This window comes from Marinobacter sp. ST-43 (assembly GCF_030541085.1).
Classification (GTDB): Bacteria; Pseudomonadota; Gammaproteobacteria; order Pseudomonadales; family Oleiphilaceae; genus Marinobacter; species Marinobacter nauticus.
In genome coordinates this window covers 1-57671 of record NZ_JASSVO010000001.1, presented here as the reverse complement: position 1 = coordinate 57671, position 57671 = coordinate 1, and the positions used below count along the sequence as shown (strand labels likewise).

The following is a 57671-nucleotide window of genomic DNA, read 5'->3' as shown; positions in this document are numbered from 1 at the left end:
CAGCACTTTGTTATTTTTGGACATTCACAGGAATCTCTTCATGGATTTGTGCGGTATTTAAGACCGTATGCCGGCCCGAGTCAATTTTATGACGCTATCTTTGACGATTCGAGGAGACGTTCTGATAGGTTTTGGCGGCGTTACGGTTCTGGCTGACCCCCTTCAATGAGGCTTTCGCCTCGTCGCGGGCCTTCACAGCGGCGGCATCGGCCTCGGCCACAAAACGATTCAGCGCTTCCAGTCGCTCTCGCACCAGTGTGGCATCAAGTCGGCCCTGCTCGAGCTCAGCCATCAACGGTTCCACCGTCGGTCGAACCCGAGCATTAAGCTGGCCCAATCGTTCCCAATCCTGGTTGTCCAGGGCCAGGGTTAATTCGTCTTGAAGCTGATCCAGATCGGAAAGGAGGTTTTCAGGGTTGGCCATCAGCAATCTCCGTGGTCTGCGGGACAGACTGGCCAACGAAAGGGCGCCACCGGAAACAATGGCGCCCCGCAAGCGGACGGTTAACGCCGTGCAGCGCGACGGGCCGCAGAGGCGGTAAACTCGTTACCACGATACCCCGGCGCGAAATCATAGGCGGGGTAACCATTGTCCAGACCATCAATGTAATAACGATTTGCCTTCAGATCATACGTCATTTCCATGGTGGTCCAGAAGACCGGCTCGCTGTAGTAGCTGATATTGTGAGCCTCGGAAACGCGCCATAGCTCGCCCTTCTCGTTGTACTCCTCAGAAACCAGAATCTGCCAGCTATCTTCGTCAATGTAGAATACACGGCGCTCATAAATGTGGCCGATACCGGTACGACGCTTGGCCTCTACCACCCACACCCGATGCAGCTCATAGCGAGCAAGACTCTGGTTGATGTGGTTGGGGCGGATGACGTCCTCAGGGCGAACACTGGAATCGTGAAGCTTGTATCCGTTGTAGGGAACCAGCAGCTCCCGTTTACCTTTGAGTTCCCAGTCATACTGGTTTGGAGCGCCGTTATACATATCTTTCTGGTCTACCGAACGCAGAGAGGACGAATTCGGCAGGTCTGTCTCGTAGGCCAGGTTCGGAGAACGGCGCAGGCGTCGGGAGCCGGCGTCATAACGCCATGCAAGGCGAGGTGAACGAACCTGATCCAGAGTCTCGTGCACCAGGGTGATGGTGCCCGCCAGCGTGGTTGGGGCGATCGTCTCGGTTTTCAGGTAGAAGATCTTGTTGTCGATATCGGCAAGATCCGCGCCTACCTGACTGTACGCGAGGAAATAATCATAGTGATTGACCACCGGGTTGAAGGAACCGTCTTCCTGAGGGGTGGCTGAAGCACTACGGAAGGACACTTCCTCACCACGATACCGGAGAATGTGGTTCCAGATCGCTTCCAGACCATTCTGTGGAATGGGGAACGGACTGGTCATGATGGTGTCTCTTACCCCGTTTCCATTATCCAGCAGCTCGGCGGTCAGAGCATTCTGGCGAAACTTCTCGTATACATGTTCGGGAAACGCCGCTGTCCGACGGGTTTCATACACCGGCATGAAAAATGCCGGACCATATTGCTCCAGCATCCGGATGTGGCCGTCCGACAACTTATCCCGGTAAAGATCAAGGTTATCCCCCGTCACCACATACAGGGCGTCATCGCCAGGGAACGGATTGATTTCTACAGACCCCTCGCGCCAATTCGCCGGTGGCGTGGCAAGCCCGCCATCCCAGGCTGGAATGGTGCCCGCCGCGTTGCCCGCGCGCTCGGCACCAACCGGTGTCAGCTCATTGTTCAGGCGCGCGGCTTCAGCCTGTGTTACCTTTGCCAACAGCGGACTGGACGCCCCCATAACAGCAACTGCGATGGCAGCAATAAATCGGTTTCGCATCCTCAACCTCCAGCGTGAGTCACATGAGTGGTCAATACTCACCCAATTTGACGCTCTTTGTGCCAGTTTCAAACGCCCGTTTCAAGTGGTTGTTTGTAGTTTCTTGTGACAAGAGCATTTCCACAAAGCGGATAGAGCGAGAAATAAACAGCCAAAAATGATAAACTCCCAAAGTTTTACCGGCCCTGTTTCTCTGGTTTTTCGTTCGCAGGTTTCCTCATGGCATCACAATGGCACACCCTGGTTTCGCAAAAGCTGTTTCTGGCCAAAACGTTACTAGTCCGGGTTGAGCAAGACGAAGCGGCGACTGCGCCAGAACGAGAAGCCCAACTGCAAGGTGCCATTGAGTTGTTGCTGCGGGCTCGCGGACTCCTGCTGGTAATGATTGCCCGATGTCACCAGAACAAGGTCGACAGACCGGCCTCCATTGACGAGCTGGAAGCGCTGTTTCCCTATGCGATTGCGGAAGGCGGGATGTTGAAGGAACTGGCTGAAACACCAGGCAGCTGGTGGCAACAGCTGAATCAGTTGGAGGCTGCCGCTGGAGAACCGCCCAAGACACGGAAAACCGTGACGGAAGAAAACATCATTGCGGTTTCGGCGGATCAGGGGCCAGATCGGTCCATTCAGGCTCTGAACAAGATACTGGCTGCCATGACCGTATTGACCAGAGAGATAGACGAGCAACACAGCGAGTGGTAATCCGCCTGCCGGAGCCAATCCATTAACATACGCTGACAGCAGATATAGGTTGAATGAATGTCACCTTCGTTTTTTGAAATTGTACAACTCGCCGACGGCGACTACGCGCTTCGCCGGATTGATGACGACGCAGCTCCACTTGTGCGCATCTCATTCTCTGACGAGGCCAGAGAAATGCTGGAAGACCGGGACATGAACGTCGCCAAGGCGATGATTGCCGCTGGCATCGAGGCCGCTGGCAACATCAGCCACGACATTGACTGGGAAGAGGACGAAGGCGAGTTCGCCGACAATCAGCCCCACTACACCTTGCATTGAGCACCCGTTATCTCTGGCGCAACACCACACCGTGGCTATTACCCTTGGCAGATGCCTTTTGCAACGTTTCCAGCGCCGCACGGCCCAGCTTGTGAGTCCAGAGCACAACGGCATGGCAGGTGCCTGCGCCCAGCGCTCGCTCAGCCAACTCTTGTGCCGGGAATTCTGCCGTTGACCGCAACACCAGAATCTCACTGGCCACAATGCCGTGCATTTTCTGCCACTTGGCCACCAGGGACTGGGGAGGATCAATCCACGCCAGCCAACGTTTCTCCTGGTTGAGTTGTGTGAGCATTGGCAGTAGCAACTGGAAATTCTCCACCTGCTCCTCTGGAAGAATAATCTCGGTAACATTGCCACCGAAGCCAGACTCTGAACGTCGCTCCGAACCGGACGCTGTCGCCCTGGCCGCCGGCACCTTTGGGCCAGAGGAAGAAACCGCGCCAGCCGCAACAACAGCTGCCGGCTGAAATGCCATGTTCTGAGTGAAGCTCAACTGTTCCATTACTCACCTACCTGCGCCATGCGCTGCCGAATACGGTACTCAGTGAAGATCGGAGCGGCGGATAACGCCTACGCCGAGACCTTCAATAAACAATTCCTGCTCTTCAAGATCGACCTCAATCGGAGCAAACTCCTCATTCTCTGCAATCAGCCAGACCTTGTTGCCTTCCCTGCGGAAACGCTTGACGGTGACCTCCTCTCCGACACGAGCGACAACAATCTGACCGTTATGCACATCCTGGGTACTGTGCACCGCCAGTAAGTCACCATCCAGAATCCCAATGTCTTTCATGCTCATCCCCCGTACCCGCAAAAGGTAATCTGCTGAAGGAGAGAAGAAGCCCGGCTGCAGCGTGCAGTGATCTTCAATATGTTCCTGCGCCAGAATCGGGCTGCCGGCGGCAACCTGCCCGATGACAGGGAGGCCCAGATCCTCTTCGGCCTCCGGCAAGCGAATGCCTCGGCTGGCCCCCGGGACCATCTCTATGGCGCCCTTCCTTGCCAGAGCCCTCAGATGTTCTTCCGCCGCGTTGGCGGAACGGAATCCCAGCTCTGCGGCAATTTCAGCCCTGGTGGGCGGGTAGCCGGTTTCATCCACGTAACGTCGGATAATGTCCAGCACCTGGGATTGTCTTGCAGTCAGTTTCATCAGTCGGGCTCCGGAATTTCGATCCTGTTTTTTTATACAGTGAACTGACTATATACAGTGTTTTATCCAGTGTAAAGCCCTCTACGTTTCGTTTCCTTCCTGTAACGGGCGACCAACAGCCTGTATGTTATGGTGACGCAAACCAGACACAGGGAAGCCACACACAACCATGACCGCACACGACCGCTGCAAGATGCCGGAACAAACGACAAACCGGGACGGCCAGGAACGAAAAGTCGGGGTTGAGATTGAACTGTCCGGCCTGACCTACGAGGCCCTGGTCCAGCATGCCGCCCGATTGCTTGGGGGCGAGCCGGAGCTGACATCCCGTTATGTCACCCGACTGGATACGGACGCCGGAGCATTCACCATTGAGCTGGACTCTGATCCTATCAAAGACCTGGATCTTGCCGACGAGCGGCTCCCGGAATCCATTCGGGAACTCGGCAACCACGCCATGGACGTCATTGATTTTGCCGCCGAGAAGATTGTGCCGTTAGAGATTGTGGGGCCACCGCTCGCAATGTCGGCTCTGGGCATGATCGAAAATCTGGTAGACGAACTGCGAGACCTGGGTGCTGAAGGCAGCCGGGAGGCCATCTATTTTGCGTTCGGGCTTCAACTTAACCCGGAACTGCCCGATCTTGAACCAGAGACCCTGGTACGTTACCTGCAGGCGTTCGCACTGCTGTATGACTGGCTCAAGTCCCGGCATCAGCTGGATATCAGCCGGAAGTTCACCACCTACATCGAGCCCTGGAGCAGCCGCTACACAGACAAGCTGATGGCGGACGATTACCGTCCTGACCTGGACACACTGATGAGGGACTATCTGCACTACAACCCTACCCGGAACAAGGCATTGGATCTTCTGCCACTGTTCGCTCATCTGAACGAATCGCTGTTGTCCGAATACGTTCAGGACCCCAGGATCAAAAGTCGTCCTACTCTGCACTACCGGCTGCCGGATTGTGATATCGACAATCCCAATTGGCACTTCTCCACAGTCTGGAACGATTGGGTAGTGCTGGAGCAGCTTGCCAACAACCGTCAGGATCTTGATGCCCTGCGGGGCGAATTCCACGACTCCCGGAAGTTCAGCTTCCGCAATCTCACCCGCTCCTGGCGTGAGACCACCGATGAATGGCTGCATCAGCACGGTTATGTCTGACTGGGAAAGCGAAACGGACATCCCCGGCCTCACCATCGGCATCAGTGGCCCGGCCCGGCGAAGTATGGCCCATCGGCTGATCAGCCTGGGCCTGCGCCTGCATGGCGCCAGAACACACTACATCCGCCCGGGCGACCGTACCAACGTCGAACTACTGGACGGGCTGGTACTCTCGGGCGGCACCCACGTGCATCCGGGCCGCTATGGTCAACAACCCCAGGTGACGGCCAGGTATGACCTGAAACGGGATGCTACCGACACCGAGCTTCTCCGCCAGGCGGAGGCGATTAACATTCCGGTGCTGGGTATCTGCCGCGGTGCACAGTTTATCAACGTCTTTCACGGCGGGTCCCTGTGCCAGAACGTTACCCCGTTGCGGGTACATACCCGACATCGACCTTTGTTATTACCCCTCCAAACGGTTCGCCTGGTCCGGGACAGCCGTCTGGGAGGCCTGATGTACAGCCACGTGATTGGCGCCAACCGCATTCACAGCCAGGCCATCAAGCGCCTTGGACAGAATCTCAGAGTGACGGCCGTGGACAACGACCTGTTTGTGCAGGCCATCGAAAACACCGGCCGACAATGGTTGATGGGAGTGCAATGGCACCCCGAATACCTGCTTTACCACACCGGGCACCGTCGCATCTTCAGCCACTTTGTGCACGCTGCCCGGGCCCGGAAACTGGAACGACTGGATAACCGGGAAGGCCAGGAGTTCCACTCATAAGGAGAATGACCATGATCAAACGTCGACTGCCACTTGCGCTCGCCGCCGCCGTCACCGTAATACCCGCGGCAGCCAGTGCCGGAGAAGTGAGCCTGAGTGGCGAAGGTATTGTTCGTTACGAACCAGACAGCGCCAGACTACAGTTCTCGGTCACGGCCGAGCACCCGGATGCCGCAAAGGCCTCTGAACAGGTGTCCGACACCATGGACGAGTGGCGCCAGGCCATTGCGGCCTATCGTAATGAGCTGGACGACTATTCTGATGCCGATCTCAGCGTTTACACTCGCATGCTTCCTGTACGGGAACAAGGCCAGGATCCGAAGCGAGTATCGGTGGCAAGCCAGACCGTCAGCTTCTCGATCAACGATCTGGATCTGCTGAATCCGTTGATTGGTGAAGCCAACAAGCTGGGGCTGCAATATCATCTTGGCAGCCACCAGTTTTTCCACTCAGACGAGCAGGGGCTGGAACGCGAGGCTCTGGCAAGGGCCATCGCCGATGCCAGAAGCCGCTGCGAGTTTGTCGCCAAGCAACTCGAGCAACGTTGTGGCGAAGTGGTCAGTCTGAATGTGAATGGCGGCCATCGTCCGGTACCGATGATGCAAGCGGAATCGAAAATGGTCGGTGACGCCGTTTCAAGCGTGGGCCCCAGGGAAATCCAGGCCACCGTCAGCGCCACCTTCGAGCTGGACTGACCTGGCCACTCAGAAGTTCCGTGTATAGAAAATATCCAGTGAGGCCGCCAGACCACTGGCGGCCTCCAGATAGAAGTAGCGGCCCAAATCGTAGCGCAGGGCTACCGTGGTAATGGGTTCAAATATGCCAACACCATAACGGAGGCTTAGTTCGTCTGTGATATAGCCGCTCGCCACCACGGAGGCCTGCTCCCCTGAACCCTCCGCCTCCAATGTCAGGTTACGGATACCCAGCTCGTTTCCAATACCTTGTGTGATCTTGCTGGCCTGGGTAAGACCCAGTGACAACGCAGCCCGGCTCATCTGCCCCTCATCCCCCTGGCCCCGGGGCGGACGGCCAAGAATAACGTACGACAAGGCATCACTCTGCGGCATCGACGGTTCCGAGAACACTTCCGTTTCCGGCTCATCCACCGGGCCGGATAACCGGATCCCGGCAACCACCGTATCAACTTCACGGACTGCCTCAATGTCCAAATAGGGTCGGGTCAGCGCACCTACAAAGAGAATCCGTGCCCGGCGCAGGTCCAGTTCCTGGCCAAAGGCTTCATAGCGACCATTCACTAACTGCAGCGCACCCCGCGTATCCATGTTGTTGCCAATGCGCAACGTGCCTTCGAGGTTGCCGGTGACACCAAACGCGGCAAACGACACCTCATCCTCACCGACCACCACCGTCACATCCATCAGCATCGACCGAATGGCAGGTTCTTCCCGTTCGACACCCACGATGACTTCATCCTCGGAAACCGATACCGCCGATGGGGGAACGCTCTGGATTTCGATTTCGCCTCTGGGCACCTCAACGCGGCCGGAGACCGACAGCTCTCCAGATTTGAAGGCAATATCCAGATCCGGCGCCACCTCCAACCGGGCATAAGGTTCCAGCGTCACCGGCAGCCGTTCGCCTTTCAGGTTGATCGCGACTTGCGGCGACTGTGCCCACTCCAAGCTCCCGGAGACCTGGCCCTTACTGCGATCATTGCTTTTCCAGCGCCCGCTGATATCGGCCGACTGCCCCCTAAACTCAAGCACTACAAGCAATTCCTCCAGTGGCAGGGGAAGGCCAGGATCAAACACTCGCCCTTCACTAAGCACCAGCTCGCCGGTGACGTCAGGCTTCATCAAGGGACCGTTCAAACGACCACTGCCATTAACCCGCCCCTGAATGTCTTCAATACCGGTAAAAGCCGAGAGGAAAGCAAGATTAAGGGCCTGGAGCCGGAATTCACCATCAACCGTGCGGTCATTGGCCAGAGGATCCACAGCAAGATCCAGATCAAACTGGCCAAGTTCCGGGCCGCTGAAATCCAGGCTGACATTGGCCTCATGCGGTTTAAGATTGGCCTCAACCACTAGCTGCTCGTGAGTGATGGGCTGCCAGTCGTCCAGAACCAGAACACCAAATTCTCCGGCGCCGGCATCAATCCGGATAGTGCCATCGGGACCCGCATCCGTGAGTGTCAGGGCAATGTCTGCATCTATGGTCGACTGCCACCGGAAGGTCTCTGGAAACAGCGGCGCCAGTGCGCTGGCAGGAAAACCCCGCACTTCATAGGCAATACGGGAGTCCGGCCACAGTCTCTGGTCACCAGCACAGACCGAGCTTTGCTGCCAGCGCCAGCAGTGGTTGCCAAGCTCAAGGGCCCCGGCCACATAGGAAAGATCCGCCCCTGTATCCAGCTGCCAGACCTGCCCCGGCTCTGGTACTGAAATCTGGCCACGGGCCAGCTGTCCGCGCCAATCCGGCAGTTGCTCTCCCAGCCCGCCGTCGAATTCCAGCTCAATCGAGGCTTCGGGATGATCGGCTTGCACAGCCAAAGTGTGGCGCTCCCGAGTGCCGCTGAGCGAGGCCACGACTTTGTCCAGTTCCTGGCCAGCCAGACGCAGCTCAGTGCCGGACAACTCAAGGTCAATCCTCCCGTCACCGCCCAGATCGGCTTCAAGCTGCGCCTCGGTGACCAGGAACTGATCCTGCCAGGCAAGATTGCCCGCCGTCAGAGAAAGCTCACCTTCCGGAGCTTCCGGCGAGCCAGAGAGCCGTAGCCGTCCGGCAGCCTCCCCGGCAAGATCGGCCAACAACTGTTGCGGTGCGGCAAGATCAAAACGCAGGTCGCCCGCCAGGGATTCGCCATACCGCCCGCTGCCCTCAAGCCGGTTATCCCCAACAGCAAGGGCCAGGGTCTGCACAACCCAGTCCTGGCCCTGAGTGGAGAGCTTTCCTTTTGCCTGCGCTGGCTGCTGCCGCCATTGGCCGCTGAGGTCGATATCGGCGAATAACTCGGGCAGTGCCCCGTCCCGCAACTGACCTCTGGTGGCCACGGTTCCGTTCAAACGTGCTTCCAGCAGCGGCACCCAATAACCCGGATTGAATCGATCGAGCTCAAACTGCGCCTCCCAGCCCAGAGGCCCGGAAAACACCAATTCTGCCTGGCCGGAAAGCGCGCCAGCACCGGTGGTCATATCCAGTTGGCTTAGGGTCACCGACTGCAGGTCGCCCACCAGCCGGGACGTGAGTTCGGCCTCCCCCAGGGGCCCGGCCACGGAAGCGTCCAGCTCCGCCTGATAACGGCCCTCACGGTACTGAACCTGGCCATCCAGACGGTTCAGTGCAACCGGTGGAGATTCCAGACCCGGAATCAGGCCATACCAGGGAAACCCGTCCAGGGTTATGTCGGCATTGGCATCAATACCATCACGCCATGAAACATTGCCGTTCGCGCCGAAGCGCCCTTCGGAATTGCCCTTCCGATCCCGGGCGATCATCGAAAGTTCAACGCCGGAAGCGCCTTGGAGGGTCACCAGACCCTGAACTGACGCCTCCACCGGCCCGGTGGACGCCGGCAGCATCGCCCGGGTTCGGGTATCGAAGCCCCGAGCCAGGCTACCATCGAGTTCCAGCCGCCATTGGTCCAGCGTCAGGGTTTCAGGCACGGCGCTGTGCGGCCGAAATTCCGGCGACTGAAGCTTCAGGGTAGCCGGCAAATCGGCATCAAGCGGATCCATCTCCCCCTCAAGGCGGGCATCGAGGTAGCCGCTGCTGGCGCCTGCCACACGAAGATCCCGGGCGCTGCCGGACAGATCCAGGGCAATCTGCCAGTCGTCTCCGCTCGGCGGTGGCAAGGTAACGTTGACTGAAAGATTCAATGGCCAGTCCCGACGCATCTCGGCTCGGCCATCGGCGGTCACCAGAATATCACCGCGTTCATACAGAAGGTGGTCAATGTTCAGGGTGGCACCCGACGCCCGGGAATCCAGCTCGACCCGATTCCAGACCAGGTTGTCATTTACCGTTAGTGCCCCGAGCCGGACTTCACGGATATTCACACCCAGGGGCAGATTGACGGAAGGCAACCGGATATCACCTCGTGGCTGATCAGCCTGGTCGGGGGTTTCTTGCACAGTAACCGCGATACTGGCCGCCTTGAGCGTGTCCAGACATACCGTCAGCTCAAGAAGGCACGACGGTGACCAGTCAATTTCCGGTTCGCTCACCTGCACGCCAACACCATAGCCCTGCCAGACCAGGCCATCGGCCCGCCACTGCCCCAGCATCGAGCCCTCGGCAGCTTCCGTCCGCAGGCCTGGTACCTGTTCAATGACCCAGGCGGTTCCCGTCTCACTGCGCAGGGCCAGCAGAACTGCAACCACCAGCAACAGGGGCACCAGCAGCAGTACCAGGACAATAACCAGCGGCCAGAACCACCAATGCCGGGATTTTCGGGTTTCCGGTTCGGCATCCAGGGCCTGTGTATTTCTGGATTGCGCCTCGGTCACAGTTCCGGCCCCATGGAAAAGTGAATCCGCCAGCCACCGCCAAGCTCCTCATTCAAACCCCTGGCAACATCCAGGCGAAGCGGCCCCACGGGACTGACCCAACGAATCCCCACCCCAACACCGGTCGCCAGCGGATCAAAGACATCGTTCACGGCATTACCCTCATCCACAAAGGCGGCCACACGCCAGTTCCTGGCAAACTCATACTGGTACTCAGCACTCCCCACAATGAGATATCGACCGCCAACGGCCACACCATCGCTGTCCTCCGGTGAAAGCGTCTCATAACCATACCCTCGTACGCTCTGATCACCGCCGGCAAAGAACCGGAGAGAGGGCGGCACATCGGAAAAATTGTTGGTGGCAACACCGCCAAAGTTGAACCGGGCAAGAAAACGATGGTTGTCAGCCAGGGTATACAGACCCTTGGCAAGCAGATTGACATGCAGAATATCCGCATCTGAAAGCACAGCCCGGTGGGCCCCGGTGACATCCAGCTGTAAACGAAATCCCCGGGACGGATCCAGTGGCGAATCCGCCTGCAGCTTCGAATAGCTCACACCCGGCAGAAGCAGGCTGGAGGTCCCTCGCTCACCGTCACCGATGCGAAAGCGCTCCCCCTCCCAGCGCATCGACAACACCTGCATCCAACCGTTGTCCAGCTGATGGTTCCATTGCTGACCGAAGGTCAGGCGCTCGGACTCAACGTCTTCCACATGCTCCCGCTGATACCCGGTGCCCAGGCGGATGGAATCGGTCATGGGCGGGTCAAGAGGCAATTCGTACCAGCCACTGACACTCTGACGCAACTCAGACAGCTCGGTGTCCGCCCCTCTCTTGTGTCCCATGGGGTTGATATAGTGCTCGCGCCAGTTACCCCGGAAACGCGGCCCCACATCGGTCGAGAACCCGACACCCGCAGAGACCGACCTGGGAGGTCTTGGGGTCAGACCGATATTCACTGGAATAACACGATCCTCGGCCTGGGAAGGTGAGGCATCAATGTCGACGCCAGAAAAATACCCACTGTTGGACAGATCCCGGTTAAGCCGCGCCACCTTGTCAGCATGAAACGGCTCGCCCGGCTCTGTGGTCACAAATTGCCTCAGCAACTGCTCCTCAAAACCATGGCCTTCCAGAAAGGTGACTTCACCCAGTTGGTAGCGTTCACCGGTGCGATAGGTGAGCAGAATATCGGCGGTATTGGCGTCCGGATCAACTTCCAGCTTCCGGGTCTCGTACTCGCCGTCAAAGTAGCCCAGGCGCCCAGCCCGGTTCTGTATCGCCTGCCGTAAACCGTCGTATTCACCATGATTCAGAATGTCACCCTCCCGAGGGCGCTCCGGAAGGTCTTGCACCAGGTCGGGATCGTCTGCCCCCGGACCCTGAATATCCACACGCCGGGACCGCACGCGCACTGGCTCGCCCGGAATAATGGTCAGCACCAGCTCCGCCGACGCTTCATCCTGTTCATTGACCTGCCAGCGAATGGTCGGGTTGTAATAACCCAGAGCCCGGACTGCTTCTTCCACCTGAGAGACGGCGCTGGAGGCATAGCGGCGAAGTCCGTCAGCGGTTCTGTCCTGCACCTCACCCAGCAGGATTTCCGCGTTCTCCTGTAATTGGTCGTAATCCCCCTCGACCTCCACCCGAACCTGGTTGGCTAATACAGAACTCGCCTGCCATAACAGCAGCCATATCACCGACCTGATTGCTGCTTGAATGTGAGTCCCGAATAACCGCATCAAAGGATGGCTGCCCTGACCAGATAAAGTGAGTGTTCCCTGTCACAGGGGCGAGAGTTTACCCGCAAGACCGGGGCGCTATCCATGCCCGCCGTATTAAGATTAGCAGCATAACGCCGCTTCCGTTGCCACCGCCAGTCTCGTACCCGTTCCAGAAATAGGCTAACCTGTCAGACACTTATAGAGCCATAGACAGGTCCTACGGATGCTTCATGTAAACCGCGAAAACCTGAAATCCAGTCATCAGCTGATCTGGTTCGTGATCGACTTTCTGATGCTCGGCCTGTTGATCGTCAACCTTTCGTTCATCATCTGGGATTCCATCTACAACTTCGTGGCTGTGCAGAATCTCCTCAAAGACTACGCGCCGGCACTGCAATCTGCCTACCACCCCATTCATGAACGCTTCATCTTCTACGACCTGATATTCGTGGCCATATTCCTCAGCGAATTTGTGCTGCGCTGGGGTTATTCCATCAAGGCAAAAGTCTATGACCGCTGGTACTTCTATCCGTTCATCCACTGGTACGATCTGGTGGGCTGTATTCCGGTTGGCAGCCTCCGGTTTCTGAGAATCCTGCGGGTGATTTCTATTATCTACCGTCTACATCAGTACAAGATCATCGATTTCACCAACACCCGGCTGTTCCGGTTCGTAAATTTCTACTACGAAGCTTTCATGGAGGAGTTGTCTGACCGGATTGTCCTGAAAGTACTCAGCGGTGTTCAGGAAGAAGTTCGGCGGGGCTCGCCTCTGTTTGAGCGTATCCAGCAGGATATTCTTTATCCGCGGCGGGAAATGTTGTCAGACTGGATTTCAGAGCGGGTGGCAGTGGCAGCCAAGGAGGGTTACGTACCAAATCGCGGCGCATTGAGGGCCTACCTGGAAAACCGGGTAGACCAGGCCTTGAAGCAGAATCTGGAGCTATCCCGATTGAAATACCTGCCAGTGGTGGGGCCAACCATCCAGGATACGCTGGAGAATGCGGTGGGTGATATTGTCGCCAATGTGATTCACCAGATTCTCGAAGACCTGGCCTCCACTTCTAACCATGCGTTTATTGAAGATATCGTCAACGTATTCCTGCCCGAACCTGGCCAACAACAGGACGAGGCCGAAAACGAAGCGCTAATCAACCTGATACTGGAGGTGGTCGACGCCATCAAGGACCAGGTCCGGGTCAAACACTGGCGCGAGAATCTGCCCTGAGAGGAATTAGTCATTACTATGGCAGTCCGTCGATGACCGCCTGACAGACCTGTTCCTGATTCAGCCCCTGGCCCTTGATGGTCAGGTCCGCGTAGCGGGTATAAAGGGCGAAACGCTCTTCAAATAACGCTTCCAGAGACTGGTCGGGGCGACGGGAGATACCGCGGAGGCTGTAATTGCCGATACGTCTGCGCACCTCATCCAGAGAAATGTCGAGAAACACTACGGTGCCCTTCTGCCTCAGGTGTGTCATCGCGGCCTCACTGTACACCGCGCTACCACCGGTGCTGATGACCTGACCTTCAACCTCAAGAGCCAGCAGTACCTGCTCTTCAATCCGGCGCAGGGCCAGATAGCCGTCCTGGTCAACGATCTCCTGCAGCGTTCGCCCGGCCTGCTCCTGTATCAGCAGATCGGTATCGATAAACCCCAGGCCCAGGCGTTTCGCCACCAGCACCCCGACGGTGCTTTTGCCGCTGCCAGGCATGCCGATAAACACCAGATTTCTGCGCCCGGTGGTCATGCTGATTCACGAGCCTCTGCCGAACGACAGGCCGCCGCGGTGAACAGAACATCGGTTGATGAGTTCAATGCGGTTTCGGTGGAATCCTGAACCACGCTGATGACAAAACCAATGGCAACCACCTGCATGGCCACTTCCGTGGAGATACCAAACAGACTGGTCGCCAGCGGGATCAGCAGCAGTGAACCTCCAGCCACGCCGGAAACCCCGCAGGCCGCAATAGACGACACCACACAAAGCAGCAGTGCGGTCGGGAAATCCACCGGAATACCCAGGGTATTCGCAGCCGCCAGGGTAATCACGGAGATGGTGATGGCGGCACCGGCCATATTGATAGTGGCACCAAGCGGGATGGAAATAGCGTAAGTATCCGGGTCCAGCCCCAGCCGGTCACACAGGTTAAGGTTAACCGGGATATTGGCAGCGGAACTGCGGGTAAAAAAGGCGGTGATGGCACTGCCCCTTAAACAGGCGAATACCAGGGGGTAAGGATTCTGGCGGGTGTGGAGGAAGACAATCAACGGATTGGTCACCAGAGCCACAAACAGCATACAGCCAACAATGACGGCCAGAAGGCTGCCGTATTCCAGCAGCGCGCCGATGCCGGCATCGGCCAGGGTATTGGCAACCAGCCCGAAGATTCCCAGGGGCGCAAACCGGATAACGGCCCGGACAATGCCGGAAATTGCATCGGACAGGTCGTTCACCACTTGCCGGGTGGCGTCACGGCCCTGGCGCAGCATTAATCCCAGACCAACGGCCCAGGCCAGAATAGCAATGAAGTTCCCCTCCATCAGGGCGCTGACCGGATTCGTCACCGCGCTCAGCAGAAGATTGCGCAGGATCTCGACTACCCCGCCAGGCGGGTTGCCGCTGACCTCCGGAAGCTCCAGCGTGAGTTCCGTGGGGAAGACAAAGCTGGCGATCACCGCTACCACAGCCGCCACCAGCGTACCGATCACATAGAGCAGCAACACCCCACGAATGTGGGTTGGCTGTCCCTGCTGGTGATTGGCAATGGCTGCCGTCACCAGCGCAAACACCAAGATAGGCGCAACCGCTTTCAGGGCGGATATAAACAGTTGGCCAAGCAGAGAAACCGATTGGGCAGTATCAGGCCAAATCACGGCCAGCAAAACGCCGGCAATGATTCCGATGGTAATCTGGGGTATCAACCCCATCTGCAGCAGGGGGCGTACAACGCCAAGTCGCCGGGAAGACATCTTTGGGCTCCTTTTGCTTGGTCAGAAAGGGGCATCACCCGGCAATAATGGCCATGGGAATAATCTGCCGCCCAGAAAGCAAAAAAGGCAGATCAGTGAAGGTAACTGACCTGCCTTTTTCTTTTTTGGTAGCGGGAGCTGGATTCGAACCAACGACCTTCGGGTTATGAGCCCGACGAGCTACCAGACTGCTCCATCCCGCATCAAACTTTTCATCAATCAGGTAGAGGCCCGATCAACGTGGCGCGAATACTATAGCTCTGGCCGCCAGCTGTCAAAGAGGATTTCGGTTATTACCTATCCCGCCCGGATCAGCGCTCCAGAATTGCCGTCACGCCCTGGCCGCCAGCGGCGCAGATTGAGATCAGGCCACGACCACTACCTTTCTGCTCCAGCAGCTTGGCCAGCGTGGCGACAATACGGCCTCCGGTCGCGGCAAACGGATGCCCCGTGGCCAGACTCGAACCCTTCACGTTCAGCTTGTCGCGATCAATGGTGCCCAATGGTTTTTCCAGCCCCAGGCGCTCCCTGCAGAATCCCGGATCTTCCCAGGCTTTCAGGGTAGATAAAACCTGTGCCGCAAATGCCTCGTGAATCTCATAGAAGTCGAAATCCTGAAGGGTCAGGCCGGCCCTTTCCAGCATCCGGGGTACGGCATAGGCTGGCGCCATCAGCAGGCCCTCTTTCTTGTCGACGAAATCCACAGCAGCCACTTCGGAGAAGGTCAGCCAGGCTTTGACATCCATGTTATGGGCCTTTGCCCACTCTTCGCTGGCCAACAGCACTGCCGACGCGCCATCGGTCAGCGCCGTGCTGTTGGCTGCAGTCATGGTGCCGTTTTCCCGATCAAAACAGGGCTTGAGGGTGGCCAGTTTTTCCAGCGTGGTGTCCGGACGCAGGATATTATCTTTATCGAGACCGGCCATGGGAGTCATCAGATCGTCGAAAAAGCCCTCCTCGTAGGCCTTTGCCAGCTTCTGATGACTCTCCCAGGCCAGGCGATCCTGATCTTCACGGGCGATGCTCCATTCTTTGGCAGTCACCTGGCAATGGTCCCCCATGGACATGCCTGTACGGGGCTCGCCGTTCTCCGGAATCTCCGGCACCAGATGGCTCGGCCGGAAACGGCCAAGAATTTTCAGGCGCTCCTTGGTGGTCTTGGCACGGTTGAGGTCCAGCAGGATTTCCCGGAGCCCTTCGCCCACCCCGATCGGCGCATCAGACGTGGTATCGGTGCCGCCGGCAATGCCGCACTCGATCTGCCCCAACGCGATTTTGTTCGCCACCAGAATCGCGGCTTCCAGACCGGTTCCGCAGGCTTGCTGGATATCGTAGGCCGGTGTTTCAGGTGCCAGACCACAGCTGAGAACCGATTCACGAGTCAGGTTGAAGTCCCTGGAATGCTTGATCACGGCGCCCGCGACCACTTCGCCCATTTTCATGCCGTCCAGATTAAAGCGATCCACCAGCCCACGAAGCGCCGAAGTCAACAATTCCTGGTTACTGATCTTGCTGTAGGCAGTATTGGAGCGGGCAAACGGAATACGGTTACCGCCAATAACGGCAACCCGTCGAATGCCCTGGCTTGCCCCTTTCACGGGTGCTGAGGTTTTCTTTGCCTGTGCCATCGCTGTGTTTCCTTGTGAGTCAGATGATTCTGTTTCGGTTCACCGATACTGTTGATGAGTCTAGCGCCTGACGGCAGTCTCTCATTGGCAACTCTGACAACGCACAACCTGCGTTCAGTCAATACAATAGCTGGAAGATTCCTTACCCTTTAGGCTAATTTGCAATCAACCAGATGCACAAGGAAGAAAACATGTCTGACCTCTACCTCAAACTCGTGAATACCCCGGTGGGAAAAACCGCTGCCCAGTCTCTTGGCTTGCCGTCACCGGCTCCGCTGAAACGTCTCAAGCGAGTGGATCAGCCTTTTATTGAGGGCGACGTCCTCATTGGAGCCGGCAATGGTGCCCGCGCCATCGCCACCCTTGGCAGCATTGTTGGCGCCAGCCCGGCCACCCTGCACCACGCCACCGGGCCGGAAACCCTGGCCGAATCGGCCAAGACAAGCAACAAGGCTCAGGCACTGGATATCACCGGCGAGGTCTCCGGCAAGTTCTCGGCACTGATTTTCGATGCGTCCGGCCTGCAGAAACCGGATGAATTGCGCGCCCTGTATGACTTTTTCCACCCCACTATCCGGAAACTGGCGACGAATGGCCGGGTTCTGGTGATTGGCCAGGACCCGCACACCTGCCGCAAGGCGCCCCAGGCCGCTGCACAACAGGCACTGGAAGGCTTCGTACGAGCCGTTGGCAAAGAGATCGGCAAAAAGGGCGCTACCGCGAACCTGGTCTGGATAGCACCCAATGCTGAAAACCAGCTGGATTCCTCGGTTCGGTTCTTCCTGTCGCCACGCTCAGCCTACGTCTCCGGGCAGGTGGTTCGCATCGGCAAAGCCGACGAAGCCAAAGCCACCAATCCGGTCGCACCATTGGCAGGCAAAGTGGCCCTGGTGACCGGCGCGTCCCGAGGCATTGGCGCCGCTATCGCTGAAACCCTGGCCAGAGATGGGGCAACCGTCATCGGGCTCGACATTCCGCCGGCACTCGAGGAATTGCAGAAAGTAACCGGCGCTCTGAAAGGCAAGGCGCTCGCCTGCGACATCACCGATGAAAAGGCGCCAAAGCTGATCGCAGACTTTATCGAAAAGGAAACCGGCGGTGTCGACTTCGTCATCCACAACGCCGGCATCACCAGGGACAAGACTCTCGGCAACATGCCCGAGCACTTCTGGGATATGACCATTGCCGTCAACCTGACCGCAGAAGAGCTGATTGACGAGGAACTGGCTGAGCGCAAACTGATGCGGGAAAACGGCCGCATCGTCTGCATTTCTTCGATCAGCGGCATTGCAGGCAATTTCGGCCAGACCAACTACTCCTGCGCCAAAAGCGGCGTGATCGGCTATGTCGAAGCCATGGCCCGTCATCTGAAGAACGGCATCACCATAAATGCCATTGCCCCGGGCTTTATTGAGACCCAGATGACCGCCGCCATGCCGTTTACCATCCGTGAGGCCGGTCGACGCATGAACAGCCTGTCTCAGGGCGGGCAACCGGTTGATGTGGCCGAGGCTATCGCCTGGTACTGCAACCCAGCGTCTGCGGGCGTGAACGGGAACGTGGTTCGGGTATGTGGCCAGTCCCTGATCGGCAAGTAATTCAGAAAAGGCACTACAGGAAGAGGCCGGTCAGGGTAACCCTGCCCGGCCTTTTTGCGGCTCACCAAAGGAGCTTGGCGTTTTCTGAGGGCATAAAAAAAGCAGACCAGATTGGTCTGCTTTTTAGAATCTGGTGGGTGGTGCAGGGATCGAACCTGCGACCCTCGCCTTGTAAGGGCGATGCTCTCCCAGCTGAGCTAACCACCCAGGGTAAGGTGGCGGAGCGGACGGGACTCGAACCCGCGACCCCCGGCGTGACAGGCCGGTATTCTAACCAACTGAACTACCGCTCCGCATCGATTCGGCTTTGCCGAATCTGAACTCTGTTTTGAAAGTGGTGGGTGGTGCAGGGATCGAACCTGCGACCCTCGCCTTGTAAGGGCGATGCTCTCCCAGCTGAGCTAACCACCCACTTTCGCTGCCTTACTTTACTTCAGGCTCAAAACAGTCACTTGCTGCGCTTGGCGCCTGCTGAGTCAGCGTTGCTGTCTCAACCAAGTGAGACGCGCATTTTAAGCATTTCGCTCACTGTGTCAAATGTTTTTCCGAAAAATACTGAACTTTTTTCCGAGACGCTCTCAGGCGAACATTTATTGATCAAAATCAGAACGTTGTACTGCTTTACCCTGCTCAGGGAAGGGCCGTATTTCCGCAGACTTCTGGCCTGCCTGCTGCCCCTTTCGCTTCAGAGCCAGCTCACTCACTCGCGCCCGGCGCTCGCCAGGCACCGCCTGACTGGCAAGCGCCTGGTTAAGGTCATCAAGGCGTTGCCGAGCCTCCCGCCAGGACTCCTCAAGCAACGGACCAACCTGTCCGGCCAGCCTGTCAATACGCAGCCGGAACGTATCTTTGAAGGACATTGTTTTTATCTCTCTTCACTACACCATCCCCAGTGTAGACATTGCCTAGAAGATCCACCAGCCTCCCGATTCCGCCTCTTCCCTGCGCTCGCGCTCAAGTTCCAGTTGGGCATACTCCTGCTCCAGCGCCTTCAGCTTGCGATCGGCTTCCAGCGGCACCGTTGGCCCACCCCCGAATGGCCAGAACCAGGAGGTCTCCTCATATTTACCTTCCTGCTGAAGGCGCTCAATCTCCAGTTCTCGCTCCTGCTCCAGGGCCAGCTTCCGCTTCTCATAGTCGGTGTCTTCGTTAACCTCGACAATCGACGTTGCCGCATGGTTCGGCGCCAGCAAGTCGCTGTTCAGGAACAGCGTGGTCACAATTTCATCGGACTGCATGGCATATTCTCGGGTAACCAGCTGCAAATCCCCCGAGGCCAGCGGGTGCTCCGGATCCAGATCCGGATGCGGTCGTGCAGGCTCCGTCAGTTCGTTGTATCTCAGGTAGTAAATCTTGCCGGGCTCCACCTTCAGGGTGGCATCCGCAATCAGGCTCAGACTGAAGGAATTCAGGCCTTCAAGCCCAAGCAACGGCCGACGCATGGCAATGTGCCGTTCGCCGGGACTCACTTCCAGCCAGGTAAAGCTGTTATCGCGGATGTTGAAATAGTGCTTGTCGTCAATATAGACGCTGGGAGACTCGATCTCATCCGCCGCCCATTGGGAGTGGGTACGGTAGAAATACAACAAGGCATTGCTCTGGTCCCACTGATCGGTGTCGATATGCACGAAATCATGGCCCGACACCGGATGCAGAAAGCCACCCACACTCTTGCCGATAGACTGATAAACGGTGCAGCCAGACAACACCAGAAAGCATGCCACAACGGCGGCACTTTTAACGAAAGGCACTCGGATTTTCATTGTTATGCACTCTTCATCCCTTATCGAGTAGGGACGATCATAACAACTGGCCACCACAAGAAATGAGAGCTACCGCAAGGGATGAATACAAACCGTTACATTCACCCCCGGCAACCGTTACTGCCCTGAGTTCGACGCCCTGAGCTGATTGACCTCCTCCGACAGGCGCACGAGGCGCGAGGTAAGTTGGGCACGGGAAGCATCGATGGATTCCACGGTCCGGGCCAGTTCTGCCAGTCGATTCCGCAGCGCCTGAACATCACCGGCTCCTGCGAGGCCGTCCGTTCGAGCCTCGACGGAGGACAGCCGGCTTTCAATACCATCGATACCCAGTTTCTGCTCCTGCTCAAACCGGCGGATACGGCTCTCTACCACCTGATCGATATCACCGATCTGCTGACTCAGCCTGGTCAGTTGCGACGTCGCCTCACTATTTGCCTGCTCCAGCGCAGCCACAGACGTCTCCAGCTTCTGGCTCAGTTGGGCGATATCTCCAGCAAACGTGGTACGAACCTGCTCGAGCGTGGTTTCCAGATCTGACACCGATTTGCCGGTCTCGGCCAGATTCTGATCCAGCACCGAGAGCCGCTGACCATGCTCCTCAAGCTGTTTCCGGTTGCGCTCATTGGCAACCACCCAGAGCTTGCGGATTTCACTGTTGGCGGTCTCAACCTTTTCCGCATTGGCCGCTATCTTTTCCTCCAGCGAGGCACCCCGCTCCTGCAAGGATTCCCCGGTTTCTGAAAGCTCACCCTCGAAACGGGCCAGCGCCAGCTTGCTCTGCCGGGCCCAGTAATCCGCCTCTTCGAGTTGACTCTCCAGCGCGGCGATGCGCTGACTCTGGCTATACCACCCTGCGCCAGCAGCCACCGCAACCCCGAAAATCGCTCCCCAGACAAGAATTCGTCCACCACGACCACCGCCTCCGCCAGAGCCCGCAGCTGCACCAGGCGGCTTGGCTTTGGGAGCCCCACGCCCAGGCTCACGCTCTTTACTGGCACGGGGCTTTCGCGCTTCCGCCGCGCCAATCGGGGGTTCTGCTCTCAGCTCATCTTCGTCCGGGCGGATGGGTTCCATTACAGCTCCTGGGAATGGATGTTTTAATCGTATAACCGACGATAATACCTGCAGTTACGGACGGGTTAAAATGAACGCTTATAAAGAAAACGTTCGGGCAGTCGAACGCCCGGGTTGCCGTGTTGCACGGCAACTGGCCAGAACATACAATGGCCGGCTTTCCAATTATCACAGGACTGTTGCTTATGCAGCCGCTTGTTGGACTCATCATGGGCTCCAAATCTGACTGGCCCACCATGGAACACGCTGCCGACATGCTCGACAAACTCGGCGTGCCCTACGAAACCCGGGTGGTATCAGCCCATCGCACACCGGACCTACTCTTTGATTACGCCAAGACCGCCGCGGATCGCGGCCTGAAAGTCATCATCGGTGGTGCCGGCGGCGCAGCGCACCTGCCGGGCATGGTCGCCTCACAAACGTCTTTGCCGGTACTGGGCGTCCCCGTACAATCAAAAGCACTGAACGGGCTTGACTCCCTGCTCTCCATCGTGCAGATGCCCGGCGGCATCGCTGTCGGCACCCTGGCGATTGGCAAGGCCGGCGCCACCAACGCGGGCCTGCTGGCAGCACAGATCGTTGGCACGTTCGACGACAAGGTTCGCCAGGCGGTGGAAGACTTCAGGAAAAACCAGACCCAGACGATTCTGGATAACCCTGATCCCAGGGATCAATAACCTATTACCGAGACCAGGCGAGCGGGCCGGGGAGGGCTTTCCAAAACACGCTACAAGCACCTCCCTGTGCGCTTGTTTCGGGCCGTCCATGGCCCTCAACAGTTTTGGAAAGCCCTCCCCGGCCCGCTCTGGCGTCGACCCAGATAAAGAGCAGGAGAACCAGATGAGAATCGGTGTACTAGGAGCCGGCCAACTCGGGCGCATGCTGGCCCTTGCCGGATACCCCCTCGCAAAGGAATTTGTGTTCTACGACATGTCCGGCAGCCCCAGCGCTGGTCTGGGGGAAGTCATTGTGGATCGCGACGGCAGCTACCTGGACGACTTCCTCTCCCGCGTCGACCGCGTAACCTACGAATTCGAGCACCTGCCTGTTGAAGTGGCGGAGAAGCTGGCCCAACACAAGCCGGTTCACCCCTGCCCCCGGGCGCTTCAGGTTTGCCAGAACCGGGAGGCAGAGAAAACCCTGTTCGGCCAGCTTGGCATTCCAACGCCGGAATGGAAAATCGCTGATAGCGCTGCTTCCCTGAAAGCCGCTGCCGAGGCACTTGGCTGCCCGGTGGTGGCCAAGTCCATTACCGAGGGTTACGACGGCAAAGGTCAGGCGGTTCTGAAAGAACCGGAACAGGCAGAAGAAGCCTGGACCGCCATCGGCCATCCCAGGGTAATCGTGGAGAAGTTCGTTAACTTCAAGCGCGAAGTGTCCATCATCGCGGTTCGCGGCGAGGACGGCGATGTGGCGTTCTACCCCATTGCCGAGAATACCCACCACGAGGGTATCCTGCGTTATTCCATTGCCCCGGCACCCGGCCTGCAACCCCACATCCAGCAAGATGCCGAAAAGTACATCAAGGCACTACTGAACGAATTGAACTATGTGGGCGTATTGACTCTGGAGCTGTTCGAGACCGAAGACGGCCTGGTCGCCAACGAAATGGCCCCCCGGGTTCATAATTCCGGACACTGGACCATTGAGGGTGCCATGACCAGCCAGTTCGAGAATCACATTCGCGCGGTCAGCGGACATGCTCTGGGCAATGTTCAGGCACGCGGCCTGAGCTGCATGATTAATATCATCGGCGAGCACGGCGACATTGAACGGATACTGGAACTGCCCTACGCTCACCTTCACCTCTACAATAAAGGGGAGCGCCCAGGGCGCAAGCTCGGGCACGTGAACATTCTGGCAGACAGTTATGAAGAGCTGGTCTGGCGGGTCCGGAACTGCGCACAGTTTCTGCCCGGCAGCCCCGAGTTTAAAAGCTCTCTCACAACAAGGGGTTGATTTAACTCAAACCGCCCTTATATTGCGAGAGTGTCAACTCACATAAACAGAGAGAACCAGGGAGAACGACCTCATGGCATTTGAACTTCCCGCACTGCCTTACGAAAAAAACGCACTGGAACCGCACATCTCTCAGGAAACCCTTGAGTACCACTACGGCAAACATCACAACACCTACGTAACCAAGCTGAACGGTCTGGTTGAAGGTACTGAGAATGCCAACAAGTCTCTGGAAGACATCATCAAGAGCGCCAGCGGCCCGCTGTTCAACAACGCAGCCCAGGTATGGAACCACACCTTCTACTGGCACTGCCTGAGCCCGAACGGTGGTGGTGAACCCACCGGCGCCGCCAAAGAAGCCATCGAGAAGGCCTTTGGTTCCTTCGAAGACTTCAAGAAAGAATTCAACGACAAGGCCGCCAACAACTTTGGTTCTGGCTGGACCTGGCTGGTAAAAAAAGCTGACGGCAGTGTTGCCATCACCAACACCAGCAACGCCGAAACTCCGCTGACCGGCGCCGACAAGCCGGTACTGACCGTTGATGTCTGGGAGCACGCCTACTACATCGACTACCGGAACAGCCGTCCGAATTACCTGGAAGCGTTCTGGAACCTGGTCAACTGGGATTTCGTGAACGAAAACCTGGCCTGATCCAGCCGGAACAACGGTAGGTAGCAACCGCCTGACCGTTGACCAAACGCCCGCACGGGAACCCCTGCGGGCGTTTCTGTATCTGAATGCGACGAAACCGAAACAAATCGACACACGCATCCACAAGAAACTCTGAAAAAATCGTCCATACTCCATGAAGTTGAAAGGAATCTGAACCATACTGTCATGTGCCGCGTGATAGATCCTGTCGCAGGGTCCGACAGAACCAATCAGACAGATGAGCCAAGAACAGCGGATGCAAAAAACCTTTGAAGTAGAGAACCACCTCGGATATCGCATTCTCCGATGGGTACTGCTCGTCGCGTTGCTGAGCGGTATTCTGATGAGCGCGGTACAGGTGGTGCTGGATGCAAAGAGGGTATCCGCTGAACTGGAGCGTGATGCGGCCCAGACCCTTGCCATGGTGGAAGACTCTGCCACCCAGGCCGTTTTCAGCATTGATGACACGCTCGCCCAACAGGTGGTGGATGGACTGTTCGCCCTGGAACCCATTCACATGGCCAAAATCACCCATCCCGACGGTGATGAACTGGGTGATCGGCTACGGCCTCTGCAGGACTCCCCGTTTCGCCCTTTAACTGACCCGATATTCGGCCAGGTTCGCGAATACCGCGAGAGTCTCACGCGAGGCAGCAATCCGGATCTTGTCTACGGCTATCTTGAGGTTCACTACGACACCGCCCCCTATGCTCGAACCTGGCTCGGCCGAGCACTGGTGACGTTTGCATCAGGCATCGCCCTGGCACTCATTCTTGGCATCGTACTGTTCGTGGTGTTCCATCTGCTGCTGACCCGCCCGCTGCTGCGCATTGTGCAGTCGGTCAAAAAGGTGGACCCGGCACACCCGGACGATCGCCTGGTTTCGATCCCGGAAGGACACCGGGCCGACGAGCTTGGCCTCTGGGTTAACGCCACCAACAATCTGCTCGTAGCCATCGGAGATACCCAGAAAAAACATCGGGAAGCAGAAGACCGGGTCACCCGACTGGCCCGTTACGACACACTGACAGGCCTGCCCAGCCGCGATGCCTTTATGGAAGATCTTCAGGGCGCTATTGAACGAGCCCAGGAAGGCCACAGCTCTATCGCTCTGATGGTCTGCGGTATTGACGACTTCAAATCCGTCAATGAGCAGTGCGGTTTCCGCACCGGCGACACCATCCTTCAAACGGTGGCCAGTCGCCTGACCGCCAACCTCTCATCCGACAGATTCAATGTCGCGCGGCTGGGCAGCGACCAGTTCGTCATTGTTGAGAAACATCTGCGCGATGGATTCCAGGCGGCGGAAACCGCCGAGAAGGTACTCGCTACCATCGGCTCTCCCATCAATTCGGGCAACCACCGGATTTCCATGACCGCCACCCTGGGGATTTCCCTGTTTCCGTCAGATGCCGACCAGGCCGATCGCTTGCTCCAGAGCGCCGAACAAACCATGGCACTGGCGAAGCAGACCGGGCACAACCACTTCCAGTTCTATGTGGCCAGCATCGACAAGGAAATTCGCGAACGCAAACAGATGGAAAAGGACCTGGCCCAGGCCCTCGCAAACCACGAATTCCATCTGGTCTACCAGCCACAGATCAATCTGGAGACACGGCGCGTTATTGGTGCAGAAGCACTGCTGCGGTGGGAACACCCTGAACACGGCATGATTCCCCCGGACCTTTTCATTCCGGTAGCGGAAGCGAATGGTTCCATCGTCGAGATTGGTCAATGGGTCCTGGATCAGGCTTGCTGGCAGGCCGCTCGCTGGGCATCCGAAGGTACTCACCTCAGAATCGCCGTGAACCTTTCCGCCGTTCAGCTACGCCAGGAATCCATTGTTGACGATATTCTCAACACCCTGAAACGTCATAATATTCCGGCGGGACGCCTGGAACTGGAAGTGACCGAAACCAGCTTTATGACCAACCTCACCGATGCGGTCGCCAAGCTGCATCGGCTGCATCGGGCCGGCATCAGTATTGCGGTTGATGATTTCGGCACGGGCTATTCATCGCTGACCTATCTGAAGCAGATGCCGGTACAGCATCTGAAGATCGACAAGCAGTTCATTCGGGACCTGCTGATCAACGAGGAAGATACCCGAATTGCCAACACCATCATCGACCTTGGCAAGAGCCTGAATCTGACCGTCGTCGCAGAAGGTGTGGAAACAGCAGAGCAGGAGTATTACCTCAGCCAGCGTGGCTGTGCGCTTGCTCAGGGGTATTTCTTCTCCAAACCCCTGTTACCCAGAGATTTTGAGAATTTCGTACAGACTTTCCACGCCCGGATCGTGGAAAATAACGCCTGAACCTTTAGCCCTTAGGAGTAGTCATGGGAACGACTGTCATCGGTCTTGTCGTAATTGCCGTTGTCATCCTCTATCTGGTGTTTATCTACAACCAGCTTGTTTCTTTGCGCAACCAGTTCAAGAATGGCTTTGCCCAGATTGATGTCCAGCTGCAGCGCCGCCACGATCTGATCCCGAACCTGGTGGAATCCGCCAAAGCGTATCTGGACCACGAAAAGTCCACTCTCACCCAGGTGATGGAAGCGCGCAATAACGCGGTCAGCGCCCAGAAAGATGCCGCCCGTGACCCAGGCGACAGCACCAAGATCCAACGCCTTGGCAGCGCCGAGAACCTGCTGACCAAAGCCCTCGCCAATTTCTACGCCGTGGCCGAGAACTACCCTGAGCTGAAAGCCAACGAGACCATCCAGCAACTGATGGAAGAACTCTCCAGCACCGAGAACCGCGTAGCGTTCGCGCGCCAGGCGTATAACGATGGCGTGATGACGTACAACATCTTCCGCGAGAAGTTCCCTAACAATATCGTGGCCGGCCTGTTTGCGTTCAAGGAAACCGCCCAGCTCCAGCTTGAATCTCCAGAGGCCCGCCAGGCTCCGAAAGTCAGTTTCTGAGGCCTGATTCATGGCGAGCCCCGGTTTCTTCCAGCGCCAGGCCAATGCCCGGCGCAACACTGGCCTGTTGGTCGTTCTGTTTCTAACCGCAGTCACCCTGATTACTCTGGCGGTCTGCCTGGTGGGTTACATGGTCACCCGCAGCCAGACCTCAGCCCTGCCCTTCCATTACTGGCTGCTGTCCAGCCACGGCCTGACGACCGCCGGTGCGGTGGTCGCGCTGATTGGCATCGGTTCCCTGGTACGCTGGGTGGATCTGGCCGGAGGCGGCACCCGGGTAGCACGAATGGTGGGCGCTCGGGCTATTGATCCGGACACCCGCGACCCGGAAGAACGCAAACTGCGCAATATCGTCGAAGAAATGTCGATTGCCAGTGGCGTGCCGGTACCGGAACTCTACGTGATGGACCATGAAACCGGCATCAACGCCTTTGTGGCCGGTTACACCCCAGGTGAAGCGGTGATGGTGGTTACCCACGGAGCCCTGACCCAATTGAACCGGGACGAACTCCAGGGCGTGGTAGGCCACGAATTCAGCCACATCCTCAACGGCGATATGCGCATCAACGTGAGGTTGATCGCCCTGCTGGCCGGCATCCTGATGATCGGCCAGATTGGCCAATTTCTCCTGAGGGCTGGCTTCTACAGCAGCGGTCGTAGCCGAAACCGGGACGGCCGGGCACAGGCTGCCATGGGGCTGATCGGGCTGGCCTTGATGGTGATCGGCTATGTCGGCGTGTTCTTTGGCCGGCTCATTCAGTCGGCCGTCTCGCGTCAACGGGAGATGCTGGCCGACGCGTCATCCGTTCAGTTCACTCGTAACCCCGAAGGCATTGGCGCAGCCCTGTTCAAAATCGGGATGAAAGGCGGGTATCTGGACACTACCAGCCATGCCAGCGACATGAACCACATGTGCTTCGGCGAGGCGGCACGGATGAAATTCACTTCCCTGCTGGCTTCCCACCCTCCCATTGACGAGCGGATCAACGCCATCCAGCCAGGGCTGATGGCCCGCCTGCGCAGCAGGCTCAGGGATACCGAACCGGGATCACGTTTGCAGGGGCAAGGCACCAGTCCGGAGAAGGCAGGCATCGGAGACCTGGTAAGCCAGGTGGTCGAACCCGCTCAAGGCGCCCGAAAGTACAGCCTGTCCCCTCTGGCAAGCTCCCTGAGCAACGAATCTCCGACGGCAGCCCCTGCGCTGTCCAGCCGCGTTGGCACGGTTTCCGCGGACAGCGAGCGCTTCGCCAGCAACCTCCTGCAGAGGCTGCCATCGACCTTTCGCAACCTGTTATACACCCGGGCTGGTGCTGTACAGCTTTGCTATGGCCTGGTGATTTACGAACTGACGGACGTCGAGCAAACCGAGAGGCTTGCTCTCATTCCAGAGCACTCCGTGCTCGGCGCCCAACCCGAATTGCTTGGCAAACTGCTGCCATCCCTGCTCGAACTTGGCGAACGTGCACGTTTTCCAATGCTTGAACTGGCCATGCCGGCATTGCGAAAGCTCGATCCGGAGGAACGGGATACCCTTCTCGCAAACGTTCAGAAGCTGGTTCAGGCGGACAACAGGGTGACCCTGTTTGAGCTCGCGCTCACAACGTTTTTGTGGCGGCATCTGGGCCGTGGTTCCGGGCAGGTCGTGCCCGTGAAATATCGAAGCTTCCGGCAAGTCAAACCCGCCATAGAACAAGTGCTGAGCCTGTTCGCCCGGGCCGGCACCGAAGCACCGGAAAAGGCTCAAGCGCTCTATCAGGAGGCTATTTCAGGGTTTGGCAACGGAAACGACGAAACCATGCACAGCAAGATCACCATGCAGAACCTGAGAGCTGCTCTGAATGTTCTCAGCAAGCTCTCACCATTGCTGAAGCCTGCCATTATTGATGCCTGCGGACATTGCATCAGTCACGACGGAAAGGTGGAAGTTAAGGAATACGAATTAATGAGGCTGGTGGCGGATCAGTTGGATTGCCCGATGCCCCCACTCTGAGGGCGCTCGAAGCATCGCCCCGGTCCTGCTCGCCAGGGAGGTGATCAGACAGCGCGGTTATCCACGCTGTCTCGTCAGCACAACTCCCTACTGCCTGCGCCCTTCAAACAGCATATCGACCGACGGATCAGATTCTTCCTGGGGCAAGCCAAGCTTTTCCCGCACTTCCAGGTTCACATCCCAGAGGCGGTTGAACTTTTCAGTGGTCGCCGCCACAGCATCTGCCTTGCCCAGCATAATCGTGGGGCGCAGGAAAACCAGCAGGTTGCGCTTAACGCGGGTCTCGGATTCAGATGAGAACAAGCGACCAAGCACCGGGATATCGCCCAGCAGCGGCACCTTGCTCTTGCTGACCTGATAATCATCCTTGATCAGACCGCCCAGCACCACGGTCTCGCCGTCATCCGCCAGCACGGTGGTCTTGATCTCACGCTTGTTGGTGATCAGATCGGATGCACCATCAACGCTGGTTGTGGAAATGTCCTCGGTCGTTTGCTCAACCACCAGACGCACCAAGCCATCTGCACTGATGGTAGGCGTGACTTTTAGCGACAAACCTACATCGCGCCGCTCGATGGTGGTAAAGGGGTTGGTGGTGCCGTCTCCGGTAACGGTAGACTGGCCAGTACGGAACGGTACGTTCTGGCCAACGATAATTTCAGATTCCTGATTATCGAGGGTAATAATGCTAGGCGTGGACAACAGGTTCGCCGCGGAAGACGACGACAGCGCCTGAATCAACACGCCCCAGGTAACCCCATCCTCATCACGCTGCCCGGCACCGACGGTCAACCCGCCGGCAAGCTGTGGAATGGTGTCGCCCACCAGCGCTCCAATCACCGAGTTCAGGCCAACCATACCCTGGCCACTGGTCAGGTTTGTACCCAGCACCGGAAACGAACCCGCAGACTCATCGCCAGCCGCCAGTTGCACGCCGAGCTGATCGCCCAGCTCATCACTGATCTCCACAATGGCCGCTTCAATCATCACCTGGGCACGGCGCACATCCAGTTGCGCCACAATCTGCTCGGCTTCCTGCATCAGGGAGGGATCCCCCCGGACGACGAGAGCATTCAGACCTTCATCAGCAAAGACTGAAAAGCTGTTGCCCGGATTCCCGGTGGAGCCACCCGAGCTGCCGCCCGCACTGCCCTCTTTCACCACCTCACCCATCACACCCTTGAGTATTTCGGTCAGGGTCTTGGCGTCAGCATGACGAAGACGAATTACTTTGGTGGTTCCGCCACTGGCAGACGGTTGGTCCAGCTGGCGAATCAAACCGCGCATCTTGTCCCGGAAGGTCTCGTCGCCCCGCAGAATCAACCGATTGCTGCGCTCGTCGGCCGTCACGCTGTATTTGCGTGCGGCGTTCTCACCGCCGGCGCGACCAAGCTCTTCTGGTGCCAGCTCCTGCAGCAGGGTCACCATGTCACCAACCCAGGCTTCCTGCAGCTGAATCACTTCCACTTCGTACTTTGAGGGGCTGTCCAGTTCCCGCACGATCTGCTCAATGCGAGCAATATTAGACGCATGATCACTGACAATCAGGGCATTAGCCGCAGCCACGCCCGCCAGATGGCCGTATTTGGCAACCAGGGGCCGCAGAATCGGAACCAGTTCCAGGGCGTTGGCATTATCAATCTGGATAACACGGGTGATCAGTTGCTCGGAAGGCGTTTGCGGAAACCGGTCAAGATTCTCAGCGGACTGTTTGGCATCGACCTGCTGGACAATCTTGACCACTTCTTCCCCGGGAATCGCAGTAAAACCGTGCACATTCAGCACTGCCAGGAAAAGATCGTAGATTTCGTCCTTGTTCATGGGGGCACTGGACAATACCGTCACTTTCCCTTTAACCCGGGGATCCACCACAAAGCTGTAGCCAGTTATGTCTGCCACCTGGGTGACAAAGGCCCGAATGTCCGCATCCTTGAGGTTCAGCCTCCAGGTTTCTTCCTGCGCCTGCGCCAGCGAAGCCAGCGGCAATAAAAGCGCGAACATGATTGCCTGGAGGAGGTTGATCTTGTGGTTATACATCTGGCGATATCGTCCTGTTATTTTGAGTACCCTGTCAGCGCCATTGTTCGGGTATGGCGTAACTGACCGTCAGCAGGGTTCCGTCACGTTCAATTTCTATATCCAGCTGCGGCTGGCTGCGCCAACTGTCCAGCAACTGCTTGTCCTGCTCGATGTCGCCCAGAGGCTGACCGTTCACCGAGGTAATGATATCTCCCGGACGCAGATTCACGGCGTTCAGCATGGCGTTCGAGCCATCATACACATACCCACTGCGATCCTCTGCAGGCTGCAGACCGTAGGTTGCCAGTGCAGCCACGCCTTCACTGTCCAACCGCGCTCTGGCGTCTTCCAGGTAGGTATCCGGCGATTCTGCCGTTTGCACCGGCTCTTCCGCAACCAGCGCTCCGGTCTCTATCTGTTCCTCAAACGCCAGGGATTCGTACCTCCCCCCCCTGCGTAGCAGAATTCTTCCAGCCTCGACCTCCGCCAGCTCAGCGTTGCCCGGTAACTGGTCGCCAACCCGATAGTATTCGGTTTCGCCGTTACTTCCGGCAACTATAGCACCGGAGTCTTCCGGACGCTGCCCGACAAGCACACCCTCCAGCCTCAGGCGCAGCCCGGTTTCCGGTGCAGAGCGGCGCACCACGTCGGCCACACCCTTCTGATTATCCGGTCTCCCGAAGAATTCATAACCGGCGATCGGAGCCCCCGATACTCGGCTACGGACCTCAGCGCCGGCGGCCGTCTGCCCGAAGATTTCCGGCACAGGCCGGTCGTTCCAGGCAACCAACCAGGTTAGTTTCGCCAGCTCGACCGCAAGGTACAGCACCAGCGCAAGCAACAGCAGATTCGCCAATGTACGCGAGAACCGCTCCTGACGCCCCACCGACAGCTTCATCATATTACAGGCCTCCGGGCAGCAATGGCTGCCGGACCCGGAACACTACGTCACCCGGCCTTGCAGAATCTGGCCAGGGCTGTTGCGCCAGATCGACCATGCGCTTGTACACCCGCAGTTCCATCATGCCATCCCAGAGTATGCTGGCATCAGCCGCCGGCCCGTTTGCACCCTGCTCTGCCACTACCAGTGAAACGCCTCCGTCCACGGTGTCCAGGTCTGCCTGCATGGGTGGAAACACGGCCTGGCCCACCTGATTGCCCATCGGCCAGGTAACCCTGCCACCATCCCAGCGCCCGAGCCCGTCTGCTGACTTCAGGCGACCGTCTGCCCAGGACATCTCGAAGCGATCCACAGACACGGTTCCCTCAATCATGGCGCCACCGCTCTGGCGTATCAGCTGCTCGAACTCGGCAACCGCTATCAGCCCATTGGCACTGACCTCAAAATTACCCTGCCAACCGGCACGGGCAACCCCTTCCACGCGGGATTGTGATGAAGACACGGAAAATTGCAGCGGTAATGTCACCCCGGAAAGCGATGGCCAGCCGAATTGCCATTTCAGGCGCGCCGGAAAACCAGCCACAACAACCCCTGCGGCCCCATCCCAGAGACGCCCGGATACCTGCTGCACCCGAACCTGCTCTGGCAGCTGCACCTGGGCCGAGGCCTGCTGCCAGAGCCAGCCAGCCGGAACCAGAACAATCAGCGTGATCCCGTAAACCAGAAGACCGAGCAACAGCAGCAGAACCACTTTGCCAGGGCCGAGAAAGGATTTTGGTCGGGATTCAGTCATTGCAATTGGCACATTTAAAAACCGGTAGCCGAGTCTAACAAAGCCATTGGGCAAGTTCATGACAAAAAAACGAAAAACCCCGCGCCAGTGTGAACCAGCGCGGGGTTTTCAGGGGTAGATCGGGCCAGGCCTCAGAAACTGAGACCTGTTCGGGATCTGGCCGGCATTACATCATGCCGCCCATGCCTCCCATTCCGCCCATGCCACCCATATCCGGCATACCACCGCCGGCTTTCTCGTCTTCCGGCTCGTCTGCAACCATCGCCTCGGTGGTGATGATCAGAGAAGCGACAGAAGCCGCTGCCTGCAGGGAAGAACGGGTTACCTTGGCGGGATCCAGGATACCCATTTCCAGCATGTCGCCGTACTGCTCGGTAGCAGCGTTGAAGCCGAAGGAGCCTTCGCCTTCTTTTACCTTGGCAACCACCACAGAAGACTCACCGCCTGCGTTGAATACGATCTGACGCAGCGGAGCTTCCATGGCGCGACGCAGAATGTTCACACCGGCTTTCTGCTCGTCGTTGATGGCGTCTACCTTGTCCAGAGCCGCAATAGCGCGGATGAGGGTGACACCACCACCAGCTACGATGCCTTCTTCAACGGCAGCGCGGGTGGAGTGCAGAGCGTCTTCAACGCGGGCCTTCTTCTCTTTCATTTCAACTTCAGAGCCGGCGCCCACTTTGATGACGGCGACACCGCCAGCCAGCTTGGCGACGCGCTCTTGCAGCTTCTCTTTGTCGTAATCAGAGCTGCTGTCTTCGATCTGCTTGCGAATCTGCTCAACGCGAGCGCTGATATCAGCCTCGGCACCAGCGCCACCGATGATCGTGGTGTTTTCCTTGGTCACGTTGACACGCTTGGCAGTACCCAGGTCATCCAGAGTGGTGTTTTCCAGGGTCAGGCCGACTTCTTCGGAAATCACCGTACCGCCAGTCAGAATGGCGATGTCCTGCAGCATTTCCTTGCGACGGTCACCGAAGCCAGGCGCCTTCACAGCGTTGACCTTCACAATGCCGCGCATGTTGTTGACCACCAGAGTAGCCAGGGCTTCGCCTTCGATGTCTTCAGCGATGATCTGGAGCGGCTTGCCAGCCTTGGCAACGGCTTCCAGCACCGGCAGCAGTTCGCGGATGTTGGAGATCTTCTTGTCGACCAACAGGATGTACGGGTCTTCCAGCTCGGCAGACATGTTGTCCTGGTTGTTGATGAAGTACGGGCTCAGGAAGCCGCGGTCAAACTGCATGCCTTCAACCACGTCCAGCTCGTCTTCAAGGCCACGGCCTTCCTCAACGGTAATGACGCCTTCTTTACCCACTTTTTCCATCGCGTCTGCGATGATCTTGCCGATGGTTTCGTCACCGTTGGCGGAGATAGTACCGACCTGGGCGATCATGCGGCTGTCGTCGCAGGGCTTGGCCATTTCACGGATGGCTTTAACAGCTTCGGCGGTACCTTTGTCGATACCACGCTTCAGGTCCATCGGGTTCATGCCGGCAGTCACGGCCTTGATACCCTCATTTACGATGGACTGGGCCAGTACGGTCGCAGTCGTGGTACCGTCACCAGCAGTTTCGTTGGCCTGGGAAGCGACTTCCTTCACCATCTGCGCGCCCATGTTCTCGAACTTGTCTTTCAGCTCGATTTCCTTGGCCACAGACACGCCGTCCTTGGTCACAGTCGGAGCGCCGAAAGACTTCTCCAGAACCACGTTACGACCTTTGGGGCCCAGTGTTACCTTGACCGCGTCCGCCAGGATGTTAACACCTGCTACCATGCGCTTACGGGCGCTATCACCGAATTTAACGTCTTTTGCTGCCATGTCTTCTATTCCTGTTCGTTAAACCGAAAATTGAACCAATCGGATTAATGAGCGTTCGTGCCTATCGCTGTTGCGATCACTCAAGCACGCCGTAAATATCGTTCTCACTCATGATGAGCAGCTCTTCACCGTCAACCTTCACGGTGTTACCGGCGTACTGACCGAAGACCACGGTGTCACCCACCTTGACCGCCAGTGCACGGGTTTCGCCGTTATCCAGAATGCGGCCATTACCCACAGCGATCACTTCGCCCTGGGAAGGCTTTTCTTTGGCATTACCCGGCAGCACGATGCCACCCGCAGTTTTCTCTTCTTCTTCCTTACGGCGTACGACAACACGATCGTGTAGCGGACGAATTTTCATTGCTCTGTTTCTCCAATAGTCAGATTAATGTGGCAATGACAATTGCATGTTAAAAATGTCTGGCCGGAGACCCGGACCCGACAAATTGCCCCGGCATCCAAGCCACTGATAGACAGCGGTTTTCAGCCTGAAGCGAATCTGTGCTGTGTTAATGGGGTTGAGCGAAAGGTTTTCAACACCCGCAACGAAAAAAAATTTACTTTTTTTCCTGCTCATCCTGATCAGACTGCCCCTGCTGGAGCTGGCCCCTATCAGTCCGGGTCTGATCCTGGTACTCGCCTTCAATGATGTTGCCGTTGGCATCACGATCGAATGGTCGCTGCTGGCCAAATGGGCCTTGCCCGAAGGGCCCTGCACCGCCTCCGGCGCTGAAAAAGAAACTCCGGCCGTGATTCTGCCCCGACACCGTCATCCGCTTCAGCGCCTGCGATGCCAGCCAATGTCGCGAGCCCGGCAACAAACACAGAAAGCCGAAGGTGTCGGTGATAAACCCCGGCGTGAGCAACATGGCGCCACCGACCGCAAGAACCAGCCCCTCGGCCACTTCTTTTGCCGGCAACTCACCGCTGTTGAGCCGTTCATTCGCCCGCAACAAGGTCGCCAGCCCCTGCTGGCGCAGCAACCAGGCCCCGATTACAGCCGTCAGAAACACCAGCCCTACCGTATTCAACACGCCGATAACGCTACCGACCTGAATCAATACCGCCAGTTCGGCAATGGGCATAACGATGAAAAGAAAAAAGAAAACGGGCAAAATGCCTCCCCATAAAAACGATGCAGACACACAGAGAACGTAAAACACCTCTGAACTTAATTAGGGCAAACCATGAAACTTCAAGATTCTGTTATCGCAATCACTGGTGGCGGCCAGGGCCTCGGCCGCGCAATGGCTGAATACCTGGCAGCCAAAGGCGCCAGGCTGGCACTCATCGACCTGATGGAAGACAAGCTGGCTGAAGCCGCTGAGGCCTGCAAACTGGCCGGTGGCGACGCCAAAACCTATGTCTGTAACGTCGCCAAAGAAGAAGACGTTGAGACAACCTTTCAGGCAATCATCAATGACTTCGGCCACCTCAACGGCCTGGTGAACAACGCCGGCATCCTGCGCGACGGCCTGATGGTGAAATTCAAGGACGGCAAGCTCGAGAAGCGCATGGAACTGGCCCAGTGGCAGTCCGTGATCGACGTTAACCTCACCGGCGTTTTCCTGTGCGGCCGGGAAGCGGCCACCCGCATGATCGAAAACGGCGACCAGGGCGCGATCATCAACATCGCCTCCATCTCCCGCGCCGGAAACATGGGCCAGAGCAACTACTCCGCCGCCAAAGCCGGCGCATCTGCCCTGGTGCCAGTGTGGGCCAAAGAACTCGCCCGCTACGGCATCCGCTGCATGGGCATCGCCCCAGGGTTTATCGAAACTGAAATGACGGCCTCCATGAAGCCCGAAGCCCTGGAGAAAATGACCGCCGGCATCCCCCTGAAACGCATGGGCAAGCCAGAGGAAATCGCCTCAGCGGTAGCGTTTATCTTCGAGAACGACTACGTTTCTGGCCGCATGATCGAGGTGGACGGCGCCCTGCGCCTGTAACCCGGCCAATACCGGAGCTCTGAATGAACGAGTCCGAAAAGGAACCGACAAAGGAGCAGAAAATCTGGCAGGTAGTGGCCGCGATTCCGAAAGGGAAAGTGGCCAGCTACGGTCAGGTAGCCGCCATGGCCGGCCTCGGACGCCAGGCGCGTTTCGTTGGCCGGGCCCTGGGCAAACTGCCCGCCGGCCACTGCATTCCCTGGTATCGGGTTATCCGGAGCAACGGCCAGATCGCCTTTCCTGAAGGCACGGAAACCTGCCAGCTTCAAACAGAGAAACTGAGGCTGGAAGGGGTGGACGTGTATAAAGGAAGGGTAAAGATGAAGGACTTTCAGTGGCAGCCTTGAGCCGAACACCCAAGGCTGCCACCGGACTAACAAAGACTCAGATCAAACCGCCTTGGCGGCAATGATCTTGTCGTGCCACTCAACCGGGCCGGTCTGGTGCACGGAACTGCCACGGGAATCCACGGCTACGGTTACCGGCATTTCTTCCACCTCAAACTCATAGATGGCTTCCATACCCAGCTCTTCGAAGGCCACCACCTTGGCGCCCTTGATGGCCTTGGAGACCAGGTAGGCCGCACCACCCACCGCCATCAGATACACTGCGCCGTGCTTCTTGATGGCGTCGATGGCAACCTGGCCACGCTCGGCTTTGCCGATCATGCCAGTCAGGCCGGTTTTTTCCAGCATGGTGTCAGTGAACTTGTCCATGCGGGTTGCAGTCGTAGGGCCGGCGGGGCCAACCACTTCTTCGCGTACGGGATCAACCGGGCCCACGTAATAGATGAAGCGGCCTTTCAGATCCACCGGCAGCTCTTCACCGCGCTCGATCATATCCACCATCTTCTTGTGGGCCGCATCACGGCCGGTCAGCATCTTGCCGGACAGCAGAACGGTTTCACCCGGTTGCCAGTCTTTCACGTCTTCCGGAGTTACAGTGTCCAGATTCACACGGCGAACATTCTCGCCTACTTCCCAGGTGATTTCCGGCCAGTCGTCCAGGCTCGGCGGGGTCTGCAGGGACGGGCCCGTACCATCCAGCACAAAGTGTGCGTGGCGGGTTGCTGCGCAGTTCGGGATGATCGCCACCGGCTTGTTGGCCGCGTGGGTGGGGTAATCCTTGACTTTTACATCCAGAACGGTGGTCAGGCCACCCAGCCCCTGAGCGCCGATGCCCAGCTCGTTCACCTTCTCGAACAGCTCCAGGCGCAACTCCTCGGCACGATTGGAGGCACCGCGGGCCTGCAGATCGTGAATGTCGATCGGGTCCAGCAGAGATTCTTTCGCCAGCTCCATCGCCTTTTCAGCGGTACCACCAATACCAATACCCAGCATACCAGGCGGACACCAGCCGGCACCCATCTGCGGCACCATTTTCAACACCCAGTCCACAACCGAGTCGGACGGGTTCAGCATGGCAAACTTGGACTTGGCTTCAGAGCCACCGCCCTTGGCCGCCACGTGCACGTCTACGGTGTTACCGGGCACCATCTTGTAGTGAATGATGGCCGGGGTGTTGTCTTTGGTGTTCTGGCGTTTGCCGTCCGGATCTGCCAGCACAGAGGCCCGCAGCACGTTGTCCGGATGGGTGTAAGCACGGCGTACACCTTCGTTGATCACGTCGTCCAGCGCCATGTCGCACTCGAACTTCACGTCCATACCGATGTTCACGAACACGGTGACGATACCGGTGTCCTGACAGATCGGGCGATGGCCCTGGGCACACATGCGGGAGTTGATCAGAATCTGGGCCATGGCATCCTTGGCCGCCTGGGACTCTTCCTTCTGGTAGGCCTCGTACACGGCCTGAATGAAATCCTTCGGGTGATAGTAGGAAATGAACTGCAGCGCATCGGCTACGCTTTCGATCAGGTCGTCCTGGCGGATCACGGTGGTCATAGTCGCCTCATCAGCTTTCTGATTATCGGAAGTATGCGGAGCCACCAAAGCAGCCCCCTGCTTATATAAGGAAGCGAGAGTTTACCAGAAATTCGGCACAGCGGTTGATGCGACAGAAGGCGCAAATGCTATGTAGGCCAGCGAAAATAGCTATGACGGTAAAACCAATTCGCAACAATTTGTTAAAACAGGCATTACCCGGTCACTGGAACTCGACAAACCGCGGACCGGCCACTATTTTTGATTGAGGGCCACTCCAAGGGTGCGAGGAGGGTTTCCAGACGCAGAATCACACTTTTGGCTGATCAACACTTGCTACTCTGTCGCTATAGTCGAAGCTACAGAAATTGGCTTTTAAGTGCTGGCTACAATTTCAGACAACCAACAAATCAGAAAAGGCAATGCGCGGAATCCTGGGGCCGACCGGTTCCGTCAACGCCGGATATAACGACACAACAACAGGAAAAGGTTCCACCCATGTTCAAGAAAACTCTAATAAGTCTTGCCGTGGCTTCTTCCCTTGGGTTGACGGGCTGTTTCAGTGGCTCTAACAGTGGGGGTAATGCTGATCCGGATTACAAAATCGATGATACAACGATCGACAAATCCGTTGTACGTCCGATCTATGACCCGAACCCACTGGCAGCGCAGCCTGCCTTCCCGATCAATGCGGACCTGATCCTGTTGCTGGGAGCCACACAAAGTGCAAACTATGATTTCACCGGTCTGTCTTCGGGTTCCACACCGGCCGATGCCGCAGTAAACGATCTGTCGGGTTTTTCCACATCGGGCGCCTTTACGTTGAAATTTGACGGTGCGCTGAATCCGCAAACCGTGTTGGCCAACGCAACCGTCTTCTTACTTCCACTGAATGTCGGCCCTGCGGTTGAATCTGCCCCGGAGGCACTGCCGAACACCAATCCATCCAGCATTGTTGCAAACGATCCTTTTGGTCAGAGCGTGGGTCTGGAACAGCCTAATTTCCGTGCAGACGTAGTAAGCGTCGACAACGGCCAGAACAATGCGGTTCGCATTGTTCCTCTCGAACCACTTGCCGAAGGGCAGAAATACCTAGTGGTAATTACCGATGACGTTCGCAGTGCGGACGGCAAACCCATTGAGCGCTCGGTCCAGGATGTTGCACTGGCGGATGGCGTTCTGGGCAACCCAGCTCTCGGCAACGTCAAGAGCCTGCTGCAGACGGCCGACCAGCTAGCCAATGGTTTCCTCACCCAGATGCAAACCGGCTCAAAGTCTGCACTGGCCTATACCTTTACAACCAACTCTGACACCGACGTACTGCGAGCCATGATGGCGCCCCTCGCCTTTGCCTCTGCATTAGGTCAGAAGATTGGATTCACCGCTCAACTCAAAGCGGTCAGAGATAATTATCCTGAACTGAACTTCTCTCAGTTAACCGCCAAACTGGCCGAGATTACCGAACTGGCCGGTCAGCTTGGCGCCGGTCAGCTTGACCCTGCAACACTGAACGCTCAGCAACTGGCAGCCATTACAGCCCTGGGTAATGTGCAAAACGTGCTGACCGCAGGTGGAACACAAACTCCGACAACAACACTCACCAATGCTATCGCACCAGAAATTGGAAACACCATTCACCTTCCGGTGCCGCGCCCGTCGTTCTTCTATTCGAAAACAGAAGCCGCCGACTTGGCAACAATCCAGGGGCTGGCACAACAAGAACCCGGTAATGCAATTGTAGCGGCAGCGGCTCAGGTTCAGGTTCACCAGGGGGCCATCACTCTCCCCTACTTCCAGAGCCTTCCCGGCGAAGCTGGTGCTGGTATCGTCTCAGGTAGCTGGACGGGCAACACCAGCATGGAAACCAGACTCAATGAAAACCTGTCACCAGGCGAGACCACATTTTCCTTCCTGCGTGATCTTGATGGCACACTTAACGTTAATGGCTACTTCCCGTTCCCGGAGAAGAATGCCGATGTGACAGTTCCGGTGGTGGTGTTCAATCCGTCTACAGATACCCGGCCAGGAGCCTGCCTTGATGCAACCAGGCCTAACGGCGTAACCATCTTCCAGCACGGCATCACCGTAGACCGTAGCGGATCCATGCTTCCCGCCATATTGCTGGCGCAAAGCGCATGTCAAGCGGTTGTGGCCATTGATCAGCCGTTGCATGGCCTTGCTGGAGCTACCACAGGCCGCGTAACAGGCTTGTCTCCGCTTGATGAAGCAACACTGACCGGTACCGTTCAAGCAACGATTCAAGGGCTGGAGCAGGCACAAAACCCCGCGCTAACACCGGTAATCGCGCAGCTCAACGCGCTGATTTCAGCCGACTACATCGGTGAGCGTCACTTCGGTTATACCGCCAATGCATCTCTGCAACCGGTGGCTGCGCCACTCGCGGACATTGCCTCAGGCAGCCTATTCATCAACCCACTGAACATGATGAATAGCCGGGATAACCTGCGCCAAGGCACCGTTGATCTCCTGAACCTTGCAGCTTCAATCCAGACCTTCGATATAAATGGCGACTACCAACCCGGTGATCTGGTCGGCCCGGGAATCAACATGAACTTCATTGGGCACTCCCTCGGCGGGATCTCAGGCACCGTCTTTGCAGCACTGGCAAACGATCCCACGTTGAACACCACGCTCAATGGAACCTATGCCCAAGCTGGAGCACCGCTCAACAGCTTCACCTTCCCTACCCTCGGGTCGGTTGTTCTGCACAACACCAGCGGTCAGGTTACCCGTCTGATTGAGAACTCACCGGCCTTCTCCGGCCAGGTTCTTGGCGGGTTGGCGAACGCCGGTGTTGCTCAGGGAAGCTCAAACTTTGAGAGCTTCTTCTACGTGTTCCAGTCGATTGCCGATGCTGGCGACCCGGTGAACTTTGCTAAGTCCCTGGGTGCGTCAACCAGCAATCTTCTCGTCACAGAAGTTGTAGGCGATACCACCGTTCCCAATGAGGCAAACGTCAATCCGCTGGCGCCGGCCTTTTCAGCGCCTCTGACAGGCACCGAGCCGCTCATGGCCCTGATGGACCTGGGCGCCGGCGGAAACAATCTTGCCGACGGAGCCGTTCTGAATCTGCTTGAGTCTGGTGACACAACGGGCTCGCAGACTCCGGTTGCCGTGTTCTTTGATGGCAGCAATCCTTGCAGCACCGCAAACCACGGTACATTCATAGCGCCCAAAGCACCTAACGAGTCCTGCCCAGGTGGCTTTGCGGTAACCAGCAATGCCTTCACTGCTATGGTTGCTCAGACCGCCCAGGCACTGAGCGGGCAGCCTGTACCGGCAACACCGCTTACCATTGATGCCCTCGGAACCAGCGAGACCCTGGCCAATGCGCTTGATCAGAATGAGCAACAGGCTCCCTAAGCCCTAAGACGGCAACCTAGTAAATCAAGCCCCGGCAATACGCCGGGGCTTTTTTTGCATGGATACTGTGTATCCGAGGGCAAGAACAAAAAAAACCGCACCCTGTTCGGAGTGCGGTTTCTTATCTAACGCTTCGGATCAGTCTGTCGAGATAACCGTTTCTCCTTGAGGGAGCATGTTCGCCTGAATATCTTCCTCTGTGAAGAAGAGCCGCCGATAGTCCTTATTGGAGTATTGCTGACTCTGATCACTGAAGTAGGGAGACATTGCATCCGTCGACTGAGAATAACTCACCAAGCCATAAGCCTCAGGCCCGTTGTCGGTGAACTCAAGCCCAAAGTGCCAACTGGTCCCCCGCGCCATTAACCACCCCTCTACTCCATCACTACCGTCAGACAAGCCTCCCGTGTTCGGGATGGTTGTGGGCGCAATACGAGGGAAACGGGTGTCTTCCAGGAAAGGATCCGTCACCACACCAATGGCGTTAAATGCGCCATCAACGCTGCCATCTCCCCCATGCCAGGGAAGTGGCTGAGTCTGAAAAACGGGCGCTCCGCCTGAACCCGGAACAACGCCGCCAGACGCACGGTAGTACTGCAAATCACCCAGAGCTGCCGTGGGCGAAATTGACCGGGATTGCAGGGCTGCGACACCATCGGCAAGCGCCAGAAGCATGACATCATTCGCAGTGCCCGAATTCGCTTCAGAGGGGTCAGCCGGTGTATACACTGGATTGGCAGGGCTGAACGGCGTGGTCAGATCATTGCCCATATCATCAAGATAGTTAGCCATAAATACTCGGAAAATATGAGCACCAACGCTGTCCTTGTTGTAAAGCCGGTTCCAACTAGCCAACACCTGACACCAAGGCGACAAATCAATACCGTTCACGGTCGTAGCGCCTATCGCATCGCAACGCTCCAGTAGCTCGGGCAAGAATTGCTCTGCGTACCAAGAGCGGTTATTCCAGATAACCCCAAGCAACTCCTCTGCGCTGAACTTTCCATCCTGCCCCGCAGGAAGAGGCGCGTCGGGCACACCCGGTTCCATCGGGTTCTGCAGCATTTTTATACCCAGCCGGGTACGCGCGTTGATCGGTGCTTTCTCAGCGCCAAACAGCGGGGAAAAGCCTGTCAGGAAAGCGTCCGGGTTGGTGGACCAGTAGCTGCTATTAGAGTTTTGCACCCAGTCCGAACGTACGAGCCTGGGCTTTTCATTGAATGGCACAAGGGGACCGCAGGCCGTTTCTACCCAATCCTCTTGCGACAGCCGGCCATCAAGCAAGGTCACGCCCTGATCAAACAGGCCCTCGTAGGCATCACTATTTGCCCTTCTGAGATTAATCAGCGCAATGGCTTTCTCGGAAAGGTTGGGCACCGAACTGCTATCGATATAGAAGGCATTGCCCTGATCGTCAGCGTAGGTCGTGTTGGTCCAGAGTGTGGAGCCACAGCTCTTAAAAACGCCCTGGAACTCCTCAAGGTTTTTCGCTCTTGACATACCCAGCCATGTGTCCAGCAAACCGCCAGTATTAGCGTTGGCATCGCGATAGGTGTGAGCAACCAGAGAAGTCGCATTCAGTGCGCCATTCGTGCCCCAGGCCGGCAACTGATTACTTACCGCATTAGCCGCGATCATGGGACCATACTCGGAAAAGTAGAATGTTCTCTCAAGCACAACCGGCTGAGCCATGCCCATGTTCACCTCTATCTGGAACGTCTCGGTAGTGATCGGCTTTTCCACGCCGTCTTTCACGTAGGTTAGATTGTCGCCGTCCTTCAGCACCAGTTCATACCATGTGAAGCGTCGGCTAGTCGTTACGGTGTGGGACCATGCGAGGTTTTCGTTAAAACTGATCAGAGGTATGGCCGTCCCAAGGAGGCCCGCGCCATGAACATTCAGATAACCCGGAACGGTCATCTGCACCTCATACAGGCGCCGATGCCCCGTGTAGGGAAAATGAGGGTTAGCCAGCAAGGCGCCCCGCCCTTGTTCCGTCAAAGCACTGCCTATGCCCCAGGCATTACTGGCAAGCCCCATATCGGAAAAGTTCGCCTTACCCCCTGCACCTGCTTTGGCAGCATCAACAACCTGCCGGATAAGCTTGCTTACCTCCTCGGTATTTGTCACAGAGCCCACAGGACTCGGTGCAGGGCTCTCGCCCGGAGGCACCGCAAGGAAAACCGCCCCGGTTGCAAACAACGCCCCACTGGCATATTGGCCTACAATGCGATAGTGCGCCAACAGATCAACCGGCGTAATCGGCATGACCCATTCCTGATTCGCGCACTCAATGGGCAACTGCGACGAATCGGTTTCACTGATGTACCGGTTGTACCCTTCCGTAAACCCCTCAATAAGTGCCTTGCTTTCGGGGCTTAGGGCAGGAAATTCAATTTCAGCGCCAGCATAGATTTGCTGCGCCTTGTAGCTGAAGTCATTAACAATGTTGATACCGACCCCAAATCCTGCGTCCGGACCGGGACCAAAATATTTTGAACGCTCGCTGCGGGCCTTGATAATCGCTTCAGCGAGCATACACACATTGTCTTGGGCCTGAGCATAACCATGACCGAAAGCTGCGGATTTCAGATTGTCAGCTACGATGTGAGGTATGCCGCCTGTCGTCCTTCGGATCGAAGCCTCCAATCGACCATCTTTTGGGAAGAGATCCGGGTCCGCCTCCTGAGATGAGCGGGAAGAGGAGCTCCCGTCACCACTAAAACAACCCACCAACAGAGCACTGCCAAGCGCAATCACCAGAATTCCCCCGGCGCGCCGGTATATCCAGTTATTCGCGAGTTTCATAGTGTTTTTCCTTATATTTGTTCACTACAAGCCACTGACTGTGAGTGGCTACGTTTTATAAGCTAGCAGACCCCTCCTGCTACGCCAGAAATTCTTGAACAGCTGCTCACTTTTTATATCGGCAACACGCGCGCCATACTCAGACGAAAGACTTCACAGGTACTCCGATCTGCCCCTGCATCTGGCCATCCCCCCGGTCTCTCTCAACAACCATCCCCCTCGCCCTCAACTGCGGATGCTCCGCCGCCTCCTCAATCGTCAACACCGGCTCCACACAGGCATCCACCTCGGCAAACACCTCCCGCCACTCAGCCAGTGAACGCTCCTCGATCTTTTGTTTGATAGCGGCTTTCAGCTCCTGCTGATGTTCAGGCTTCTGGCTCAGGGCATAGCTTTTCAGTTCGCCCAACCCAAGGGTGTCGCACAGGCGCGAAGAGAACTGCGGTTCCAGGCTCCCGACAGACAACCAGCGGCCATCTCTGGTCTGGTAATAGTCGTAGAAGGTGCCACCATTGAGCATGCTGCTTTCGGGCTTCTGAGGCTGTCCGCCTGCCAGGGCAGCAGCACCCGCCATGGCATTCATGGCGAAGGCGGCATCGGTCATGCTGATGTCGATAAAGGCGCCCTCTCCGGTTTCCTGGCGTTTGATGACCGCAGCGAGGATGCCCATCACAGCGTGATGGGAGCCGCCGGCCACGTCGGCAATCTGAATGCCCATGGGTGGTGGACCGCTGTCGGCACGACCGCAGTGGCTGGCAACACCGGAAATAGCAAGATAGTTGATATCATGGCCTGCCCTGTCCTTATAGGGACCGGTTTGGCCGTAGCCAGTAATGGCACAGTAAATCAGCTTGGGATTGATGGCTTTGAGTACCTCATAGCCTATCCCGAGGCGGTCCATGACGCCCGGGCGAAACTGCTCCACCACGATGTCGTAGTCCTGAACCAGCTGCTTGACCCTTTCAACACTCTCGGGCTGCTTCAGGTTCAGTTGCAAGGTTCGCTTGCCGCGACCGAGGTAGGAAAAAGTCGTGCTGAATTTACCATCAAAAGGTGGCATTACCTTGGCCAGATCCACGCGATCAGGAGCTTCAACTCTGAGCACTTCCGCGCCCATATCGGCGAGCATCATGGTGGCGTAGGGTCCGGGCAGCAAGGTACTGAAATCCAGAATTTTCAGGTTGGCGAGCGGGGCTGCCATAAAGCATCTCCTTGTTTTTGATCGGCGGCAATGACTCTGGCTCATGCTGACGGGTTTTGCAGGCCGGGCCAACTACCGGTTCCTTCATTCCTATTGACCGTTTCTTCCATCTGCCTGCAAATCAGAGGCTTGCATTGTCGTGCCGGGTACTTATGATGAAGTTCGTTCTCTCTTCTGGCTGCCTCTATGTCAACACTCACGGTCTCCCGACATTTTGTTGAAGCTTCCCTGTCCGGCGCTGAACGCCTGGGCCTGGACGGCCGCACACTGCTTCAGGAGGCCGGGATCTCGCCAGATCTGCTGCGTATTGAAATGGCACGGGTAAGCAGTGACCAATTCAGCAAGCTGATGCAGGTGATCTGGCAGCGCACCGGCGATGAGTTTATGGGCATGGGGCCGCGCCGGGCCCGCTCCGGCACGTTCGCCACCATGTGTGCTCTGGTGGTCGGTTGCCAGACGCTGGAAGAGGTGTATCAACAGGCCTACCGGTTCTCGCGGCTGTTCGAGCCTATGGTGTCCATGGAGCTTGAAGTCCTGGATGACCGCGCGCGCCTGGTCACGAGGATTGAAGGAAGCATCCACGACCCTGACTACTTCCTGCGAGAGAGCATTCTGGTGATCTGGCACCGGCTGGGCAGCTGGCTCATCGGCCAGCCAGTGGAACTGGAGAAAGCCGAGTTCGATTACCCAAGGCCAGACCATGGCGACGAATACCGGCACATTTTTCATTGCCCGCTGGCGTTCGAATCCGACTGTACGGCGTTAACCTTCAGCAAACGCTTTCTCTCTGCCCCGGTGATCCGGGACAAGCCGGAAATGCGACAATTTCTGAAAACGTCCCCGGCAGATCTGCTGTCACGACCGGATGAGAGCAACACCTGGACCGGCCGCATTCGGGGCCTGATTGGCCGTGACTTCTCCAAACCCATGCCTGATTTCGACTGGATAGCGCAAGAGCTGCACACCAGCCCGCAAACCCTCAGGCGCCGACTGAAGCAGGAGAACACGTCGTTTCAGGAGATCAAGGATCTATTGCGGCGGGATATGGCCATCTACTATCTGGCCCATCCGGAGATACCCATCAACGATATTGCCGAACGGGTAGGCTTTACCGAACCATCCACCTTCCATCGGGCCTTCAAGAAGTGGACGGGGGTCACCCCGGGCGCCTGGCGGGAAGGCGAACGGGGCGATCTGGTCTGAACACCCGGCCTTACGAACTTCCCTGCTGCAGGTTCCGGATCAAGCGCCCCAGAGTTCGGGCAATGTCCCGGGCCTGATCGCGATTCTCCGCCAACTGGAAAAGCCGGGAGCCGTCCCGCGGATCATAAACCCAGCAGGCTCCGACCACCGGTTCACAATCCCAACGCAACTGAGGATTCACACCGAATACCGACAGAGACAGGGTTCTGCGAACGGTGGTGCCATCGGGATTGCGCTCGATGTCCTGAATACTGATATTGCCATCATCCAGAGCCACCTGGTACTGGCGATCTGCTGGCCTGTCCAGGCGCACCACCGTTTTGTCACGCCGCCAGCCAGCGGTCTCCAGCAGAGTATTCAGATGGATGACCAGAGCCTCCCTGTCCGAGCTGGCCAGATACAGCTGGCGCAGCGTCTTCACATCCTGTTCATTCGCCGGCTCAATCACGGCCACGGGCTCGTTGGCATTGGCCTGCCCTTCGGCCAGAGCGCGAACACTGGCACGGCTGGCCTTCTCTATGTCAGTAATCAGCTTCAGGCTTTGCTGGTAATGCGTGCCCTCTGCCCCGGCCCGGGTAATGTATTGCTCCAGTGCTGAACGTGCCTCATTCAGATGATTGGCCTGCAACATGGCCCGGCCGCGATAGTAGTAATACTCGGCGGGCTTCTCTCCCTCCATGGCCTGAAGGCGGTTCAGGTACTCCCCTGCCTCACTCCAGTTCTCTGCTGCAACGGCTTCTTCCGTCGCCAGCATCAAGCGGCGAATCTCGTGTTCCGGAGCCAATGCCTGGGCGAACCCCGCCTGCAGGGCAAGAACAGAAGACAACACCAGGCCCGCAAATACCCTGTGACCAGGCAAACGCCTTTTTTTCATGGATGACAACATACCGCTACTCCTGTTGGTCCTCTGCACGGGCTTCCCCGGCGTCCGTAGGCTCCCTGTCGATGGCAGGCGTATCTCCCGGCTCATCGGCGTCTTCAGAATCGACCTCGGCCTGATCCACAATCGACTTGGGCAACTCTTTTTTAACCCTGACCCCCAGCTCCACAAACCGATTGGCCTGGGAAATCAGATTACCACGGCCCCGGGTCAGGGTATTCATGGCATTATCGTAGGTGCCCTGGGCCGTGTGTAACTGGCTTCCCAGCTTTTCCATGGCCTCTACAAACACCCGGAGCTTGTCATAGACCGCACCGGCGCGATCTGCAATGCGGCGGGCGTTCTGGCTCTGGCGTTCATAACGCCAGATATTCTCAATCGTTCTCAGTGTCGCCAGCAGGGTGGTGGGCGTCACCACAATAATCTTGCGTTCGAACGCTTCTGCGAACAGGTTCTCGTCCTGCTGGAATGCTGCCACAAATGCCGGCTCAATGGGCATGAACAGCAGCACGAAATCGGGAGAATGCAGCCCGTTAAGCTGACTGTAATCTTTCTCGCTCAATGTACGGATGTGATTGCGAACCGCCTCAACATGCTGCTTCAGCGCCGCAGCGCGCTCTTCCTCCTGATCTGCGGTCACCCACTGCTGATAGGCCACCAACGATACTTTGGAATCAATCACCAGATTTCGCTGGTCCGGCAAATGCACGATGACATCGGGCCTCAACAACTGGTTATCTTCGTCCCGGTAACTCCCCTGGGTTTCGTACTCGACCCCTTTGCGCAGGCCCGACCGTTCCAGCACCCGCTCCAGGATCAACTCACCCCAGTTGCCCTGAATTTTCTTGTCGCCTTTGAGCGCGCGGGTCAGATTGGCGGCTTCTTCGGTAATTTGCCGGTTCAGCTCCTGCAACGATTTTATTTCGCTGCGAAGTGCCTGGCGATCCCGGGTTTCCGTGGTGTAGACATCCTCTACGCGTTTACGGAAGTCCTGCAACTGGTCACGGAAGGGGTTGAGCAAGGAGTCCAGGCTGGTTTTAGATTGCTGACTGAAGCGCTCACTTTTCTGGTCGAAAATCCGGTTCGCCAGGTTTTCGAATTCCTGTTTCAGCGCATCTCGATTCTTTTCCAGCAACTCGAGTTTTTCCGAGGCATTGCGGCGCTCTTTATCCAGTGTCACCTGCTGCTCGCGTAACTCGACCTTCAACTGGCCTAACTGTTCGGAGAGTGTTTCAGCCCGCTGCTGGTATTGACCGCTTTCATTTACCAGTTGCGCAACCCGGTCCTGTTTTGCCGCCAGCTCCGATTCCAGAGCCGCCAATCGGTTTTCCAGGTTGGCAGACTGCTGTCGCCAGTGCTCGATGCCCTGCTCCAGCTGCCCAGAGCGGGCTTTCTGCTCCTCCAGTGCGGTCTGCAGATGTTCAACTTCCTGTTCATGCAACGCCTGCACCTGCTCGCTATCTCTCAGTTGCCTGTCTCGGGTGTCCAGTTCCTCGCGCAAGGCAGACTCGGTGAATCTATCCAGGCTTCGACGCCACAGCAGCCAGACAACCCCCACCAGTAACAAGGCGGCGCCAGCCACCAGCGCAAGGAACCAACCTGCCAGCCATTCCGGACGTTCAGCCATGGTGAGGGTAAGCGCATCTAGCACCAGCAAGTTCTCCTTGAGTCTTGATTGGTAGAATCAGGGCATGGCCCCGGGATCAAAGCCTGACAGTCTACCGCAATGCTCACCCTTTTTTCTCGTTGGCGGAACGGGGCCACCAGGCCGGCATCGACTGTTTGGCATTTATCAACATTGCGCCAATCCGCCTATGGACGCCGAGCGTAAATTCCTCTACAACGGTTAAAAAGCACCCAATCGGAGTGCTAAAGCCGTAATATGGAAAGCTGACTGGCAGGCCGGAGCATGTTCAAGGAATTGTGGAGAAAATTCGGGTCCGACTTCCTGCAGGCTACCTGTGTGGAAGACGAGCAGGCATTGTCTTCGGAAGATCAACGCTCGGCGGGCAAGCATGTGCGGGTTTTGCCTCACATCACCCATACCGGCGAGTTTCACCTTGAACGACTGACCCAGTTGCTGAAAAGCCGTTATGGAAAGAGCTTCACGGTGCCGACCGACACCACCTCCAGCGATCGCGCGCTCAAAGATGTCATTTCCTTTGCCGCCCGCATTCAGGACCAGGATATCCAGCGGGAGCTGCTGCTGTTCTACCTGAATTGTTCCCCGGTCATACAGGAGTACCTGAGATCCGAGACGCCACTGGGCCAGGGACCTTTTCTGGGCCAGTAAATATGCGCCTTAACCATCTGTAAAGTCACCACACAGGTCCGTTGTAGTATACTCTCCCGCCTGATTGACAACACATCCAATGGCTGTGGCATCCATTGCCAATAATTCTCACGGCCGGTTCAGGGGATATTCATGGGGTCCAGGTTTTCGCAAACCCGCTCATTGTTCGCAGTTGCCTTAACAGGGCTGGCAGTCGCACTTTCCGGTTGCGCTTCCGATCGCTATTTCATGGTGCCGAAAGAAAATATTGAAGAGGTTCGTGCCTCGGTCCAAAGCCAGCGTGCGACCCTTGTTACCATGGAGCAAAATGCCGGGGTAAGGCATGAAAAGCTGCTGCAGCAGAACCAGGATTCTACCCAGACCATTCTTCAGGCCATCGCCACACAGGTTGAAAAACCATCTTGCCCACCACCGAAAGCAGCACCTACGTGCCCCGCTCCTCGCGAAGACACAGGGCGGGCAGATCGCCTGAAAGGCAAAGTGGTTGTGGGCGAAGTAGAAAAGTTTTTCCTGGCTGGCCCCGGCCATGTCTATACCGCCCGTATCGACAGTGGCGCTGAAACCTCCTCCATACACGCCCGCAACGTTCAACGTTTCGAGCGCGACGGCAGCAACTGGGTGCGCTTTGAAGTTCCGGTTCCTGGCACCAAGGAGGCCGAATGGGTTGCCATGGAGAAAGAAATCTCCCGGCGCGTGAAAATTATCCAGTCCAGTGCCGATGAGTCTGAACGACGTGTAGTGGTGGAGCTTCAGTTTGCCATTGGCGACCACCAGCAAGTGGCCGAGTTCACTCTGGCAGACCGTACAAACCTGACGTACGAAGTCCTGATTGGCCGAAACGTTTTACGCGACGTCATGCTGATTGATGTCGGCAAGGAATTCGCAACAGAGCTCCCCGAATCCTACCTTGAACAAGCGGCAAACGGAGACGAAGAATGACGGTGCGCTCCCGGGTTCCGTTTTACGTGTTTGTTTTCCTGCTGATTGCAGCAGGGATTGCCATTGCCACCTGGCGTCATTTGGAACTGGGCATTCCCTGGATGACCGGAGAACAGCGCCCGGTATGGATGATTGAGGCGCGGGTCGATTTCCAGGGCCAGAACAGCCCGGCTGAAGTGAGTCTGCACATACCGGAGCAGCCGCCCGGCTTTCGCATTCTGACGGAGCAGGCCGCGTCACCCGGCTACGGCTTCTCAATTCTGGACAGCAACAGCGGGCGCAGGGCACAGTGGACAAAACGAGATGTCGCCGGCCCCCAGACTCTCTATTTCAAGGCACAGTTTGTACCGGATGAAGACGCGATTCATGCTCCGCCAGCGCGTAAACCCCGAGCATTGACGGTTTTCTGGGAGGAGCCCCAGGCCACCGCCGTAAGAGAGCTCCTGACCCAGGCTTCCGAGCGATCCAGTTCCCCGGAGAGCATGACCCGCGAGCTGATCCGCCTGATGCAGCCAGACAACCGCACCCAGAATACAACACTACTGGTATCTGACGACAACTATCTGCAACTGTTGGTAAAGATGCTGAACCACGCTGGCATCGCTGCGCGCACCGCAGATGCCCTGAAGCTTGAGGATGCCCGCCGTCGCCAGCAGCTGGTGCCATTTCTGCAGATATACAACGGCAAGCGCTGGCTTACCTTCGACCCGCGCACCGCAGAACAAGGTGTACCGGAAAACCTGTTGCTCTGGCGACAGGGGGCTGATTCCCTCCTCGACGTGGTGGGTGGCGACGACTCCCAGGTAAGTTTTTCCATGCTGCGGCAGACTGTACCGGCGCTGCAACTGGCAACGCTTGAGTCCAATGCCAATGGGCTGAGTGTGCTCGGTTTCTACCAGCTACCCATTGAAGAACAGAGCATGTTCCGAATGCTGCTGTTGCTCCCCATCGGCGCCCTGATTGTTGCCTTCATGCGGATTGTCATTGGCATCCGGACATCGGGCACCTTCATGCCGGTCCTGATTGCCGTGGCCTTTGTACAGACCACCCTGGTGCCGGGACTGATCGCATTTTTGTCCGTCGTAGCCATTGGCCTGCTGTTGCGCGGCTATCTTTCCAGCCTGAACCTGCTGCTGGTATCACGCATATCGGCGCTGATCATTCTGGTGATCTTCATCACCGCGGGGCTCAGCATCATTGGCTACCAGATGGGCTTTAACACCGGCATGACCGTCACCTTCTTCCCCATGGTGATCATCGCCTGGACCATCGAGCGTATGTCCATTCTCTGGGAAGAGGAAGGTGCCCGCGAAGTGCTGGTGCAGGGTTCAGGCAGTCTGTTTGTGGCCATCTGCGCCTACCTGGCCATGAGCACTCCGCTGGCTGGCCACCTCACCTTCAACTTCCCGGAGTTACATCTGGTTATTCTCGGGCTGATCCTGCTGATGGGTCAGTACACCGGCTACAAGCTCAGCGAGCTCAAGCGGTTTACCCCGATGAAGGCCTACGACTGATATGGACTGGATCTCTCCACGCAGGCTGAAAAATCTCGGGATGCTGAACATGAACCGGCGCAATGTAGATTACATTGCCCGGTACAATGATCGCACCTCCTACCCGCTGGTGGACAACAAGCTGAAAACCAAGCTTGCGGTCAGCGAATACGGCGTAAAAACCCCCAAGCTGCTGCAGGTGGTTCGCCAGCAACACGAAATCTCCCATTTTCGGGAAATGGCAGAGGATCTGGCCGGTTTCGCCATCAAGCCAGCAAAAGGCTCTGGCGGCAAGGGCATTACCGTGATTACCGGGCGAGACGGCGACGACTTTATCAAGGCCTCCAGCGCCCGCATTTCCGTCGCCATGCTGGAGCGTCACCTTACCAATATTCTGGCTGGCCTGTATTCCCTGGCCGGTACCCCGGATGTTGCCATTGTTGAAAACCTGGTTCAGTCCTCCCCGGCACTCGCCAAGTACTCCTTCCAGGGCGTTCCCGACATCCGGATCGTGGTGTTTCAGGGATATCCCGTCATGGCTATGCTCCGTCTGGCAACCACCGCGTCCGACGGTAAAGCCAACCTGCACCAGGGGGCTGTTGGCGTCGGGCTGGATATCGGCTCTGGCCAGAGTCTGAACGCAGTTCAGTTCAATCGGCCGATTACCCTGCACCCGGACACCGGGCTGGCTCTGGAGAATATCCGGATTGAAGACTGGGAAAACATGCTGGAAATGGCAGCCCGATGCTATGAGGCCACCGGCCTGGGATATATGGGGGTAGACCTGGTGGTGGACGCCAACGAAGGTCCTCTTCTGCTCGAACTGAACGCCCGGCCCGGACTGGCCATTCAGATGGCCAACGGCTGCGGCCTGCTGCCCAGACTCAACGCGATCGAGAGCCTCAAGCGCCCGCACTTCAGCCCCAGAGAGCGAGCGCTGTTTGCCATGGAAAGCTTTTCCCGGCGCTGACGATCAGTATTTGGGCATAAAAAAACCGGAGCTGGTGTGGCTCCGGTTTTTTTTATTCAGACCCGCTGATCAGGAGGTCAGCTCCCCCCTTTGCAGAAGCAACTTCCTCTCATGGGTCAGGCCTTTCAACAAGCCCCAGGTCATCAGCAGAAGTATTACAGTAAAGGGCAACCCGGCACTGATGGCAACCGCCTGGATCGCACCCAGAGCGTCTTCGCCACCGCCGAAGATCAACGCCGCCGCAATGGCACCTTCCATGACCACCCAGAATACACGCTGAGCCGTCGGGGCATCGGTTTTGCCGCCAGCGGTGATGCTGTCGATCACCAGCGAGCCGGAATCCGACGAGGTTACGAAGAACACCAGCACCAGGATAATACCGACGAACGAGACAATGCCGGTCCAGGGCAGCTGCTCAAACATCTGGAAGGTCGCCAGAGAAACCTCGGTCAGCCCTTTGTCTGCGAGCACACCAACGCCTTGCTGGATCTGTTCCAGTGCCGTGCCACCGAAACCACTCATCCATACGGTGGTGATCAAGGTCGGGATAATCAGAACCGCAGTGACAAACTCACGTACTGTCCGGCCTTTTGAAACCCGCGCGATAAACATACCTACGAACGGTGACCAGGAAATCCACCAGGCCCAGTAGAATACAGTCCAGCCCTGGAACCACGCCTCGTCTTCACGACCAAACGGATTACTCAGCGGCACAATGTTGGCCACGTAGGTGGAAGAGGTTACCCAGATGGTCTCCAGAATGGTCATGGTCGGACCGGCGAAGATCACGAAGAACAACACGATGCCCGCAGTCGCCATGTTGATGTTACTGAGCACCTTCACGCCGCCGTCCAGGCCACGCAGCACGGAAATGAGCGCCAAGGCCGTAACGCCAACAATGATAGCCATCTGCACATTGGTGCCAGAACCTACCTGAAACAGGTAATCCAGGCCGGAGGCAGCCTGCTGGGCACCAAAGCCAAGTGACGTGGCCAGACCAAAGATGGTGGCCACAACCGCGAGGACATCAATGATGTGCCCCGGCCAGCCCCACACCTTGTCTTTCAGCAGTGGGAAAAACGCGGAACGGATGGTCAGTGGCATGTTCTTGTTGAACGCAAAGAACGCCAGAGACAGGGCCACGATGGCGTAGATTGCCCAGGGGTGCAGCCCCCAGTGATAAAGGGTCGCCCCCATCGCCAGATCCCGCGCTTCGGGAGAGTTGGCAGCCACATTGAAGGGAGTTTCATACCAGCCTGTATAGTAGGCCACCGGCTCGGCCACGGCCCAGAACATCAGGCCGATCCCCATCCCGGCTGCGAACAGCATGGCAAACCAGGACATGGTTGAGAATTCGGGCGTTGCATCCTGTCCGCCCAGCCGGATCTTGCCCACCGGCATGAAGATCAGCGCAAGGCTGACAACCACGAAAATGTTGGCGCTGAGCAGGAAGAACCAGTCAAAACTGGCAATAATGTCCCACTTGGCCCCATCAAGAGTCTCCTTCGCCGCTGCCGGAAACATCAGGGTTCCGATAACGAACAGAACCACAATGATGGCCGCTACCGGGAAAACCCAGTTATGAAGATCCAGGCCGAACGGATTGATATTATCCTGGCCTGCGACGTAATCCGTCTGATATTCGTCTTTCACTACCTCGCCCACGTTGGCGCCTCCTGGTCTGGTGTGATCACTGAATATGCTGAGTGAATGGATAACGCAATGAACAATCATTCATACGTTACAAGCCGGTCATTTTATTACTTTGAACTCAAAACATCAAAAGCAAGAAAAATGCCTTTTTTATCTACATCAGCATAGCCCAGATTTTGCAGAGGCAAAGATTGTTCCCTGAAACAGGTCTACTACCCGGACAGGTGACGTAGTTATACTGCAAGGTTTCTCCGGCACCCGCCCGACAGCAATCAGAGGTATTCATGGAAAAAACCACCACCTTCCCTTTGCGCTATTCTGCTTATGTCCTCAGCATCGCCGGGCTGCTGGTGTCGTTACCGGTAACGCTTTGGCTTGGAGCAGGCTATCTGTTTCCGGTGATTTTTGGTGCGCTCACAGCCCTCGGCACCTGGGATTTACTGCAGCGAAAGCATACTGTTAGCCGAAACTATCCCATTATGGCCAACTTCCGGTATCTGTTTGAGTCCATCGGCCCGGAGATCAGGCAGTACTTTATCCAGTCCGATACGGAGGAGCGGCCATTCTCGCGGGAACAGCGCACTATTATCTACCAGCGGGCGAAGAACGTGCTCGACAAGCGACCATTCGGCTCACAGTTAGGCATGTACGAGGAGGGCTTTGAATGGATGAACCACTCGCTCACCCCAACCCGACTCGACAGCAGTGACTTCCGGATTCTGATCGGCAAAAACTGCGAGAAACCTTACAGTGCCAGCGTTTTCAATATCTCCGCCATGAGCTTTGGCTCACTCTCCGCCAACGCCATTCTCAGCCTGAACACCGGTGCAAAGAAGGGCGGCTTCTACCACGATACGGGGGAAGGATCGATCTCCCGCTACCATCGGGAACCCGGTGGAGATCTGGTCTGGGAAATCGGTTCCGGCTATTTCGGTTGCCGGCATCCCGACGGCTCCTTCAATGCCGAGATGTTCGAAAGGAATGCCACCCTGGACCAGGTCAAAATGATAGAGGTCAAACTATCTCAAGGGGCAAAACCAGGCCACGGTGGCATTTTACCTGGTGCAAAAGTGACCCCCGAAATCGCTGAAGCCCGAGGCGTTCAGGTTGGCGAAGATTGTATTTCACCCGCCAGCCATTCCGCCTTTTCCACCCCCATTGAACTGCTGGAATTCCTCGAACAGCTGCGAAGCCTCTCCGGCGGCAAACCGGTCGGCTTCAAGCTCGCCATTGGCCACCCCTGGGAATGGTTCGCCATCGTTAAGGCCATGCTGAAGACAGGCAAAAAGCCCGATTTCATCGTGGTTGATGGCGGCGAAGGCGGCACCGGTGCGGCGCCACTGGAGTTCATCAATCGCCTTGGCATGCCGATGACTGAAGCCCTGCTTCTGGTTCATAACACACTGGTGGGTACCCACCTGCGCGAAGACATCGCCATTGGCGCCGCAGGCAAGATTACGTCCGCTTTCAATATTGCCCGTACCCTTGCTCTGGGAGCGGACTGGTGTAATTCCGCCAGGGGCTACATGTTTTCCCTGGGCTGCATCCAGGCATTGAATTGTCATACCGGCCGCTGTCCCAGCGGGGTCGCAACGCAAGATCCCCGTCGTGGCAATAAACTGGACGTCCCCTTGAAAAGCGAGCGGGTATTCAACTTCCATAAGAACACCCTGGATGCCCTCCAGAATCTGCTTGAGGCCTCGGGGCTCCGGCATCCCTCTGAGCTTGGCCCGGAGCACATCTTCCGTCGCGTCTCCAAAACCGAAGTGCATAGCTATCTGGACCTGTTTCCGTTCCTCGAACCGGGAGCACTACTGGAGGGCAAAACCGGCCTTAGGGTGTTCGATAAGTACTGGGAAAGCGCCCAACCGGATACCTTCGAGCCGCCGGAATTCATCCTGGCACTGCGGGAGACCAAGTTACGTTGATTTCGAGAGAAATTCGCCAGCCCGGTGTTTATTTTTAGCCTGGGCTGGTGTAGACTTCGCTCCCGCTAAGCCACTGAGATAAACCTTGTTTCTCGGCGGCTTGCAGTTTACGGGGCGTAGCGCAGCTTGGTAGCGCACTTGCATGGGGTGCAAGGGGTCGTAGGTTCAAATCCTACCGTCCCGACCAGATTTATCAAACACTTAGCCCGGTCTCGAAAGAGTCGGGCTTTGTTGTTTCTGGAAAATAGGCTTTCTCGTCACCGTTTGGTCACCGTTTCTCAAACCCTTAAAAATCTCGTCACCACTTGGTCACCGTTTCGCGTGCTTTGCAAACATCCCTTTTGTTAGGAACGGCTCCACCAATCGACCGAAATCTTCTCCGCCCATTTTCTCAAAATCCCGCTCTAATTGCCTTCGGCGATTGCGCTCTTGCTTCAGTTGCTCCTGCAACACCTGATTGTGCAGAAATAACCACGCCGCCAGATCGCTCACACGCGACGATTCCTGCTCTGTACTGGCTAGGACACCCTTTAATTCAGAGCATTGCTCACGGAGCTCCTGCGGACTATCTCCGAGGCCAAGATCTGGCAGGGTTAATTCATCCATATATTTCAGCATCTTAGCCCAACACACCTGAGCATCGCCGACCAGGCGTAAAGCATCCTTTTTTGCGGATTCACCATCCGCCCTCCCCGACCGAATATCCCGCTGAAGCATGTGGCAGTCTGCGTAAACCGCTGAAGGTTGCCACCCATTCCACGTGAAGCCTGCCACCCGGACCGGAGCAAGGCTGCCACCCATCGGAGCGTAGCGACGCGGGGTTTCTCTTCTTACTCCGAAGTCTCAG

General features: G+C 57.1%; 48 protein-coding genes and 5 tRNA genes (1 of these 53 running past the window's edge). 23 read left to right on the top strand and 30 right to left on the bottom strand.

Going from position 1 to position 57671, the window contains the following annotated elements; translation table 11 throughout:
* The 3 genes from QPL98_RS00265 to QPL98_RS00255 all read right to left on the bottom strand — a co-directional run.
* Positions 1 to 24: the start of a sigma-54 dependent transcriptional regulator gene (locus QPL98_RS00265; RefSeq protein WP_011785475.1), read on the bottom strand. It extends 1425 nt beyond the left edge of the window; only the first 24 of its 1449 coding nucleotides appear in the window; it begins with the start codon at positions 22 to 24; the stop codon falls past the left edge of the window.
* Between the two features lie 70 nt (positions 25 to 94).
* Entirely contained in the window at positions 95 to 424 is a 330-nt protein-coding gene (locus QPL98_RS00260; protein ID WP_022991629.1) for a hypothetical protein, read from the bottom strand.
* 80 nt (positions 425 to 504) lie between these two features.
* A complete protein-coding gene (locus QPL98_RS00255; RefSeq protein WP_113878964.1) occupies positions 505 to 1863 on the bottom strand; it encodes a DUF1329 domain-containing protein in 1359 nt (452 codons plus the stop codon).
* A gap of 219 nt (positions 1864 to 2082) precedes the next feature.
* Here QPL98_RS00255 and QPL98_RS00250 point away from each other — a divergent pair, with 219 nt between their 5' ends.
* Positions 2083 to 2565, top strand: coding sequence for a DUF6586 family protein (locus QPL98_RS00250; protein WP_022991631.1), 483 nt, complete (start codon positions 2083 to 2085; stop codon positions 2563 to 2565).
* Positions 2566 to 2622: 57 nt separating this feature from the next.
* Entirely contained in the window at positions 2623 to 2883 is a 261-nt protein-coding gene (locus QPL98_RS00245) for a hypothetical protein (protein WP_011785479.1), read from the top strand.
* A 7-nt stretch (positions 2884 to 2890) separates the two neighbouring features.
* Here QPL98_RS00245 and QPL98_RS00240 read toward each other — a convergent pair whose 3' ends face one another.
* Entirely contained in the window at positions 2891 to 3388 is a 498-nt protein-coding gene (locus QPL98_RS00240) for a cell division inhibitor SulA (RefSeq protein ID WP_303292428.1), read from the bottom strand.
* A gap of 39 nt (positions 3389 to 3427) precedes the next feature.
* Positions 3428 to 4039, bottom strand: coding sequence for a transcriptional repressor LexA (gene lexA, locus QPL98_RS00235; RefSeq protein ID WP_303292736.1), 612 nt, complete (start codon positions 4037 to 4039; stop codon positions 3428 to 3430).
* A 166-nt stretch (positions 4040 to 4205) separates the two neighbouring features.
* Between lexA and QPL98_RS00230 the strand changes: the two genes are divergently transcribed.
* The 3 genes from QPL98_RS00230 to QPL98_RS00220 are packed head-to-tail and all read left to right on the top strand — an operon-like array spanning position 4206 to position 6632.
* Positions 4206 to 5207: an amidoligase family protein gene (locus QPL98_RS00230; protein WP_022991632.1), complete on the top strand. Its 1002-nt coding sequence runs from the start codon at positions 4206 to 4208 to the stop codon at positions 5205 to 5207.
* Positions 5200 to 5937: a gamma-glutamyl-gamma-aminobutyrate hydrolase family protein gene (locus QPL98_RS00225; protein WP_031210454.1), complete on the top strand. Its 738-nt coding sequence runs from the start codon at positions 5200 to 5202 to the stop codon at positions 5935 to 5937. Before QPL98_RS00230 ends, QPL98_RS00225 begins: the two co-directional genes overlap by 8 nt.
* 11 nt (positions 5938 to 5948) lie before the next feature.
* Positions 5949 to 6632, top strand: a complete 684-nt coding sequence (locus tag QPL98_RS00220) for an SIMPL domain-containing protein (RefSeq protein ID WP_023009851.1) — start codon at positions 5949 to 5951, stop codon at positions 6630 to 6632.
* Between the two features lie 9 nt (positions 6633 to 6641).
* On the opposite strand, the gene QPL98_RS00215 is transcribed toward QPL98_RS00220, so the two are convergent.
* Together QPL98_RS00215 and QPL98_RS00210 are read right to left on the bottom strand one after the other, a co-directional pair.
* Positions 6642 to 10409, bottom strand: a complete 3768-nt coding sequence (locus QPL98_RS00215; RefSeq protein ID WP_303292427.1) for a translocation/assembly module TamB domain-containing protein — start codon at positions 10407 to 10409, stop codon at positions 6642 to 6644.
* Positions 10406 to 12154, bottom strand: coding sequence for an autotransporter assembly complex family protein (locus tag QPL98_RS00210; protein ID WP_303292426.1), 1749 nt, complete (start codon positions 12152 to 12154; stop codon positions 10406 to 10408). Before QPL98_RS00210 ends, QPL98_RS00215 begins: the two co-directional genes overlap by 4 nt.
* Before the next feature lie 205 nt (positions 12155 to 12359).
* Between QPL98_RS00210 and QPL98_RS00205 the strand changes: the two genes are divergently transcribed.
* A complete protein-coding gene (locus QPL98_RS00205) occupies positions 12360 to 13364 on the top strand; it encodes a hypothetical protein (RefSeq protein WP_303292425.1) in 1005 nt (334 codons plus the stop codon).
* A 16-nt stretch (positions 13365 to 13380) separates the two neighbouring features.
* Here QPL98_RS00205 and QPL98_RS00200 read toward each other — a convergent pair whose 3' ends face one another.
* The 4 genes from QPL98_RS00200 to QPL98_RS00185 form a co-directional block, all read right to left on the bottom strand.
* Positions 13381 to 13887 carry a shikimate kinase gene (locus QPL98_RS00200; protein WP_113878957.1) on the bottom strand — a complete coding sequence of 169 codons (507 nt, stop codon included), beginning with the start codon at positions 13885 to 13887 and terminating at the stop codon, positions 13381 to 13383.
* Positions 13884 to 15110 carry a serine/threonine transporter SstT gene (gene sstT, locus QPL98_RS00195; RefSeq protein WP_303292424.1) on the bottom strand — a complete coding sequence of 409 codons (1227 nt, stop codon included), beginning with the start codon at positions 15108 to 15110 and terminating at the stop codon, positions 13884 to 13886. Before sstT ends, QPL98_RS00200 begins: the two co-directional genes overlap by 4 nt.
* 126 nt (positions 15111 to 15236) lie before the next feature.
* Positions 15237 to 15313 (bottom strand) — tRNA-Met (locus QPL98_RS00190).
* Between the two features lie 108 nt (positions 15314 to 15421).
* Positions 15422 to 16738 (bottom strand): acetyl-CoA C-acetyltransferase, encoded by a 1317-nt coding sequence (locus tag QPL98_RS00185; RefSeq protein WP_022991639.1) that lies wholly within the window; start codon positions 16736 to 16738, stop codon positions 15422 to 15424.
* 191 nt (positions 16739 to 16929) lie between these two features.
* On the opposite strand from QPL98_RS00185, the gene QPL98_RS00180 reads away from it, so the two are divergent.
* Positions 16930 to 18336 carry a 3-oxoacyl-ACP reductase gene (locus tag QPL98_RS00180; protein WP_041656364.1) on the top strand — a complete coding sequence of 469 codons (1407 nt, stop codon included), beginning with the start codon at positions 16930 to 16932 and terminating at the stop codon, positions 18334 to 18336.
* A 131-nt stretch (positions 18337 to 18467) separates the two neighbouring features.
* On the opposite strand, the gene QPL98_RS00175 is transcribed toward QPL98_RS00180, so the two are convergent.
* The 6 genes from QPL98_RS00175 to QPL98_RS00150 all read right to left on the bottom strand — a co-directional run bounded on the left by QPL98_RS00175 (position 18468) and on the right by QPL98_RS00150 (position 21176).
* Positions 18468 to 18543: transfer RNA gene (locus QPL98_RS00175), tRNA-Val, on the bottom strand.
* Positions 18544 to 18552: 9 nt separating this feature from the next.
* Positions 18553 to 18629 (bottom strand) — tRNA-Asp (locus QPL98_RS00170).
* Positions 18630 to 18671: 42 nt separating this feature from the next.
* A tRNA-Val gene (locus QPL98_RS00165) sits at positions 18672 to 18747 on the bottom strand.
* A gap of 179 nt (positions 18748 to 18926) precedes the next feature.
* Complete coding sequence (locus QPL98_RS00160) at positions 18927 to 19196, bottom strand: hypothetical protein (protein ID WP_114433384.1); 270 nt, start codon at positions 19194 to 19196, stop codon at positions 18927 to 18929.
* A gap of 45 nt (positions 19197 to 19241) precedes the next feature.
* On the bottom strand, positions 19242 to 20099 hold the full coding sequence (locus tag QPL98_RS00155; RefSeq protein ID WP_303292423.1) for a DUF2846 domain-containing protein: 858 nt from the start codon (positions 20097 to 20099) through the stop codon (positions 19242 to 19244).
* A 117-nt stretch (positions 20100 to 20216) separates the two neighbouring features.
* The gene (locus QPL98_RS00150; protein WP_303292422.1) at positions 20217 to 21176 is read right to left on the bottom strand and encodes a hypothetical protein; all 960 of its coding nucleotides are present in this window, start codon (positions 21174 to 21176) and stop codon (positions 20217 to 20219) included.
* Positions 21177 to 21361: 185 nt separating this feature from the next.
* On the opposite strand from QPL98_RS00150, the gene purE reads away from it, so the two are divergent.
* The 6 genes from purE (at position 21362) to QPL98_RS00120 (ending at position 28705) form a co-directional block, all read left to right on the top strand.
* Positions 21362 to 21853 (top strand): 5-(carboxyamino)imidazole ribonucleotide mutase, encoded by a 492-nt coding sequence (gene purE, locus QPL98_RS00145; protein WP_011785495.1) that lies wholly within the window; start codon positions 21362 to 21364, stop codon positions 21851 to 21853.
* Between the two features lie 163 nt (positions 21854 to 22016).
* The gene (locus QPL98_RS00140) at positions 22017 to 23135 is read left to right on the top strand and encodes a 5-(carboxyamino)imidazole ribonucleotide synthase (protein ID WP_303292421.1); all 1119 of its coding nucleotides are present in this window, start codon (positions 22017 to 22019) and stop codon (positions 23133 to 23135) included.
* 73 nt (positions 23136 to 23208) lie between these two features.
* Positions 23209 to 23787 (top strand): superoxide dismutase [Fe], encoded by a 579-nt coding sequence (sodB, locus tag QPL98_RS00135; RefSeq protein ID WP_286715345.1) that lies wholly within the window; start codon positions 23209 to 23211, stop codon positions 23785 to 23787.
* Positions 23788 to 24043: 256 nt separating this feature from the next.
* Positions 24044 to 26104 carry a bifunctional diguanylate cyclase/phosphodiesterase gene (locus QPL98_RS00130; protein WP_022991646.1) on the top strand — a complete coding sequence of 687 codons (2061 nt, stop codon included), beginning with the start codon at positions 24044 to 24046 and terminating at the stop codon, positions 26102 to 26104.
* Between the two features lie 23 nt (positions 26105 to 26127).
* Entirely contained in the window at positions 26128 to 26715 is a 588-nt protein-coding gene (locus QPL98_RS00125) for a LemA family protein (RefSeq protein WP_022991647.1), read from the top strand.
* A gap of 10 nt (positions 26716 to 26725) precedes the next feature.
* Positions 26726 to 28705 (top strand): M48 family metallopeptidase, encoded by a 1980-nt coding sequence (locus QPL98_RS00120; RefSeq protein WP_303292420.1) that lies wholly within the window; start codon positions 26726 to 26728, stop codon positions 28703 to 28705.
* An 87-nt stretch (positions 28706 to 28792) separates the two neighbouring features.
* On the opposite strand, the gene gspD is transcribed toward QPL98_RS00120, so the two are convergent.
* The 6 genes from gspD to QPL98_RS00090 form a co-directional block, all read right to left on the bottom strand.
* Positions 28793 to 30742 carry a type II secretion system secretin GspD gene (gene gspD / locus QPL98_RS00115; protein WP_226597135.1) on the bottom strand — a complete coding sequence of 650 codons (1950 nt, stop codon included), beginning with the start codon at positions 30740 to 30742 and terminating at the stop codon, positions 28793 to 28795.
* A 34-nt stretch (positions 30743 to 30776) separates the two neighbouring features.
* The gene (locus QPL98_RS00110; protein WP_014421010.1) at positions 30777 to 31625 is read right to left on the bottom strand and encodes a type II secretion system protein N; all 849 of its coding nucleotides are present in this window, start codon (positions 31623 to 31625) and stop codon (positions 30777 to 30779) included.
* Position 31626: 1 nt separating this feature from the next.
* Positions 31627 to 32418, bottom strand: a complete 792-nt coding sequence (gene gspN / locus QPL98_RS00105) for a type II secretion system protein N (protein ID WP_303292419.1) — start codon at positions 32416 to 32418, stop codon at positions 31627 to 31629.
* Positions 32419 to 32584: 166 nt separating this feature from the next.
* Positions 32585 to 34237, bottom strand: a complete 1653-nt coding sequence (gene groL / locus QPL98_RS00100; protein WP_014421008.1) for a chaperonin GroEL — start codon at positions 34235 to 34237, stop codon at positions 32585 to 32587.
* A 76-nt stretch (positions 34238 to 34313) separates the two neighbouring features.
* Complete coding sequence (groES, locus tag QPL98_RS00095; RefSeq protein WP_011785505.1) at positions 34314 to 34601, bottom strand: co-chaperone GroES; 288 nt, start codon at positions 34599 to 34601, stop codon at positions 34314 to 34316.
* Positions 34602 to 34797: 196 nt separating this feature from the next.
* Positions 34798 to 35355: an FxsA family protein gene (locus tag QPL98_RS00090; RefSeq protein ID WP_278349930.1), complete on the bottom strand. Its 558-nt coding sequence runs from the start codon at positions 35353 to 35355 to the stop codon at positions 34798 to 34800.
* A gap of 72 nt (positions 35356 to 35427) precedes the next feature.
* On the opposite strand from QPL98_RS00090, the gene QPL98_RS00085 reads away from it, so the two are divergent.
* Positions 35428 to 36189, top strand: a complete 762-nt coding sequence (locus QPL98_RS00085) for an SDR family oxidoreductase (protein ID WP_278349929.1) — start codon at positions 35428 to 35430, stop codon at positions 36187 to 36189.
* Between the two features lie 23 nt (positions 36190 to 36212).
* The gene (locus QPL98_RS00080) at positions 36213 to 36536 is read left to right on the top strand and encodes an MGMT family protein (protein ID WP_303292418.1); all 324 of its coding nucleotides are present in this window, start codon (positions 36213 to 36215) and stop codon (positions 36534 to 36536) included.
* A gap of 42 nt (positions 36537 to 36578) precedes the next feature.
* Here the strand turns inward: QPL98_RS00080 and QPL98_RS00075 are convergent, their stop codons facing one another.
* Positions 36579 to 38093: a fumarate hydratase gene (locus QPL98_RS00075; RefSeq protein WP_303292417.1), complete on the bottom strand. Its 1515-nt coding sequence runs from the start codon at positions 38091 to 38093 to the stop codon at positions 36579 to 36581.
* Between the two features lie 240 nt (positions 38094 to 38333).
* Here QPL98_RS00075 and QPL98_RS00070 point away from each other — a divergent pair, with 240 nt between their 5' ends.
* Positions 38334 to 41456 (top strand): MECDP-synthase, encoded by a 3123-nt coding sequence (locus QPL98_RS00070; RefSeq protein ID WP_303292416.1) that lies wholly within the window; start codon positions 38334 to 38336, stop codon positions 41454 to 41456.
* 138 nt (positions 41457 to 41594) lie between these two features.
* Here the strand turns inward: QPL98_RS00070 and QPL98_RS00065 are convergent, their stop codons facing one another.
* Together QPL98_RS00065 and QPL98_RS00060 are read right to left on the bottom strand one after the other, a co-directional pair.
* On the bottom strand, positions 41595 to 44264 hold the full coding sequence (locus QPL98_RS00065) for a penicillin acylase family protein (RefSeq protein WP_303292415.1): 2670 nt from the start codon (positions 44262 to 44264) through the stop codon (positions 41595 to 41597).
* A 139-nt stretch (positions 44265 to 44403) separates the two neighbouring features.
* The gene (locus QPL98_RS00060) at positions 44404 to 45465 is read right to left on the bottom strand and encodes a CaiB/BaiF CoA-transferase family protein (RefSeq protein ID WP_303292414.1); all 1062 of its coding nucleotides are present in this window, start codon (positions 45463 to 45465) and stop codon (positions 44404 to 44406) included.
* 186 nt (positions 45466 to 45651) lie between these two features.
* On the opposite strand from QPL98_RS00060, the gene QPL98_RS00055 reads away from it, so the two are divergent.
* On the top strand, positions 45652 to 46668 hold the full coding sequence (locus QPL98_RS00055; RefSeq protein ID WP_303292413.1) for an AraC family transcriptional regulator: 1017 nt from the start codon (positions 45652 to 45654) through the stop codon (positions 46666 to 46668).
* 10 nt (positions 46669 to 46678) lie between these two features.
* Here the strand turns inward: QPL98_RS00055 and QPL98_RS00050 are convergent, their stop codons facing one another.
* Together QPL98_RS00050 and rmuC are read right to left on the bottom strand one after the other, a co-directional pair.
* Positions 46679 to 47554, bottom strand: coding sequence for a hypothetical protein (locus tag QPL98_RS00050; protein ID WP_114433403.1), 876 nt, complete (start codon positions 47552 to 47554; stop codon positions 46679 to 46681).
* Between the two features lie 4 nt (positions 47555 to 47558).
* The gene (rmuC, locus tag QPL98_RS00045; RefSeq protein ID WP_303292412.1) at positions 47559 to 49205 is read right to left on the bottom strand and encodes a DNA recombination protein RmuC; all 1647 of its coding nucleotides are present in this window, start codon (positions 49203 to 49205) and stop codon (positions 47559 to 47561) included.
* Between the two features lie 252 nt (positions 49206 to 49457).
* Between rmuC and QPL98_RS00040 the strand changes: the two genes are divergently transcribed.
* The 4 genes from QPL98_RS00040 to QPL98_RS00025 all read left to right on the top strand — a co-directional run bounded on the left by QPL98_RS00040 (position 49458) and on the right by QPL98_RS00025 (position 53243).
* Positions 49458 to 49841 carry a hypothetical protein gene (locus QPL98_RS00040; protein ID WP_303292411.1) on the top strand — a complete coding sequence of 128 codons (384 nt, stop codon included), beginning with the start codon at positions 49458 to 49460 and terminating at the stop codon, positions 49839 to 49841.
* Positions 49842 to 49973: 132 nt separating this feature from the next.
* Complete coding sequence (locus QPL98_RS00035) at positions 49974 to 50780, top strand: RimK/LysX family protein (protein ID WP_303292410.1); 807 nt, start codon at positions 49974 to 49976, stop codon at positions 50778 to 50780.
* Positions 50777 to 52294 carry an inactive transglutaminase family protein gene (locus QPL98_RS00030; protein WP_303292409.1) on the top strand — a complete coding sequence of 506 codons (1518 nt, stop codon included), beginning with the start codon at positions 50777 to 50779 and terminating at the stop codon, positions 52292 to 52294. Before QPL98_RS00035 ends, QPL98_RS00030 begins: the two co-directional genes overlap by 4 nt.
* Position 52295: 1 nt before the next feature.
* Complete coding sequence (locus tag QPL98_RS00025) at positions 52296 to 53243, top strand: alpha-L-glutamate ligase-like protein (RefSeq protein ID WP_031210452.1); 948 nt, start codon at positions 52296 to 52298, stop codon at positions 53241 to 53243.
* A 69-nt stretch (positions 53244 to 53312) separates the two neighbouring features.
* On the opposite strand, the gene QPL98_RS00020 is transcribed toward QPL98_RS00025, so the two are convergent.
* Positions 53313 to 54908: a BCCT family transporter gene (locus QPL98_RS00020; protein WP_023009832.1), complete on the bottom strand. Its 1596-nt coding sequence runs from the start codon at positions 54906 to 54908 to the stop codon at positions 53313 to 53315.
* Positions 54909 to 55180: 272 nt separating this feature from the next.
* On the opposite strand from QPL98_RS00020, the gene QPL98_RS00015 reads away from it, so the two are divergent.
* Complete coding sequence (locus tag QPL98_RS00015) at positions 55181 to 56824, top strand: FMN-binding glutamate synthase family protein (protein ID WP_153740485.1); 1644 nt, start codon at positions 55181 to 55183, stop codon at positions 56822 to 56824.
* A gap of 110 nt (positions 56825 to 56934) precedes the next feature.
* Positions 56935 to 57011: transfer RNA gene (locus tag QPL98_RS00010), tRNA-Pro, on the top strand.
* A gap of 122 nt (positions 57012 to 57133) precedes the next feature.
* Here QPL98_RS00010 and QPL98_RS00005 read toward each other — a convergent pair.
* Complete coding sequence (locus QPL98_RS00005) at positions 57134 to 57541, bottom strand: hypothetical protein (protein WP_303292408.1); 408 nt, start codon at positions 57539 to 57541, stop codon at positions 57134 to 57136.
* Between the last annotated feature and the right edge of the window lie 130 nt (positions 57542 to 57671).

What these genes read in the sequence shown, in the direction of transcription:
- QPL98_RS00260 (WP_022991629.1), bottom strand. Translation starts at nt 424, where the DNA reads ATGGCCAACCCTGAAAACCTCCTTTCCGATCTGGATCAGCTTCAAGAC.
- QPL98_RS00255 (WP_113878964.1), bottom strand. Translation starts at nt 1,863, where the DNA reads ATGCGAAACCGATTTATTGCTGCCATCGCAGTTGCTGTTATGGGGGCG.
- QPL98_RS00250 (WP_022991631.1), top strand. Translation starts at nt 2,083, where the DNA reads ATGGCATCACAATGGCACACCCTGGTTTCGCAAAAGCTGTTTCTGGCC.
- QPL98_RS00245 (WP_011785479.1), top strand. Translation starts at nt 2,623, where the DNA reads ATGTCACCTTCGTTTTTTGAAATTGTACAACTCGCCGACGGCGACTAC.
- QPL98_RS00240 (WP_303292428.1), bottom strand. Translation starts at nt 3,388, where the DNA reads ATGGAACAGTTGAGCTTCACTCAGAACATGGCATTTCAGCCGGCAGCT.
- QPL98_RS00230 (WP_022991632.1), top strand. Translation starts at nt 4,206, where the DNA reads ATGACCGCACACGACCGCTGCAAGATGCCGGAACAAACGACAAACCGG.
- QPL98_RS00225 (WP_031210454.1), top strand. Translation starts at nt 5,200, where the DNA reads ATGTCTGACTGGGAAAGCGAAACGGACATCCCCGGCCTCACCATCGGC.
- QPL98_RS00220 (WP_023009851.1), top strand. Translation starts at nt 5,949, where the DNA reads ATGATCAAACGTCGACTGCCACTTGCGCTCGCCGCCGCCGTCACCGTA.
- QPL98_RS00210 (WP_303292426.1), bottom strand. Translation starts at nt 12,154, where the DNA reads ATGCGGTTATTCGGGACTCACATTCAAGCAGCAATCAGGTCGGTGATA.
- QPL98_RS00205 (WP_303292425.1), top strand. Translation starts at nt 12,360, where the DNA reads ATGCTTCATGTAAACCGCGAAAACCTGAAATCCAGTCATCAGCTGATC.
- QPL98_RS00200 (WP_113878957.1), bottom strand. Translation starts at nt 13,887, where the DNA reads ATGACCACCGGGCGCAGAAATCTGGTGTTTATCGGCATGCCTGGCAGC.
- sstT (WP_303292424.1), bottom strand. Translation starts at nt 15,110, where the DNA reads ATGTCTTCCCGGCGACTTGGCGTTGTACGCCCCCTGCTGCAGATGGGG.
- QPL98_RS00185 (WP_022991639.1), bottom strand. Translation starts at nt 16,738, where the DNA reads ATGGCACAGGCAAAGAAAACCTCAGCACCCGTGAAAGGGGCAAGCCAG.
- QPL98_RS00180 (WP_041656364.1), top strand. Translation starts at nt 16,930, where the DNA reads ATGTCTGACCTCTACCTCAAACTCGTGAATACCCCGGTGGGAAAAACC.
- QPL98_RS00160 (WP_114433384.1), bottom strand. Translation starts at nt 19,196, where the DNA reads ATGTCCTTCAAAGATACGTTCCGGCTGCGTATTGACAGGCTGGCCGGA.
- QPL98_RS00155 (WP_303292423.1), bottom strand. Translation starts at nt 20,099, where the DNA reads ATGAAAATCCGAGTGCCTTTCGTTAAAAGTGCCGCCGTTGTGGCATGC.
- QPL98_RS00150 (WP_303292422.1), bottom strand. Translation starts at nt 21,176, where the DNA reads ATGGAACCCATCCGCCCGGACGAAGATGAGCTGAGAGCAGAACCCCCG.
- purE (WP_011785495.1), top strand. Translation starts at nt 21,362, where the DNA reads ATGCAGCCGCTTGTTGGACTCATCATGGGCTCCAAATCTGACTGGCCC.
- QPL98_RS00140 (WP_303292421.1), top strand. Translation starts at nt 22,017, where the DNA reads ATGAGAATCGGTGTACTAGGAGCCGGCCAACTCGGGCGCATGCTGGCC.
- sodB (WP_286715345.1), top strand. Translation starts at nt 23,209, where the DNA reads ATGGCATTTGAACTTCCCGCACTGCCTTACGAAAAAAACGCACTGGAA.
- QPL98_RS00130 (WP_022991646.1), top strand. Translation starts at nt 24,044, where the DNA reads ATGCAAAAAACCTTTGAAGTAGAGAACCACCTCGGATATCGCATTCTC.
- QPL98_RS00125 (WP_022991647.1), top strand. Translation starts at nt 26,128, where the DNA reads ATGGGAACGACTGTCATCGGTCTTGTCGTAATTGCCGTTGTCATCCTC.
- QPL98_RS00120 (WP_303292420.1), top strand. Translation starts at nt 26,726, where the DNA reads ATGGCGAGCCCCGGTTTCTTCCAGCGCCAGGCCAATGCCCGGCGCAAC.
- gspD (WP_226597135.1), bottom strand. Translation starts at nt 30,742, where the DNA reads ATGTATAACCACAAGATCAACCTCCTCCAGGCAATCATGTTCGCGCTT.
- QPL98_RS00110 (WP_014421010.1), bottom strand. Translation starts at nt 31,625, where the DNA reads ATGATGAAGCTGTCGGTGGGGCGTCAGGAGCGGTTCTCGCGTACATTG.
- gspN (WP_303292419.1), bottom strand. Translation starts at nt 32,418, where the DNA reads ATGACTGAATCCCGACCAAAATCCTTTCTCGGCCCTGGCAAAGTGGTT.
- groL (WP_014421008.1), bottom strand. Translation starts at nt 34,237, where the DNA reads ATGGCAGCAAAAGACGTTAAATTCGGTGATAGCGCCCGTAAGCGCATG.
- groES (WP_011785505.1), bottom strand. Translation starts at nt 34,601, where the DNA reads ATGAAAATTCGTCCGCTACACGATCGTGTTGTCGTACGCCGTAAGGAA.
- QPL98_RS00085 (WP_278349929.1), top strand. Translation starts at nt 35,428, where the DNA reads ATGAAACTTCAAGATTCTGTTATCGCAATCACTGGTGGCGGCCAGGGC.
- QPL98_RS00080 (WP_303292418.1), top strand. Translation starts at nt 36,213, where the DNA reads ATGAACGAGTCCGAAAAGGAACCGACAAAGGAGCAGAAAATCTGGCAG.
- QPL98_RS00075 (WP_303292417.1), bottom strand. Translation starts at nt 38,093, where the DNA reads ATGACCACCGTGATCCGCCAGGACGACCTGATCGAAAGCGTAGCCGAT.
- QPL98_RS00065 (WP_303292415.1), bottom strand. Translation starts at nt 44,264, where the DNA reads ATGAAACTCGCGAATAACTGGATATACCGGCGCGCCGGGGGAATTCTG.
- QPL98_RS00060 (WP_303292414.1), bottom strand. Translation starts at nt 45,465, where the DNA reads ATGGCAGCCCCGCTCGCCAACCTGAAAATTCTGGATTTCAGTACCTTG.
- QPL98_RS00055 (WP_303292413.1), top strand. Translation starts at nt 45,652, where the DNA reads ATGTCAACACTCACGGTCTCCCGACATTTTGTTGAAGCTTCCCTGTCC.
- QPL98_RS00050 (WP_114433403.1), bottom strand. Translation starts at nt 47,554, where the DNA reads ATGTTGTCATCCATGAAAAAAAGGCGTTTGCCTGGTCACAGGGTATTT.
- QPL98_RS00040 (WP_303292411.1), top strand. Translation starts at nt 49,458, where the DNA reads ATGTTCAAGGAATTGTGGAGAAAATTCGGGTCCGACTTCCTGCAGGCT.
- QPL98_RS00035 (WP_303292410.1), top strand. Translation starts at nt 49,974, where the DNA reads ATGGGGTCCAGGTTTTCGCAAACCCGCTCATTGTTCGCAGTTGCCTTA.
- QPL98_RS00030 (WP_303292409.1), top strand. Translation starts at nt 50,777, where the DNA reads ATGACGGTGCGCTCCCGGGTTCCGTTTTACGTGTTTGTTTTCCTGCTG.
- QPL98_RS00025 (WP_031210452.1), top strand. Translation starts at nt 52,296, where the DNA reads ATGGACTGGATCTCTCCACGCAGGCTGAAAAATCTCGGGATGCTGAAC.
- QPL98_RS00015 (WP_153740485.1), top strand. Translation starts at nt 55,181, where the DNA reads ATGGAAAAAACCACCACCTTCCCTTTGCGCTATTCTGCTTATGTCCTC.
- QPL98_RS00005 (WP_303292408.1), bottom strand. Translation starts at nt 57,541, where the DNA reads ATGCTTCAGCGGGATATTCGGTCGGGGAGGGCGGATGGTGAATCCGCA.